We start from the raw sequence: 57,671 nt of genomic DNA, 5'->3' as shown, positions 1-57,671 counted from the left end.
GCCGTAGACGTCCGCTTCCGTCCCGGCTGCGTACGCCGCGTCCCCGGAGCGGGCGACGCCGATCACGTACGACTGCGGCAGCGCGCTCACCAGTGTCAGCACGGCCAGGTCGCCCGAGTTGGTCGTCGGGTCGTAGCCGGGGTTGACCCAGGTGTCCGAGATCCGGACCTCCTGCCCCTCCTGCCCGCGCAGCGCCGCGCGGCCCGCGATGACCACGAAGTCGCGCACCTCCCACGGCTCCCCGCCGAGCACCTCACGGCCCAGACAGTGGGCCGCGGTGAGCACCTTGGTCGGGGCCACGACCACGCCCCCGCAGAACTGCCCCGCGCGCGTACCCCCGAACCGGTCACGGCTGGAAAGCGCCACCACCCACGGCGCGTCCGTGATCTGGGCCGGCCGGCCGCCCACCACGACACTGCCGGCGGCCACCGGACCGGCGGTGGCGAGCGGCCCCACCGCCGCGGCGATCAGGCCCAGAGCACCCGTCAACGCTCGGGTGAGTGAACCACGCATGGAGCCTCCTGACTCTCGGGTGATGTCCGTTCACCCAGCGTCCAGCACGCCTCCCCGCCGTGCACCCGCGCAATGCCGGAGGGCCCGGCTCCCCTCTCGGGGAAACCGGGCCCTTCCGTGTGCCGATGCGTACCTCGTACGGATCAGTCGAGGTAGTCGCGCAGGACCTGCGAGCGCGACGGGTGACGGAGCTTCGACATCGTCTTCGACTCGATCTGACGGATCCGCTCTCGCGTCACGCCGTAGACCTTGCCGATCTCGTCCAGCGTCTTCGGCTGACCGTCGGTGAGACCGAAGCGCATGGACACGACGCCCGCCTCACGCTCGGAGAGCGTGTCGAGAACGGAGTGCAGCTGCTCCTGGAGGAGCGTGAAGCTGACCGCGTCGGCCGGCACGACCGCCTCGGAGTCCTCGATGAGGTCGCCGAACTCGCTGTCGCCGTCCTCACCCAGCGGGGTGTGGAGGGAGATCGGCTCACGGCCGTACTTCTGGACCTCGATGACCTTCTCGGGGGTCATGTCGAGTTCCTTGGCCAGCTCCTCCGGGGTGGGCTCGCGGCCCAGGTCCTGGAGCATCTGGCGCTGCACGCGGGCGAGCTTGTTGATGACCTCGACCATGTGCACCGGGATACGGATGGTGCGGGCCTGGTCGGCCATGGCGCGGGTGATCGCCTGACGGATCCACCAGGTGGCGTACGTGGAGAACTTGTAGCCCTTGGTGTAGTCGAACTTCTCGACGGCGCGGATCAGACCCAGGTTGCCCTCCTGGATCAGGTCCAGGAAGAGCATGCCGCGGCCGGTGTAGCGCTTGGCCAGGGAGACCACCAGACGGAGGTTGGCCTCCAGGAGGTGGTTCTTGGCGCGGCGGCCGTCCTCGGCGATGATCTCCAGCTCGCGCTTGAGCTTCGGGGCGAGCTTGTCCGAGTTCGCGAGCTTGTCCTCGGCGAACAGACCGGCCTCGATGCGCTTGGCGAGCTCGACCTCCTGCTCGGCGTTGAGCAGCGGGACCTTGCCGATCTGCTTGAGGTAGTCCTTGACCGGGTCGGCGGTGGCACCGGCGACGGCGACCTGCTGCGCCGGAGCGTCGTCCTCGTCCTCGTCGGACAGGACGAAGCCCTTGCTCTCGCCCTCGGTCTCCTCTTCCTCGCCCTTGCCGGGCGCGACGTCCTCGAGGAGCTCCTCGCCCTCGACGAGCTCGTCGGCGTCCTTCTTGGACGTGGTCTTCTTGGCCGCCGTCTTCTTGGCGACGGTCTTCTTCGCCACCGCCTTCTTGGCGACGGTCTTCTTCGCGGCCGCCTTCTTGGCGGGCGATCCGGCCTCGTCGGCCGGGTCGGCGTCCTCGGCCGCGGGGGCCGCCGAGGCCGAGACGGTGGACTTCGTCACGGTCGTCCTGGCGGTGACGGTCTTGGTGGCGGTGCGCTTGGCCGGGCTCTTCGCTGCGACGCTCTTGCGGGCGCGCTTCGGCGACTCCGCTGCACTGACCATCAGCGTCACACCCTCTTCCTCGAGGATCTGATTGAGGCTGCGCAGAACATTCTTCCACTGGGTTGGCGGAATCTGGTCAGCCTCGAAGGCCCGACGCACGTCATCGCCGGCGATCTGCCCATCAGCCTTTCCCCGCTCGATGAGCGCCATCACAGACTCGGACTCGGCGATCTCCGGCGGGAGCGTACGGGATGTGCTGGCCGACACGAACAACCTCTCGGAACGATGGAAACGGCTTCCGGCCCCGCCCTGGATCGGACTGGAGCCGACGACCGTCGACGGGGAATGTGTCGACGGCGCGGGCTGGACCGGGGAACTGCACAGCGCCTCCGTCGGCTGCTGTATTCCTTCCTCGGCTGTCACCTCTTAGGTCATCGCACGGCTGGGAGGAGTGTTACGCCCAATCTTCGTGGCCCGAGTCACATCTCATGTGCGACGAAACGGTCAGAACGGTCGATCATGGCACATTCGCGCCGCCGGAACCCGGGCGCCGCCCGGGACCCCGCGAGGCCCCGGGTGGCACTCGGGCCCGGCGGCACGCGGTGCGTGCGCCTCCGCGCTCCCGACCACGGCCCGCGGGTCAGTGTTCGCGAGGGGCGGGGACGACGCGCTCCACCTCGGGGTGGACCGTGAGCAGCTGCCGCATGGCGCTCTCGGCCCCCTGGGAGTCGCCGGTGGCGAGTGCGTCGACGATCCGGGCGTGGTGCGCCAGGCATGTCTCACTCGGCCGGTCACAGCCGGTGGCGGGGCCCCCGGAGACCTGGAGCGCGGCGGTGACGATGCCGGAGAGGTGCTCCAGCATGCGGTTCCCGGCGAGCTGGATGAGGAGCGAGTGGAACTCGGTGTCGGCCCGGGAGAAGGTGATGCCGTCGCCCTGGGCGAAGGCGTGCCCCATGATCTCGACCATGTCGGCGAGGCGCTGCTGCACGTCCTCCCGGCCGTGCCCGGCGGCGAGGCGTGCGGCCAGGGGTTCGATCGTCCACCGCAGCTCGTTCAGCTCGCGGCGCTGGTCGTCGCGCTGCGGGCCGAAGGCGCGCCATTCGATGATGTCGGCGTCGAGGAGGTTCCAGTCGCTGACGGGCCTGACCCGCGTACCGACGTTCGGGCGGGCGCTGACGAGCCCCTTCGCCTCCAGTACGCGCAGCGACTCGCGCACCACGGTGCGCGACACCTCGAACCGCTGGCCGATCTCCTCGGGGACGAGCGGCCGGTCGGCCCCGAGATCGCCGGAGACGATCATCTGGCCGAGCTGCTGGACCAGCTGCCCGTGCAGTCCGCGGCCCCGGTTGCCGGTGGACCGACGGCCGACACGGCCCAGGTCGGTGTCCACCCCCTCCCAGGCGGGCGGGCCCACGCGGCCGGCGGGGGAAGCCTCCGTGTAGGGGTAGCGATCGAGATCGCCCGGGGCGCCGAGGCCGGATTCGGCGGAGCGGGCGGCGGTCATCATGGTGTGCGCAAGGGTACTCACGCATCCTTTGTCGGCGTTGCCTCCGGGACCCTTGAGGTCTTTGGTGAAAAGCACACGAAAGGGTGATCGGCACTCGCTACACAATTGACGATTAATCGGACATATGTGGCACATCTCAAGGGAGTTGGCGGAGAACCGGAACCTTGAGATCAAGTAGTGATCACCAACGGGCCTTGCGGCGAAGGCCTGTGAACACATAGGCGCAGAGCAACCCTGTCAACGTCAGCGAGAGCGCCACCCCCGCGGGCTGCCCGATCACCCGCAAGGCACCCGTCAGCCACCGGTCCAGGGCCGGGGACCACTGCGGGCCGGCGAATTCGCGCAGCCGCGCCGGGAGTCCGGCCGCCGACCGCACCGCCGGGCCGCTCAGCACCTTCTGCAGCAGCGGAACGAAGGCGACCGGCACCGCGAGTACCGCCGCGACCCCGGCCGCTGCGGCCCTGAACACGCCGGCCCCGAGCACCCCGGCCCACGCGCAACCGACGACCAGACCCAGCCAACTCGCGCAGAGCATCGGCCAGTTTTTCGGTACGGGGACCAACTCGCCGCCGTACACGAACCGCAGCACCTCCAGGTCGACCCCCACCACGAGCACGCCGAGCGCAAGGGCGACGACCGATGCCACGGCGAGCTTCGCGAACAGCAGGCCGGGTCTGCGGGGCACGGCACCGCGCCCCGTGGTGAGCGCGGGATAGCGGTACTCCTCGCCGAAGGAGAAGGCTCCGAGCAGGCCGGCGCCGAGGGCGGCGGGCGGCAGCGGGGAGATCGTCGGCCAGGCGGCGAGGACGGCGGGCAGCTCGGCTCGACCGCCGCGGCCGAGGAGCAGGGCGAGCGTCACGGAGGCCAGCAGGACGGCGGCCACGACGAGCGAGGTGGAGGGCACGCCCAGGAGCCGGTGGAGCTCGTACCGCACCGGGCGCAGGGGCGAGCGCACGGGCCTGCGTGCCGCGCCTCGCCGCCCGCGCGGGGCCTCCCGCCCCATGGCCCCGGGAGGCTGCCCGGTGCCGTCCGGCGCGGCAGCACGCTTCCCGGTCCCCTCGCGGTCCCGGGCAGGGCGCACCTGCCCGCCGGCACCGCCGCCACGGCCGGCACCCGCACCGCCGTCGCCGCCTCTCTCGTCGGCGAGCCGGTGGATCGGTACGCCGTGCCGGAAGGCGGTGTCTCCGACGGCCGCGCAGTCGCTGCCGTAGACGGACAGGCTGTTGCCGTCCTCCGCGACCACCTCGACGGGCCGGCGGGCTGCCCTCGCCTCCTGGGTGACGGCCGCGGCCAGACGCGCGGCGTGCGGCGTCCGGACGACGACCCGGGGACGCAGGCGGGTACGGGCGAACTCGACGGCGTCCTGGTCGGCGACGAGCCGGCCGCCGTCGAGTGTGACGACGCGGTCGGCGTTGCGGACGGCGCACTTGGGGTCCTCCGTGGTGTAGAGCACGGTTCCCCCCTCGGCCGCGTGCGCACGCAGCAGCTCGTGGAGCCAGGCACTCTCGGGTACGGAGAGGCCGGCGGCCGGCTCGTCGAGCAGCAGGGTGTGAGGGGCGCCCAACAGGGCCGAGGCAAGCCCGAGTCGACGGTCCGCCCCGATCGGCAGGGTGCCGATCCGCCGGCGCTCAAGACCGGTGAGGCCCACGGCCCGCACCAGCTCGTCGACCCGCGAGGCAGGAACTCCCATGGCGGCGCAGAGCATCCGCAGCTGGCCCCGGAGAGTGCGCGAGGGATGTCCGGGCACGTCGCCGAGGAGCACGCCGACCTCGCGAGCGGGGTGGGCGATACGGTGCAGCGGCCGACCGCGGAAGTAGGTGATCCCGCGGCCCGGCTCGAGTTCGAGCATGAGCCGGAGGGCGGTGGTCTTGCCGGATCCCCGGGAGCCGAGCAGTGCGGTCACCGCGCCCGGCCGGGCCTCGAAGGTCAGATCGTCCACGGCGGGCGGGCGGTCGCGGCGGGGAGTGCTGGTCAGTCCGATTGCCTGGAGCATCGCTTCTCTCGCGGTAGGTGACACCGCTCCGCGGCAGGGCGGCGCTACCGCAGCAAGATAACGCTACATTTCGGACTTTCAGTGCAGGTTCGGCGGCCGTGGGCGCCGGATGCGCACGGCCCTCAGACCTCGGGCCGCAGCATCGGCGGGTTGAGAAGAGTGGCCCCACCTGCCCGGAAGAGCTGCGCGGGGCGTCCTCCCTGACGGGTCGTGGTGCCCCCGGCCGGAACGAGGAAGCCGGGCGTGCCGGTCACCTTCCGGTGGAAGTTGCGCGGGTCGAGGGACACGCCCCAGACCGCCTCGTAGACGCGCCGCAGCTCTCCGACCGTGAACTCCGGCGGGCAGAAGGCCGTGGCCAGGGATGAGTACTCGATCTTGGAGCGGGCACGCTCCACCCCGTCCGCGAGGATCCGGGTGTGGTCGAAGGCGAGTGCCCCCGCCCCTCCCGCGTCGGCGGTCTCGTGCTCGCCGAGGAGTTCCTCGACGGGGGCCCAGCGGGCACTGTTCGCGTCACCGCCCGCGCGCGGCGCGGGAAGGTCCGGCGCCAGTGCCAGATGTGCGACGCTCACCACCCGCATGCGCGGGTCGCGGTCGGGCGCTCCGTACGTCGCCAGCTGCTCCAGGTGCGCGCCGTTGCTCTGCGCGGACGGCGGGGCGGCCGGATCGTGCGCGCAGAGCCCGGTCTCCTCGACCAGCTCGCGCGCCGCCGCGGCTCCGAGGTCCTCGTCGGCCTGGACGAAACCGCCGGGCAGCGCCCAACGCCCCTGGTACGGCGCCTCTCCTCGCCGTACGACCAGGGTGCAGAGTGCATGGTGCCGCACGGTGAGCACGACCAGATCGACGGTCACGGCGAAGGGGGGAAAGGCCGAGGGGTCGTAGGGAGGCATGCCGCGATCATAGTCGTCTTCCTGACGATAAACACGCCTCGCGGAAGCCTCGGCGGCGACTTCGTCACCGCCCCGCGAGGCCTCCCGCGTCTCTGTGCCCGGCATTCCGTCACACCCCCAGTTGAAGGCCCTCAGCGGCCTCCTCGACCATACCGAGACCCAGCCGGCCCACACGTACGGCGAACGGTTCGCCGGCGACCACGAGCCCTGAGAACCGGATCGCGCCGAGCGGGGCCGAGGGCAGCGGGTGCACCGAGACGGACCGGCCCGGCGCGTCGGGTCTGATCCCCGCGAGGGCGAGCAGCGCCTGAACCGCTCCGGCGGCCGCGACGGCCGCCGGCCGGCACGCCGCCGGGTGGGGCACCGGCCGTCCCCCCGTCGTCCGCTGCTCGCCCGCGTACATCTCGGGGAGCCGATGGCTGAAGGCCTCCGCCGTGTCGAGCAGTCCCCGCAGCAGGGAGGCGGCCTCCTTCTCGTGGCCGGCTGCGGCGAGCCCCGCCACGGCGACCACCGTCTCGTGCACCCGGACCGCGCCGGCCCGGTGACCGAAGGGGTTGTGGCCCGGCTCCTTGGTCCCGAGGCCGCGCAGTCCCCAGCCGGAGTCGAGCGCCGGGGTGCCCAGCAGTCTGGCCACCTGTTCGGTCTCCGCCCTGTCCAGGAGACCGGGTGCGTACCGGCCGCCGCCCAGCAGCCCGGTGTCGAGCAGATGCGCCGCCCAGCCGCCCAGCTGGGACCAGGTCCGGCCGTCCGGTGCGCGGGCCACTGCGGGGCGGCCCCCCGCCGGATCGTCGAGCCAGAACTCGCGCCGGAACCGCTCGCGCAGGGTCCGTGCCGCTTCCCGCAGGGCCTCTCCCCCCGGCCGCCCGCAGCCGTCGAGGAGGTCGGCACCGAGCAGGGCCGCGCGGTGGGCGTGTGCCTGGGTCTCGGCCCGCCAGGGCCCGGCGGGCCCCGGGTCCGGCACGAACCCGTTCCGGCCGGCCGTACGCCGCAACCAGTCGAGGCAGCGCTCCGCGACGGGAAGCAGCTCCCCCAGGTCCGCGGACGGGAGCCCCCAACGGCGGGCCTCGGCGAGAACGGCCGGAAACGCGAGGGTCGCCTCGACACCCGTGCAGCGGGGCGGCAGGTGGGGGCCCGCGTCCCTGAGCGGCCCCTGAAGGCGACCGGACTCGGTTCCGCAGCCACCGAGTTGGGTGCGCCCGAGGGCGCGCAGGGTGGTGGCGGCGAGCCGGGTGCCGAGGGGCAGGGACATGCGGGCCGCCCAGAGCGCCTCGGAGGTGACGGGTCCGCAGCGCCAGGGGACGCCGGCCGCGAGGTACACGTCGGCGGGGCGAGCCGGGTCGCGCTGGAGGAGAGCACGAAGGTCTTCGACGGAGGCGCGGAGCAGTTCCCCGGCCCTCGGATCGTCGCCCTCGGCGCGGCTCTCGGCGAGGAGGTGGCCGCCGGGCCGTCCGGAGCCCGCCCCCGGGGAGGCGGTGGAGCGGGCGGCCCACTCCCCTCGCACCCGCAGCCGGAGGGTGAACGCCGCCCCTGGCGCCAGTTCTGCTTCCCAGCGCAGTACTCCCGCCGCCGCCAGGGCGTCCATCGGCGGCGGGTCAGCCGTGACGGCGACGGAGCGGCCGTCGCCGCCGGTCCACCGCAGTCCGGTGCCGTGGACGCTCGCGGCGAGTTCGGGGCCGGTCCTCCCGGACGCCACACTGCCCAGGTCCGCGAGATCCGTGCCCAGAGCGACTTCCACGGGGAGCCGGAGGGGCCGGGCCGCGGCGCTGCGCAGGGTGATCCGCTCGGTTCCGTCGGCGCTCCGGGTGCGTTCGACGGTGAGAGCCGGGTCGGGTCCGGTGTCGCCGGGGACGCGCAGGGCTCCGAGGAACACCGCCCGGTCGGAGGCCGCCATGCGGCCCTGGAGTGCGACGGGTTCCCGCCCCGCCACGCGCAGGACGCAGCGGGACAGGAGCCGCCGCCCCGCGTCGTAGACGCCCTCGGGTCCCTCTCCGGTGAGCTGGCCGTGCTCGGCGCAGACGGCGAGGGCCGGCAGGGCCACACACAGGAGCGCACCGTGCGCCGAGGGGAGCTCGGCGGGATGCGTCGCGCGCGGGAACGCGATACCGCCGCCGACCGTGTGTCCGGAGGAGTGACCGGGTGACTGGGCGGGGTGTCCGGTGGGGCGGCCGGGGGCCGGGACGGGGCTGGGAGCCATGGCGGGTACGGGGTGCTCTCTGTGCGAACCGGGCGGCCGGCGAGGTGTCGGCGGGTCGGCTCGTGCGACTCCGCCAGAGAGCTGAACGCGGTTGCGGGCGGCCGGGTCACGGTCGTCATCGGCCGCTCCTGGAGCCGCGCTGCCCTCCGCGCCGTGGAGTCCCGCTCCCGGGCCTCGCGGCGGCGGGCCCGCCGGGGCGGACTCCGGCGGTCGCCCGGCGCTCGCTCCCACCGGTCTGCCGCCCCGGCTTCCTGAGGGTCAGCGGATTGCCCGGCCGCCGCGTGGCGCGCGTCCGGACCCGCCGGGACGGCGACGGAGCCGACTGCTCGGCGGAGGCGCGGGCGTCCCGCTCGCTCCTCAGACAGGAACGGAGCGATTCGGGGTCCAGCCCCTCGTTGCACGCCTGGTGCAGGAGGCGGGCGAAGACGTACTCGGGGTCGGCGTCGAGCGCGAGCCCGAGGGCGACGCGGGCGGTCGGCTCGTCACCCGTGGACCAGGCCGTCCAACCGGCGAGGGTGAGGGGCGCGGCGGCATGCTCCTGGTAGGGCGTGACACAGCGCCGGGCCAGGACGCGCCAGAGCCGCAGGGCGGCGGTTCCCTCCCAGCCCTCCATCCATTCGGCGGCGCGGTCCCGGGTGACACGGTCCTGCAGGCCGATGACCAGAGCGGCCGCCTCGTCGGTCGTGATCAGGGCGTCGTCGGCCGCGTCCTCCGCGGCCGTGGCACCGACGGCCCGTCCCGGCAGGACCGGCCCGACCGGCAGGACCGGACTCACCGTGGCCGCCGCCCCCGCCGCTCCCGCCTGGCTCGCTGGGCCTTTCAGGGTCGGGGGCGTCGGGTCCTTCGGGTCCTTCGGCTCCTTCGGGTCCTTCGGGTTCACGAAGCGGCGGAGGATCTCGCGGGCGAGACGGAGCGTCGTCTCGCGCACCTCCACCCGTCCCTGTTCGTCGGCGCCTTCGAGGATCCGGGGAACGATCGAGGCGGCTGCCGCGTCGAGGGCGGCCCGCTGCTCTTCGTCCCCCGCCCCGCCGCGTGGCTTCAGCCGGGCCTCCATGTCCCGGAGGGAGCCCCGTACCTGCACTCCGGCGTACGCCGCTGCCGCCGCCATCACCGAGGTGCCGCTGAGCGCGAGGGGGGTGCCGTCGGGCGGGCAGCATCGCTGGTCGGGGCAGCAGTACGAGAAGTACAGCCCGTCGGTGATGCAGAGAGCCTCGTACACGGGGATGTCGAGGGCCCCGCAGGCGGTCCGCAGACGCTGGGCGAAGGGCCGCAGCCGCTCCATGACCCTGCGGCCCGTCTCGCCGGGCGCGGGGTCCTGGCACAGGAAGACGACGATGCCGTCGGGCCGTGTGCCGGATCGGGCACCTCCCTCGACGAGGCACTCGGCGAGGTGGTCTGCGGTGGACGCCCACTCCCGGGGCGAGCGCGGGATTCCGAGCCTGACCCGGCCCCCGAAGCGGCCGCGCTCGCCGTGGAGGGCGACCAGCACGACGGAGTCGGTGGGGTGGAAGCCCAGCACGAACGGCAGGGCGTCGGCCAGCTCCGCCGGGCCGCGCAGGGTGATCTGCTGGGTACGGGAGGGTCCACTGGATTCGTGGTGATTCGCGTTCATGGTCAGGACGGTCTCGTGATCTCCCGAAATCCGAAACCCCTGTGGATAACTCCCGAACGGGGCATCTGTCCCCCCGTCGAGTTGTCCACAGGTTCGTCGTCTCCTTCGCGCGATGCCCGAGGCATCGGGTTACATGGGGGCATGACCCGAGCAGCCCCGCCGGAACTCCACACGCGAACGGAGCACGCGGGCTCGCCGGACCGTAGACCCGGGCTGGGCTGATCAGCGGTGGACGCTGTCACGGGTGAAGACGCTGATCAGCCGACTGTTCTATGTCTCCTGCACGGTGCCCGCTCGGTGGAGGGCCATAGCTCGGAGGCAGACGCCGCCAGGCAAGACGTCCTCTACGCCTTGATGGGTGCGGCCGACCTGGCGGCCTGTTCCATTTTCGCATGGTGGGCCGCGCGGGCTTCCTCGTCGATCTGCTTCTCGAGTTCGGGGCGCAACCCGGTCCGGCCGTCGATGCCCTCGCGGAGGATATCCGCGTGCCCGGTATGCCGGATGGACTCGCCGAGGACGTGGACCATGACGGCGAACAGGTTCGTGCCGGCATAAGGTTCCGGCCACCACGGCACGTGACCGGGGGCGTCGAGGGGAAGCTCCTTGATCGTCGCGTCCGAGTGTTCCCACGTGCGCCGGTAGAACCCGATGATCTGGTCGCGGGTCTCGTCCTCGGTCGCCCACAGATCGCTGCCGTCGGAGTCCTGCCACCGGGGCAGCGGTTCCGGGGAGGGGCGGGCGAAGACCTCGCCGAAGTACCTGGCCTCGACGGTGGCCACGTGTTTGACCAGGCCGAGGAGGTTGGTCCCGGTCGCTGTCAAAGGTCGGCGGGCGTCGTACGCGGACAAGCCGTCGAGTTTCCAGAGCAGCGCCTCGCGGTCCCGCCGCAGTCTCCCGTGCAGGTTGTCTTTCGCGAATTCATCGATCATGCGGGGCGAGCCTGCCATGAGCTGCTCGTGGCCTCAAGATCCCGTAGGTGGTCGCAACGACGGCAGAGCCGTGGCCTGCCCACGGCCGCCGCCCCGACCTCGTAGCAAGAAGCTCGCGACTTGCCACATGAGACAACCCGTTAGTGCATCCGTCCCGGCAGGGACATCAGCAGGCGAAAGAGCGCTGGAATCTCATCCCGCAGCGGCGAGGACAAGGGGAAGGACCTGGGCGCTGCCGGATCGGCGGAGGAGGCGGGCGGCGACGGCGAGGGTCCAGCCGGAGTCGGTGTAGTCGTCCACCAGGAGAACGGGGCCTTGAGAGGCGGCCAGCGCGTCGGCCATTTCGTCGGAGACGACGAAGGCGCCGCTCAGCGCCCTGAGGCGTTGGGCGGAGTTGCTGCGGCGTGCGGCGTGAGCACCGTTCGGATCCACGTACGACAGGGAACCGAGGTACGGAAGGCGGCCGATGGCCGCGATTCCCTGCGCAAGGGAATCGACTAGCTGCGGGCGGCTCAGTGACGGCACCGCGACGACGCCTACGGGGCGGGCGGAGGCGCCCTGGACGTCCTGCGCCCAACCGCCCGGCGAGCGGGCCCAGTCGGCGAGGACGGCCACTGCGGCCTTCAGGACGTCGTCGGGGACCGGGCCGTCGGGGGCGTTCTCGGCCAGGAGGGGGCGCAGTCGGTTGCCCCAGCCGATGTCCGAGAGCCGGCCCAGGGCGCGGCCCGTGGAGCACTGCTCGCCTGCGGGGATGCGGCCCTTGAGGTCGATGCCGAGGGCGGGCATGCCGGTCGGCCACATCCGGCGCGGCTCGATCTCCACACCGGGCCGGTCGAGCTCCTTCTCGGCTCCCGTCAGCGCCTCGGACGAGACGGAGGAGCCGATCCAGGCGCCGGCGCAGTTGTCGCACCGGCCACACGCAACCGCGCCTTCGTCATCGAGCTGCTGCCGCAGGAACTCCATCCGGCACTGGGAGCTGTTGACGTAGTCACGCATGGCCTGCTGCTCGGCCGCCCGCTGCCGCGCCACCCACGCGTACCGCTCGGTGTCGTACGTCCAGGGCTGCCCAGTGCTCTCCCAGCCGCCCTTGACCCGCTTGACCGCGCCGTCCACGTCGAGGACCTTGAGCATCGTCTCCAGGCGGGTGCGCCGCAGGTCCACCGCCGCCTCCAGGGCCGGCACGGACAGCGGACGCCCCGCATCGGCGAGGGCCGCCAGCGTCTGGCGGACCTGAGCCTCGGGCGGGAAGGCGGTGTCGGCGAAGTAGCGCCAGATCGCCTCGTCCTCCTTGCCCGGCAGCATCAGCACCTCCGCGTGCTCCACCCCACGCCCCGCACGGCCCACCTGCTGGTAGTACGCGATCGGCGACGACGGCGACCCGAGATGGATCACGAAGCCCAGGTCCGGCTTGTCGAAACCCATGCCGAGCGCGGAGGTCGCCACGAGCGCCTTCACCCGGTTCTGCTGCAGATCGGCCTCGGCCTGGAGCCGGTCGGCGTTCTCCGTCCGGCCCGTGTAGGAGTCCACCTTGAAGCCGCGCTGCCGGAGGAAGGCCGTCGCTTCCTCCGCCGCTGCCACGGTCAGGGTGTAGATGATCCCGGAGCCGGGCAGCTCATCCAGGTGCTCGGCCAGCCACGCCAGGCGGTGGGCCGCGTCCGGCAGCCTCACCACTCCGAGCCGGAGGCTGTCCCTCTCCAGCGAGCCACGCAGCACCAGGGCCTCGCTTGCCCCCGTACCCAGCTGCTCGGCCACGTCCGCCGTCACCCGCGCGTTCGCCGTCGCCGTCGTGGCGAGCACCGGAACACCGGGCGCGAGTTCACCGAGCATCGCACGCAGCCGCCGGTAGTCGGGGCGGAAGTCATGCCCCCAGTCCGAGATGCAGTGCGCCTCGTCCACCACCAGCAGACCGGTCGTGGCCGCGAGCTTGGGCAGCACCTGATCGCGGAAATCCACGGAATTGAGGCGCTCCGGACTCACGAGGAGAACGTCGGTCGCCCCACTCTCGATCTCTTCGTAGATCGAGACCCACTCCTCCGGATTCGCGGAGTTGATCGTCCGCGCCCGGATACCGGCCCGCTCCGCCGCCTCGACCTGGTTACGCATCAACGCCAGCAGCGGCGAGACGATCACCGTCGGCCCGGAGCCACGCCGTCGCAGCAGAGCGGTGGCCACGAAGTACACCGCCGACTTGCCCCAGCCCGTGCGCTGGACCACCAGTGCACGCCGGCGCTCCTCGACCAGGGCCGCCACCGCCTGCCACTGATCCTCCCGCAGCCGCGCCGAACCCCCCGGGTCACCCACCAGCTCGGCAAGGATGGCGTCGGCTTCGGCACGGAGCTCCAGGTTGTCCATGCCCCCATGCAACCCGATGGCACTGACAATCGGCGAATCCACCCGGCGTGACGGAGGGCTCACGAGGGGTGCGGGCCTCGGGGTGCCCCCTGGGGAACGATCTCTCCGACGCCGACCGGACGTTGGCAGTGGCGGCGCGGCGGGCCGGAGCGGAAGGGGTGTTTCCGCTGGTGCTCGCCTTCCAAGGGTGAAACAGGAGGGGGAACGGGGAGTGAACAAGGGGCGACTGGGCAGGGATATGAGTGGCATACCGACCCATTCCCGTCAGCGGTCTCAATTGCTCGTTGCCGCCCGCGCACGGGCCCGCAAGAATTGGGAAACCGCCCCGCACGGCCCGTCAGCGGTCCGGAAGGACTGTGCCGTGGTGCGCCCTCACCCGACCTTGCCCGCCCAGCGGGCGCGTATCCGAAGGGAGGACCGTGACCCTCGGATTCGCTCCGCCCACAGCCACCTCGCTCAGATCGCCGTCCGAGTCCGCCAGCCGCCTCGCTCGGGTACTGGAACCCTCCGAGTGGGCCGCGGCGGGAATTCCCCTGCTGCGCAACCCTCGTGAGGTCGTCAACGGTCTCCACTCGCGTCACGCGCCCACGCCCTCGACGGCGGTCCTCGCCGTCCTGGACCACGAGGAGCGGCTCGCCGCCAGCGCCTCCTTCGTCCACCGCCCCGTCGCGGCGGACGGCTGGGAGTTCCGGAACGCGCTCCTGGCACATCTGCGGCGGGTCATTCCGCACGACCTGCGCAGACGCGCCCCCGTGCGGACCGCGGTCCTGCTGTACTGCCGCGAGGGCGACGAGCGCTGGACGGAGGAGGACGGAGCCTGGATGTGGGGGCTCCGGGACGCCTGCACGCTGCACGGACTCCGCTGTGGCGCGTACATCACGCTGACCGGCGCGGGCTGGCAGGTGCTCGGTGAGGGCCGCGGAGGCCGTCGGCCGAGCTCCGACTCTCTCCCCGTACCGCTGGGTGACGAGCCGGCCGAGCTCGCTCGCTTCACGCCCAGGACGGCGAGCGGCGCTACCGAACCCCTGCGCCGGGCCGCCGCCCGCTGACCCGCCGGCGCGGCGCCGGGCCCCGACGGGCCCGAGCGGCCCGAGGGGGACCCGGCGAAGGCGGCGACGCTCGGACGTCCCACGCGGGGGCGACCGCCGACAGCATCCCGCGCAAGAGGCTCCCCCCGAGCGGCCCGCCCGAAGAGCACCCGTCAGACGCCCGCGCCGGCTCCGAGGACAGCCGTGATGCGCTGGGGGTCACCGCAGACGACGAGCAGCGCGCCCGCGCGCTCCATCGCCGACGGAAGGGCCCGGGCGGCCGTCTCCTCGTCCCCGCCGTTGACGGCGACGATCACCACGGGACGGGCGGTGGCCCGCTCCACGGCGGAGGCAGCGGCGAAGAACACGTCGTCGCCGGTGTCCTGTTGGGCCCAGTAGGCGGCCTCACCGAAGGACAGCTCGTGAGCCGCCCACGGGTGCGGGTCGCCGGTGGTGAGGACCAGGATCTCGCCGGGCGCCCGTCCGCTCTCCAGGAGCAGGTCCAGAGCCTCCTCGGCGGCGTCGAGCGCACCGTCGACCGGGGCCGGGATCAACTGGAGCTGCGGGGTGGCGCGCTGGTCGGAACGATTCTCCGGCCGCTCGGCCGGAGCGTGCCCGGCAGTGGGCTGCGGGTGCGGCGCCGGCGCTGCGGGCCTGGCCGGACCCGGGCCGGGGCGTCCGGGACGCGGAGAGGCCGCGGAACGCGGGCCGGGTACGGGACGGGGGGTCGACGCGGGGCGGCCGGCGGCCGCGGCGGCGCGGGGACCCTGGGCGCTCTCGTGAATCTGAGGCTCCTCGGGGATGAGAGGCATGAATGGATGTCTATCAAACGCCGCTGCGCGAGACACCGGCGGGTGGGCACACATGTGCGCCCCGGCCACATGGACGTCCCTTGGACAGGGCCCCCGTGACCGGAAGTCAGAAGTCGAAGCCGAGTTGGCCCCCGCTCTCCAGCGCGGCCGCCTCGGCGGAGAGGCGGACCTTCTTGAGGTGGCGCCACTGGGGCAGGGCGTCCAGGTACGACCAGGAGAGCCGGTGGTACGGGGTGGGCCCACGCTCCGCGAGCGCCGCCTTGTGGACCGGCGAGGGGTAGCCCGCGTTGGCGCCGAAGGCGTATGCCGCGTAGGGACCGCCCTCGGCCTCCAACTCCGCCATGAGGGCGTCGCGCCGCACCTTCGCGATCACGGAGGCGGCCGCGACGGCGATGCAGGACTGGTCGCCCTTGATCACCGTACGGACCTGCCAGGGGCTGCCGAGGTAGTCGTGCTTCCCGTCGAGTATCACGGCGTCGGGCCGCACGGGGAGGCCTTCGAGGGCGCGGATGGCCGCGAGCCGCAGCGCCGCGGTCATGCCGAGCTCGTCGATCTCCTGGGGCGACGCGTCGCCGAGCGCGTACGCGGTGACCCACCCCTCCAGCTCGGCGGCCAGGGAGTTCCGGCGCTTGGGGGTGAGGAGCTTCGAGTCGGTGAGGCCCTCGGGGGCGCGGCGCAGGCCGGTGACGGCCGCGCACACCGTGACGGGTCCGGCCCAGGCCCCGCGTCCGACCTCGTCGACCCCGGCGACGATCCTGGCGCCGGTGGTGGCTCGGAGCGACCGCTCGACAGTGTGGGTGGGAGGTTCGTACGGCATGGCGCCAGACAGGTTACGCCGCCTGACGCCACCCGCGGTACCCGGTTTCGCCACAGAGGCCCCAAGACCCTTCCGGTCAGGCCCGGAGGCTCGTCTTCCGACCCTGGAGGCCCGTGCTCAGGCGCGTACCAGAGGCACCATGATCCGGTCGATCACGTCGGCGATCTCATTGTCGGGCCATTCGCTTCCGCACACCTTGGAGCGGTACATCATCATGGCGGGGATGACGTCGAGGACGAGGTCGTCGATCGCGTCGCGCCGCACCTCTCCTCGCGCGATTCCGTGCTGCAGAACCTCCCGGAAGAGGCGCTTCGACGGTTCGATCACGCCCGTCTCGATGAGTCCCTGGAAGCGCGCGGCGGACTCGGCGTCGCATTCGTGAAGCACGGCGCGCAGCGCGAAGCCGGGCTTGGAGAACATCACGTCCCGGACCCGGAGGCACAGCTCGTACAGGTCCTGGCGCACGGGGCCCGCGTCAGGGGCTTCGGCGAGCTTCGGCAGTCCGGTCTGGAGGGCGTCGGCGACGAGGTCTTCCTTCGACGGCCACCGCCGGTACACCGCGGCTTTGCCCGTCTGCGCGCCCACCGCGACACCCTCCATCGTGAGGCCGCTCCAGCCGACGCTGCTCAGCTGGTCGAGCGTGGCCTCCAGGATCGCCCGTTCGAGCACGGGTCCGCGGCGGCGCAGCGCCGTCCCCTCCGGCCGGGCGGCGGCCGTGGAGCGCGAAGTAACCATCAGGATCTCTCCGTTGACGCGATTCGTGTGACGCATTCGTCTTCTCGGCAGTGCCCAGTGAACGGTTGCGTTCACTGAGGGGGACTCACTACCGTGGCGAACAGTGAACGGGTGCGTTCACTAATTCATTCCGTGGGGGATCCATAGTGACAACTTCTCCGGTGGACACACAGACCGAGGACGGGCCGGCCCGCGCCGCAGGTCGGCCGGGCATCGCCTTGACCGTCATCGCCGCCTGCCAGCTCATGGTCGTCCTCGACGCCACCATCGTGAACATCGCGCTGCCGCACATCCAGGACGCGCTGTCCTTCTCGACCACCGACCTGTCGTGGGTGCTCAGTGCCTACACGCTCACGTTCGGCGGCCTTCTGCTCCTCGGCGGACGTGCCGGCGACATCCTGGGGCGCCGCCGGGTGTTCATGGCCGGCATCCTGCTCTTCACGTTCGCCTCACTGCTCGGCGGCTTCGCCCAGGAGCCCTGGCAGCTGCTCGCCGCGCGCGCCCTGCAGGGCGTGGGCGGCGCGATCGCCTCGCCCACCTCGCTCGCGCTGATCACCACGACGTTCCCCGAAGGACCGGAGCGCAACCGGGCGTTCGGCGTGTTCGCCGCGGTCTCCGCCGGTGGCGGCGCGATCGGCCTGCTCGCCGGCGGCGCGCTCACCGAGTGGCTCGACTGGCGCTGGGTCCTCTTCGTCAACGTGCCGATCGGCCTGCTGATCGTCTTCCTCACCCCGCGCTACATCGCTGAGTCCGAGCGTCACCCGGGCCGGTTCGACATCGCGGGCGCCACCACCTCGACGCTGGGCATGGCCGCGCTGGTCTACGGGTTCATCCGGGCCTCCGAGAAGGGGTGGAAGGACGGGGTGACCATCGGTTCCTTCGCCGCGGCGGTGGTCCTTCTCGTGGCGTTCGCCGTGGTCGAGTCGCGGGCCAGGGAACCGATCACGCCGCTGCGCATGTTCGCGGACCGCAACCGCTCGGGCACGTACGTCATCATGCTCAGCCTGTCGGCGGCCATGTTCGGCATGTTCTTCTTCGTCGTGCTGTGGGTGCAGAACGTCCTGGGCTACAGCCCGGTCCAGTCAGGGCTGGCCTTCCTTCCGGTGACCGTCGCGATCGGCGGCGGCGCGGGGCTCGCCCAGCGACTTCTGCCGGTCCTCGGCCCCAAGCCGTTCATGGTGACCGGCTCGGCGCTGACCGGCGTGGGTCTCTTCTGGCTGACGTTCATCTCGTCGGACAGCGGTTACGTCGCCGGCGTCCTCGGTCCGATGGTCGTCTTCGGCTTCGGCATGGGCCTCAACTTCGTGACGCTCACGCTGACGGCCGTCTCCGGGGTCGCCCCGCACGAGGCGGGGGCCGCCTCGGGTCTGCTCAACGCGACGCAGCAGGTCGGCGGCTCGCTCGGCCTCTCCATCCTGGTCACCGTCTTCGGCACGGCCAGCCGTGAGGAGGGCGAGAAGCAGCTGCCGGACTTCCTGGCGCACTCGACGCCCGAGCAGCAGGCCGAGGCTCTGAAGGCGAAGGAGCTGCCCGCGCCCTGGGGCCACGAGGTGCTGACCTCCGGCATCTCCTCGGCCTTCACGGCAGCCGTCGGCATGGTGCTGATCGCGCTGGTCACGGCCCTTCTGGTGATCCGGGTCCGCAAGAGTGACCTGGAAGCGCTGAGCGGCCGCGCCGAGGCCGCGGGACCGATCGCCTGAGCGCGTGCATCCGCGCGGGTGACCACGCGCCGATGTCCCCGGGGCCCGAGCGGGGTCCCGGGGACATCGCGCTGCGGCGACGTCCCACCCCTCACGCGTGGCGCGACGCCTCAGCCCGTCCTCTCCCGGACCCACCCCGGAAGCTCCTCCGTCTGCCGCAGCCAGTCCTCCGGCGGCGCGCCCGCCGCCGCGGAGGCGACCACTCCCCCGGCGATGGCGCAGGTCGTGTCGACATCGCCGCCGACCTGCGCCGTCGTCCAGAACACCCGCTCGAAGTCGCCGAGCCCGCGCGCGGCCGACCAGAGCGCGAAGGGGACCGTGTCGTGGGCGCTCGTCCGGCGCCCGCTGCCGAGCACCGCGGCGACCGTGTTCGCGTCGCCGTAGTCGAGCATGTCGCGGGCCCTGCGCAGCCCCGCCCCGACCGCGCTGCGCGGTACGAGGGCGATGACCCCGTCGAGCAGCGCTTCCGGCGTGGGCGGTCCGGCGGGGTCGGCGGCGATCGCGGCCGCGGCGGCGACGGCCATGGCTCCCACCACGGCTTCCCGGTGCTGGTGGGTGGTGTACGCGGAGATCTCCGCCTGGTGGGTGGCCTGCTCGGGGTCGTCGGCGTACCAGGCTCCCAGCGGGGCGATCCGCATCGCGGCGCCGTTGCCCCAGGACCCCTGCCCCTTGAAGAGCGCGGCGGCCAGCTCCCGCCAGTCGCCGCCCTCCCGGATGAGCCGGAGCATCCGGTTGACCGCCGGGCCGTAGCCCCGGTCGAAGTCGTGGTGCTCCGCGAAGGACATCGCCAGGGCGTCCTGGTCGATCCGGTGGTGGCGGGCGAGGACGGCCAGGACGGAGCAGGCCATCTCGGTGTCGTCGGTCCACTGCCAGGGGCCGGCGGGCAGCTCGCGCCGCTTCAGCAGGGGGTAGTGGGCGGGTACGAAGAACTGGGAGCCCAGGGCGTCTCCCACGGACAGCCCGCGCAGGCTGGCCAGGGCGCGGTCGAAGCGCCGGTCGAGTGAGGAGTCAGCGATCATCGGTCTGCCACTCTATCCGGTGGGGCCGTACGGTTCCGGGGTGCGCCAGCGTTCGAACGGCCTGTCCAGGCGGTATCTGCCGTCCTCGCCGAGCAGGAGCGTGCGGGTCTCGGCGTTGCCGGGGTTCGACAGCGACTCGAAGTCCGCGACGGTCCAGTGGAACCAGCGCATGCAGAACAGCCGCATGGTCAGCCCGTGGGTGACGAGCAGCACGTTGGGCGGGTGGTCGGGCGCCTCGAAGCTGCGGTACAGGCTCTCCAGGAACGCGCCGACGCGGTCGTAGACGTCCGCGCCGGACTCGCCCTGGGCGAAGCGGTAGAAGAAGTGCCCGTACGCGTCCCGGTAGGCCCTCTGCAGACGTACGTCCTCCCGATCCTGCCAGTTGCCCCAGTCCTGCTCCCGGAGCCTCGGCTCCTCCCGCACCCGGACCTGCTCCGCGGGGAGCCGGAACGCCCCGAGGGTCTCGTGGGTGCGGCGGTACGGCGAGACGTAGACGCTGACGGACTCCTTCCCGAAGAGCTCCCGCAGCCGTTCCCCCGTCTCCGCGGCCTGCCGCCACCCGGTCTCGGTCAGCCGCAGGGCGTGGTCGGGCTCGCGTTCGTACACCGTGTCATCGGCATTGCCCTCGGACTCTCCGTGCCGTACGAGAACGATGCGCCGCGGTCGTGCCATACCCCGACCCTAGATCGCGGCTCTCCGGCAGGCGCAGCCGAGGTGGCGCCCGGAGTCCATCCGGGGGAGGCGCCGGCTGGTTCAGACCGTCCAGGCCGGTTCGAGCTGGACCACGTCCCCGTCGAGAGCCGCCACGTCGGCCGCGGTACGGGCCCGCAGACCGAGCCGCTCCACGCGCTCGACCCGGTACTTTCCGTGTTCGGCCGCGGACTGCCACATCGACAGCACCAGGAACTCGCTGCCGGGCGCCTCGCCGAACAGGCCCCGCAGCATGCCGGGGGAACCGGCCATGGCCGGGTTCCAGACCTTCTCCTGCATGAGCGCGAAGTGCTCGGCACGGTCTTCGTGGACCCGGCAGTGGGCCACCCGCGCCACGTCGGCGTCGGCGAACCGCGGCTCGAACCCGGTCTTCACGTCGAAGCGGTGGTCGAAGAGCTTGACCTGGATGTCCTTGAAGGTGCCCACCTGCGCGGCGGCCAGCCGGTCGTGCGAGCGCGCCATGAACGAGTCGTAGAAGGCCCGGCTCTCCCAGAACGCGAAGATGTGGGCGACGTCCGGGCGACCCCGGCTCCACCCGCCGCCCTGTCCCCGGAATCCCGGCTCACCGAGCAGCCCCGCCCATTTCCGCTGTCCCCGCTCGAACCCACGACGGTCCACCACGGTGCAGCGAATCCACTTGACCAGCACCGCGCCATCGTACGGGGCCGGGGAGCGCCCCGGCAGACCCCTTCAGACGCCCGCCGCGTGCAGCCGCTCCAGCCCGGCGCGCTCCTCGTGGTCCAGTTCGATCCCGAATTCGGCGTCCAGCGTCTCCGCCAACTCGGCGGCCGCCACGATCCGCTCTTCCGCGGCGGATCCGTCGGCGTGGACCGTCGAGAGCCTCTCGCGCACGAGGGCCGTGCGCACGTCCGCGCCGGGCCGCTGGGCCACGACCTGGCCGAGGAAACGTGACTGCGGATGGGTGGAGCTGTAGTGGTTCATGACGGTGAAGTCACCGGGATAGAGGGTCTGCGGCGCGAAGGCGTACAGATCGGTCCAGCCCTCCGCGCGCAGCGAGCGCAGCACGTGGACGCCCTCGTCCTCGACGCCGATCCCGAACGTCCAGCCGCCCTGCTCCACGCGCGCCCCTTCCCGCACCGGCACGGGCTCCAGCGGACCCTGCCAGCCGAACCCGACGTCGGCGAGCCACTCTTCGCCCTCGACCGTGACGGCGAGGAGGGCGTGGGTGACCGGCGGCAGCGTCGCGCCCCGGGAGCGGTTGCGCGCGCCGCGGCCGGCCACCTGGAAGCCGATCCGTTCGAGGACCGCCGCGAAGAGGGAGTTCTGCTCGTAGCAGTAGCCGCCCCGGCGCCGCTCGACGAGCTTGTCCTGAAGACTCTTCAAATCCAGGGGAACCTGCCTGCCGAGGGCCACGTCGAGGTTCTCGAACGGGATGGCGGCGACGTGAGCTCGGTGAAGGGTCGTCAAGGTCCTCAGATCAGGGGCGGGTTCCCCGTCCCGCCCCATGTCGTATCCGATTCGAGCCAGATATGCGTCGAGATCCAGCTCGTCACCGCTCCACAAACCGCTCTCCCCCTCAAGCGCCGGGCCCTCTGTCGTAGGCACATGACACCATGAGTGATCGGCCCACGACCACGGGCTTTTGGACGGGCTGATGACCGGGGCCGAACGGCTTGGCCGACGGTACGTGGCGAGGTACGAGGCGAGGCGTGCGCGGGGGCGCGCGCGGAGAGGGGAAGCACCATGAGCGGACTCAACAAGGGAGTGGGACGCGTCGAGGTCACGCTCAGGTGGGACCCCGCCCCGGCCGGCGCACCGGCCCACGACCTGGATCTCGTGGCCGGTGTCTTCGCCGCGGGCGACCCGTACGGCGCTCCGGTCCAGCTGGTGCACTTCGGCAGCCGATCCCCGGACGGCACGATCACGCTGCACCGCGACAGCCGTACGGGGCAGGGATTCGGCTACGACGAGGCCATGACCCTGGAGCTCGACCGGCTGGACGCGCGGTACGCGCGCGTGGTGGTGGGCGTGGCCATACAGCAGGGCGGCGGGCGGCTGACCTTCGGGGACATAGCGAACACGGGGATACGCGTCCGCGAGGGCTACACCGACCTGCTGACCCACGACTTCGCGGACGTCCCCGGGGCTCTTTCGGCGACCGTCGTGGAGTTCACCCGCGAGGGGGCGGACGGCTGGTCGTACCGAGCGATCAGCCGCGGCTTCGACGCCGACCCGCAGACCTTCGGCACGCTCCTGGGCTCCGCGGCGTCCTGACACGCGGAAAGGGGCGCCGACCGGTGGTCGGCGCCCCTTCACGGGCGGTCCGGTGCGCTCAGCGGCTTCCGCCCCTCAGCGCACCGGCCGGTGTCAGCTGCAGCCGCTGGTCGAGCCGCAGCCCTCGCAGATGTAGCAGGAGCCGGCCCGCTGCATCTTCGTACCGCAGGAGAAGCAGAGCGGGGCGTCGGCGCTGATGCCGAGCTGCATCTCGACGAGCTCCGCGGAGGTGTGGGCCTGCTTCGGGGCCGGGACCTCGGCCTTCGGGGCCGGGGCGGCGGCGACGGCCTTCAGCTCCGGCGTGCGGGGCGCGGACTGGGCTAGGGCCTCGACGTCGACGTCCTCGTCCTCGGGCTGCTCGTACGAGCCGGTGTCCAGGTGGCGCTGGCGCTCCTCGGCCGAGTGGATGCCGAGGGCGGAGCGGGTCTCGAAGGGCAGGAAGTCCAGCGCCAGGCGGCGGAAGATGTAGTCGACGATCGACTGCGCCATCCGCACGTCCGGGTCGTCCGTCATGCCGGCCGGCTCGAAGCGCATGTTGGTGAACTTCGAGACGTAGGTCTCGAGCGGGACGCCGTACTGCAGGCCGACGGAGACGGCGATGGAGAAGGCGTCCATCATGCCCGCGAGGGTCGAGCCCTGCTTGGACATCTTCAGGAAGACCTCGCCGAGACCGTCGTCCGGGTAGGAGTTGGCGGTCATGTAGCCCTCGGCACCGCCGACGGTGAAGGAGGTGGTGATCCCCGGACGGCCCTTGGGCAGACGCTTGCGGACCGGGCGGTACTCGACGACCTTCTCGACGGCCTCGCGGATCGTCGCCTCGGACTTCGCGGTGACCTCGGCCTTCTCCTCCTCCTTCTTCTTGGCGGAGAGCGGCTGGCCGACCTTGCAGTTGTCGCGGTAGATCGCGAGCGCCTTGACGCCCATCTTCCAGGCCTCGAAGTAGACCTCCTCGACGTCCTCGACCGTGGCCGTCTCCGGCAGGTTCACGGTCTTGGAGAGGGCGCCGGAGATCCACGGCTGGATGGCGGCCATCATGCGGACGTGGCCCATCGCGGAGATGGAGCGCTCGCCCATGGCGCAGTCGAAGACCTCGTAGTGCTCGGTCTTCAGACCGGGGGCGTCGATCACATTGCCGTTCTCGGCGATGTGGGCGACGATCGCCTCGATCTGCTCCTCCTGGTAGCCCAGGCGGCGCAGGGCCTGCGGGACGGTGCCGTTGACGATCTGCATCGAGCCGCCGCCGACGAGCTTCTTGAACTTGACCAGGGCGAGGTCGGGCTCGAGGCCGGTGGTGTCGCAGGACATCGCGAGACCGATGGTGCCGGTGGGGGCGATGACCGAGGCCTGGGCGTTGCGGAAGCCGTTCTTGGCGCCGAGGCGGATCACGTCCTGCCAGGCCTCCGTGGCGGCGGCCCAGATCGGCGAGTCCAGGTCGTCCACGCGGACGGCCTTGGCGTTCTCGTCGGCGTGCTGCCGCATGACGCGCTGGTGCGGCTCGGCGTTGCGGGCGTAACCGTCGTAGGCGCCGACGACCGCGGCGAGCTCGGCGGAGCGCCTGTACGAGGTGCCGGTCATCAGGGAGGTGATGGCGCCGGCGAGGGCGCGGCCGCCGTCGGAGTCGTACGCGTGGCCGGTCGCCATCAGCAGGGCGCCGAGGTTGGCGTAGCCGATGCCGAGCTGGCGGAAGGCGCGGGTGTTCTCGCCGATCTTCTGGGTGGGGAAGTCGGCGAAGCAGATGGAGATGTCCATCGCGGTGATGACGAGCTCGACGACCTTGGCGAAGCGCTCGACCTCGAAGGACTGGTTGCCCTTGCCGTCGTCCTTGAGGAACTTCATCAGGTTCAGCGAGGCGAGGTTGCAGGACGTGTTGTCCAGGTGCATGTACTCGCTGCACGGGTTCGAGCCGTTGATGCGGCCGGACTCGGGGCAGGTGTGCCAGTGGTTGATCGTGTCGTCGTACTGGATGCCCGGGTCGGCGCAGGCCCACGCGGCCTCGGCCATCTTGCGGAAGAGCGCCTTGGCGTCGACCTCCTCGATGACCTCGCCGGTCATGCGCGAGGTGAGGCCGAACTTCCCGCCGGACTCGACGGCCTTCATGAACGTGTCGTTCACGCGGACGGAGTTGTTGGCGTTCTGGTACTGGACGGACGTGATGTCGTCGCCGCCCAGGTCCATGTCGAAGCCCGCGTCACGGAGGGCGCGGATCTTCTCCTCCTCCTTGACCTTGGTCTGGATGAAGTCCTCGATGTCGGGGTGGTCGACGTCGAGGATGACCATCTTGGCCGCGCGACGGGTGGCGCCGCCCGACTTGATCGTTCCCGCGGAGGCGTCGGCGCCGCGCATGAAGGAGACCGGGCCGGAGGCGTTGCCACCGGAGGAGAGCAGCTCCTTGGAGGAGCGGATACGGGAGAGGTTCAGGCCGGCGCCGGAGCCGCCCTTGAAGATCATGCCCTCTTCCTTGTACCAGTCGAGGATGGACTCCATGGAGTCGTCGACGGACAGGATGAAGCAGGCGGAGACCTGCTGGGGCTGCGGCGTGCCGACGTTGAACCAGACCGGCGAGTTGAAGCTGAAGATCTGGTGCAGGAGGGCGTAGGCCAGCTCGTGCTCGAAGATCTCGGCGTCGGCGGGCGAGGCGAAGTAGCCGTGCTCCTCGCCGGCCTTCGTGTACGTCTTCACGATCCGGTCGATGAGCTGCTTGAGACCGGTCTCGCGCTGCGGGGTGCCGACGGCCCCCCGGAAGTACTTGCTGGTGACGATGTTGACCGCGTTCACCGACCAGAAGTCGGGGAACTCGACGCCACGCTGCTCGAAGTTGATCGAGCCGTCGCGCCAGTTGGTCATGACGACGTCACGGCGCTCCCAGGCCACCTCGTCGTACGGATGCACGCCGGGGGTGGTGTGGATGCGCTCGATGCGCAGGCCCTTGCTCGCCGGCTTGGCTCCCTTGGTGCGGGAACCACGTGCCGGGCCGCTCGCCGTCTCTGTCATGCCGCCTCCCATATACGGGCAAAACACACTTTGGCACCCAGAAAGTCCCAGGGCACCGTCTTCTGTACGTCGTTCTGTACTGCTGCCACAGGGACCACAGGGGTCACCCGGGGCACGTATGCCGGGCCGCTCGGCGGCCGGTCGCCGGGCCGCCGGGCGGCCCGGACCGCCGGTCAGTCGGCGGCGGTGGCGGGAACGGGGACCTCGGGGGTCGCACCGGTCCCACGGTTCTCAGCGGGAGGCCGCACGCGGAGTTCCGCGATGGCGGCCTCGAAGTCTTCGAGGCTGTCGAAAGCCTTGTACACGGACGCGAAGCGCAGGTACGCGACCAGGTCGAGCTCCTGCAAGGGGCCGAGGATGGCCAGACCCACGTCGTGGGTGGTCAGCTCGGCGCTCCCGGTGGCGCGCACCGCCTCCTCGACCCGCTGGCCGAGCTTGGCGAGGGCGTCCTCGGTGACCGGTCGTCCCTGGCACGCCTTGCGCACGCCGGAGATGACCTTGGTACGGCTGAAGGGCTCGGTGACGCCGGAGCGCTTCACCACCATGAGCGAGCACGTCTCCACCGTCGTGAAACGACGGGAGCAGTCGGGGCACTGGCGACGACGCCGGATCGACGTCCCGTCGTCGGTGGTGCGACTGTCGACGACGCGGCTGTCAGGGTGCCTGCAGAAGGGGCAGTGCATTGGTTCCAACCCTCCTAGCGGCACGACTGACGAGCCTCGCCCGGCCCGTCAAGGCCCTGCGAAGCGACCACCAGCATAGGCGATGCGGGCACCCCCGGCAGACCGGGGACCACTACCCCTGGGTGGTCGATGCCATCCAACCACTAGATCTTGGGTTGGGGGTACTTCGGGGCCCTCCGCGTGTCGCGGGGCGGACGCTCCCGGGGATCCACGCCTCCAGGTGCGACACTGGGCCGGCGCACCGCGCGCTCGCGACCCAGCGGGGAAGGCTACCGTAACGGTCGATTCGGACGGCGGAGCGAGTGCTCATACACCCCCGCACATACGCACGTAAGGCAATCTGCGAATTTTCACTCGAACGTGTGTTTGGCGCAACCTTTCGAAAGCTACTACCGTTGTGCCAGCCAGGGAGACCATTCGAGAGGGGCCGACGACGTGACCACCACCGCAGACAGTGCCACCATCACCGCCCAGGACCGCTCCCAGGGCCGACTCGAGCCGGTGCACGCCATGAATGACGTAAGCATGAACGGCGAGGAGCCCGGGCGACCTGCCCGCGCCCTTCCCGGGCGACCTCCAGGCATCCGTGCCGACAGCTCCGGGCTCACCGACCGGCAGCGCAGGGTCATCGAAGTCATCCGCGACTCGGTCCAGCGGCGCGGCTACCCGCCGTCGATGCGGGAGATCGGGCAGGCGGTCGGCCTCTCCAGCACCTCCTCGGTGGCGCACCAGCTCATGGCGCTGGAGCGCAAGGGCTTCCTCCGCCGCGACCCGCACCGGCCGCGCGCCTACGAGGTCCGGGGATCCGACCAGCCGAGCACCCAGCCGACGGACACCACCGGCAAGCCGGCCGCGTCGTACGTCCCGCTGGTCGGCCGGATCGCGGCCGGTGGCCCGATCCTGGCAGAGGAGTCCGTCGAGGACGTCTTCCCCCTCCCCCGCCAGCTGGTGGGCGACGGCGAGCTGTTCGTCCTGAAGGTCGTCGGCGACTCGATGATCGAGGCCGCCATCTGTGACGGCGACTGGGTCACCGTCCGCCGTCAGCCCGTCGCGGAGAACGGGGACATCGTCGCCGCGATGCTCGACGGCGAGGCCACCGTCAAGCGTTTCAAGCGCGAGGACGGCCATGTCTGGCTGCTCCCGCACAACGCGGCGTACCAGCCCATCCCCGGCGACGAGGCCACCATCCTCGGCAAGGTCGTGGCGGTGCTGCGGCGGGTGTGACACCCCCGCCGGCTCTGACCGGGCCCCGGGACCCCCTGCGCCGGTCCCGGGGCCCTGCCGTGTCCGCAGGGCCCTGCCCCCCCCGGAGGGCCGGGGGCTCTCCGGCCCCGAGCCTCAGACGGCGGCCGTCTTCGAGGCCGCGTCGATGGCCGCGAGCGACCTGCGGACCTGGTTGCGGTCCGTCGTGTACCAGAAGTCGGGCAGCGAGGCCTTCAGATAGCTGCCGTAACGCGCGGTGGCCAGTCGGGGATCGAGGACCGCCACGACCCCCCGGTCACCGGTGGCCCGCACCAGACGGCCCGCGCCCTGCGCCATCAGCAGGGCCGCGTGCGTCGCGGCGACGGCCATGAAGCCGTTCCCACCGGCCTCCTCGACGGCCTTCTGCCGGGCGCTCATGAGCGGGTCGTCCGGGCGCGGGAACGGGATCTTGTCCATGACGACCAGCTGACAGCTGGGCCCCGGGACGTCCACGCCCTGCCAGAGCGACAGCGTGCCGAAGAGACAGGTCTTCGGATCGGCCGCGAAGTTCTTGATCAACTCGCCCAGGGTGTCCTCGCCCTGGAGCAGGATGGGCAGCTCCGGGATCCGGGTCCGCAGCTCCTCCGCCGCCTGCTGCGCGGCGCGCATGGAGGAGAAGAGGCCGAGGGTCCGCCCGCCGGCCGCCTGCATCAGTTCGGTGAGCTCGTCGAGCATGTCGCCCCGCTCCCCGTCCCGCGCGGGGCGCGAGAGGTGCTTGGCGACGTACAGGATGCCCTGCTTCGGATAGTCGAACGGGGAGCCGACGTCGATGCCCTTCCAGACGGGCAGATCGTCGCCCTTGGTGCCCTCCGGGGCCAGTCCGAGGGACGCGCCGACCCCGTTGAAGTCGCCGCCGAGCTTGAGCGTGGCCGAGGCGAGCACCACGGACCGCTCCTTGAACAGCTTCTCCCGCAGCAGGCCCGAGACGGACAGCGGCGCGACCCGCACCGAGGCACCGAAGCGGTCGTGACGCTCGTACCAGACGACGTCGTACTCGGAACCCTGGGTGATCCGCTCCGCCACGCCGTGCACGGTCTCCACGGAGGCCATGGCCTGCTTGCGCACCGCGTCCTCGTCCTGCACGGCCCGGTCCCGGGTGTTGCCCAGGGCCGTGATCACGGCGCGGGCCGCGTCGCGCAGCGCCATCAACGCGTACGCGAGGTCCTCCGGGATCTCCTCCAGGCGGCCCGGAAGCGCCAGCTCCATGACGCGTTCGAAGCCCTCCGCGGCGGTCTGCAGCTGGTCCGCCGTCTTCTCGTCCACCAGCTTCGCGGCCCTGCGTACGGCACGGTTGACCTGGCCCGGCGTGAGCTCGCCGGTGGCGACACCGGTGACCCGGGAGACCAGCTCATGGGCCTCGTCGACGATCAGCACCTCGTGCTGCGGGAGCACCGGGGCGCCCTCGATGGCGTCGATGGCGAGCAGCGCGTGGTTGGTCACGACGACGTCCGCGAGCTTGGCACGCTCGCGTGCCGCCTCGGCGAAGCACTCCGGCCCGTAGGCGCACTTGCTGGCGCCGAGGCACTCCCGGGAGGAGACGGAGACCTGGGCCCATGCCTTGTCGGAGACACCCGGCGTCAGGTCGTCCCGGTCGCCGGTCTCCGTCTCGTCCGACCAGTCCCGCAGCCGCAGCAGGTCCTGACCCAGCTTGCTCGTGGGCGCGGCCGCCTCGAAGGGGTCGAAGAGACCGTCCTCCTCGTCCTGCGGAACGCCTTCGTGGAGCCGGTGCAGACAGAGGTAGTTCGACCGGCCCTTGAGCATGGCGAACTGCGGCCGGCGGCGCAGCTGCGGGTGCAGCGCCTCGACCGTCCGGGGAAGATCGCGCTCGACGAGCTGACGCTGGAGCGCCAGGGTGGCCGTGGCCACCACCACTCGCTCGCCCTGGGCCAGCGCCGGCACGAGGTAGCCGAGCGACTTGCCCGTGCCGGTTCCGGCCTGGACGAGGAGGTGGGAGTTGTCGTCGATGGCCTCGGCCACGGCCTCGGCCATGGTGACCTGGCCGGGTCGCTCCGTGCCGCCGACGGCGGAGACGGCGGCGTGGAGGAGGTCGGGGAGGGATGGCTTCGTCATAGCCCTTCCAGACTACGGGGCGGCAGTGACAGCCAGGTCACGCGAGCACCTCACGCGAGCGGGTTGGGGACGGTGCCGTGGACGGCCGCGTGCGGACGCTCGGGCCGGTCCCGGTAGCCGTCCAGGTGCAGACGGTTGCGGTTGAGACAGAGCCTCTCGATTCGGGGCGCCAGGAGGTCGAAGAGCTCGAACCGTTCCTTCAGCTCGGGGAAGCGCGCCTGGTAGCGCAGGATCTCCGCTCGGACCAGGCTCCAGAAATCCTCCTCGGAGACGCCGAGTTGTTCCTCGCAGAGCGGCGCCAGGTAGCGGAAGACGCCGACGAAGAGCCCCGAATGGATGAACTGGATCAGGAAGTCGGGTCGCTCGGTGAGGAGGACGGAGCGGACGTCGTCGGGGAGCGTGTCGTGCTCGGGCAGCGGCTGCGCGCTGATGTTCACGTCGTCGACGAAATCCTTGATCGCCAGACGGACGGGGACGTCGTCGCCGTCGTGGACGACGATGGCGTTCTCTCCGTGCGGGGAGAAGACCGTGCCGTAGCGGTAGAGGAAGTGCAGCAGCGGGGGCAGCAGGGCGGCGAAGAGACGCTGGAGCCAGACGGCGGGGGCGAGGCCGGAGCGCTCGACGAGTTCGGCGACGAACGCCCGCCCCTCCGGATCGGTGTGGAGGAGGGAGGCGAGGGTGCGGGCTCGCTCGCCCGGCGGGAGCCGCAGCGGCTCGCGCCAGATCGCGCCGAGCAGTTCCTTGTACTGGTACGGGACTTCGGGCAACCGGTCGTAGAGGGGGTGCTCGACCGTCACGGACGCGACCTCCCCGAGGAGGATCACTCCGCACTCGTCCCGCAGGAACGGATCGGCTTCGCGCAGGCCGTGGACCCAGGCGGTCACGGCGGGCGCGGCGAGGGTGCGTTCGGTGGGCAGTCCGCGCCAGACGAGGGTGTTGAGCACCGACAGCGGCAGCTTGACCGTGTGCCGGTCGGGCCGGCTGGTGTTGAGGAAGGTACGGACGGACTGCTGCGGCAGGCGGAGGTCGCCGTCGGTGGGGAGCGGGACGATGCTTCCCGCGGCGATGGCCGGGGCGTAGAGCGGCAGCAGGATCTCGTCCCACTGCCACGGGTGGACCGGGAGCAGCAGGTAGCCGTCGGGTTCGTGGCCGCGGGCGGTCAGCGCGGCGCGGAAGGCGGCGTGGACGTCGGGGTCGAGTTCTCGGGCGTAGAGCCGGTCGGGGGTGTCGAGGCCGGGCACGCCCCGGTAGGCGGCGAGGCGGTTGCTGACGGCGATCCACGGCAGTCGGGTGGCGCGACGGGCCTCGGGGGCCCAGCGGGCGGCGTCGGTGGCGGAGAAACCGACGCGGCCCTTGTTGAGGACGAGCCAGGGGTGGCCGGTCTGGTGGCCTTCGAGTTCGGCGTAGGAGAGCTCGGCGAGCCGGTCGGCGGTGAGGGCCGTGTGGTCGAGGCGGGCGTCGGCGGCCAGGGTGGCGGACAGCTCGCGGATCAGATGGCCGAGGGTGGCGCCGTCGAGCCGGAGGAGGCGGCGGGCGCGGACCAGGAAGTCGAAGGGGTCGTTGAGGGGCCGGCCCTCGTGGGTGACCGAGTCGGCGGTGACGTGCCAGCTGCCGTAGGCGCCGCGGCGGGCGCGGAAGGTGAGGGTGGTGCCGTCGTCGAGCCGGAGGGCGTGCCGGTCGGGCTCGCCTTCGTCGTCCAGGGGGACGGGTTCGATGATCTCCTCGTAGGCGAACTCGGAGAGGGCCTTGGCGAGGAGCCGGGAGGACGCCCGGGTCCAGGCTGCGGCGTTCAGCTCGGGAGGCGCGAGCAGCTCGGGCGCCGGGCCGGTGACAGGGGCGGGAGCCGGGGAGGCGGGTGGTGCGGAGTCGTGTGGTGCGGGGGACGTCGACACGAGGACTCCTCGGGGTGGGAACCGCTGTGGGTCGAGCGGTGTGGGTAAGGCGGAGAGGGTTTTCACAGAACGTGACGGAGGGCCCGGTCACGGATCATGAGCGCGGCTCTTTTGTCGGGGAGGTCGACTTCCGCCGCGTAGCGGAAGCCGCCGCTGAGGAACGCGGAGACGGAGGGGGTGTTGCGGATGTCGGGTTCGGCGACGACGCGGGTGCAGCGGGGACGGTGGTCGAGGACGAGATCGGCGACGGCCCGGAGCAGTGTGGTGCCGACGCCGCGGCCACGGTCGGTGACGCCTCCGATGAGCAGGTGGACACCCGTGTCGTGGGGAAGCGCCGGGTAGTGGCGGGCGAGCGGGTCGAGGTCGGCGCGGTAGATCTCGAAGTAGCTCATGGGTGTGCCGTCGAGGACGCCGAGACAGGGGACGCTCCGGCCGTCGCCCTCGAGCTGGGCGCGGACGTGCTCGGCGGTGACGGTGTCGGGTCCGGCGAGTTCCCAGAAGGCGGCGACGGCGGGGTCGTTCATCCATCGGGTGAGCAGCGGCAGGTCCCGTTCGGGTCGCACGGGTACGAGCCGGAAGGAGCCCACGGGGGTGTCGGCGGGCTCCCAGGCGGCGACGGAGTCGAGCAGGTCGCCGTCGAGGAGGGCGACGAGGTCGTCGACCCTCAGGTCCAGGGTGTCGTCCCCGGTCGGGTCGGCCGGTGGGCGGGTGGGTGACACGGTGTCGCTCTCCTCTCGGCGGTGCGGTGGGACGCGCTCGGGACGTGGTCGACGGGTTCAGTTACGGAGGGGGTTGGTGACGGTGACGTAGACGGACTGGGTGTCGACGGGCCCGACGAGTTCGTCCAGGCCGTGCAGCCGGGTGAGGAGGTTGGCCTTGCTGCGCAGGGTCGCGGCTTCCAGGAGCCGGTGCGGAAGGGGTGAGCCGAGGCTGGTGGCGGAGGTGAGGAAGCTGCGGAAGGCGGCGAGCAGGACGCGTTCGTCGGCGAGGTGCTGGGCGCCGAAGGCGCCGATCAGACCGAGGACGTTGTTGATGCCGAGGTAGTAGGCGAAACGCTCGTCGGTGACCTGGTCGGAGACGAAGGTGTCGCTGTCGGCGCCGATGCCGGGCAGGCGGCTCTCCAGCTCGCCCCGGTGGGACTCGCGGAAGTAGTAGCCCTGGTTGTCGCGGTAGCGGCCGCCGATCGGCCAGCCGTCCCGGTCCAGGAGCACCAGGGTGTTCTGCTGGTGGGCTTCCAGGGCGATGCCGGCGTGGCCGTCGAGCCAGAGGACGGGCCGGACGACCTGGTCGAGGTAGCGGAGGAACCACTCGGTGGCGACGGCGGTCGTGGGCCGGCCGGTGCGGGAGGAGAGCCGGCCGATGACGTCGGCGAGCCGGGAGCGCATGGGGGTGGCTCCGGGCCAGGGGCGGAGGGCGGTGAGGGAGGCGATGCAGACGGCGTCGTCGCTCGGGCCGAAGGGGTTGTGGCGGATCATGACGTCGAGGCCGGGGACGGGGGCGCCGTCCGGGGTGTCGACGGCGAGCCAGGCGGGGTCGCGGACGATGTCGAAGCCCGGGTGGGCGGCCTGCCACTCGTCGACCAGCCCGGTGCGGAGCAGCCGGTGGACCTCGACGCCGCGGTGGAGTTCCTTGCGGAGGTTCTCGCGGCGGGAGTTGGTGATGCGCAGGCCGAGGGAGAGCTTGAGCATGGCCCGGGCGCCGGGTCGGTGCACGGTGCGGATGGAGGAGGTGGGGTGCCAGGGGCTTCCGTGGAGGCCGAGGTCGTGGAGGAGGCCCGCGTCGAGGAGGGCCTGGACGTCCGGGCGGTGCACGAGTTCGCGGGCCTGCCAGGGGTGCAGGGGCAGGGGTGTGGTGCCGGCCGGGTGCGCGAGTCCTTCGGCGAGACCGGAGGCGAGTTGTTCGGCGGTGACGGGCCGGCCCTGTTCGGTCCAGGCGGAGTCGGTGGCCAGGAGGGTGCGGTCGACGGCGATCCAGTGGAGGGGGAACGAGCCGTGGAGTTCGGGTGAGTAGAGCCGGCCCTCGGCCTCGGAGAGTCCTTCGCGGCTCTTGGGGGTGGGGTGGAGCGGGTGGCCGAGCAGCAGGGACTGTTCGGCGGCCAGGAAGAGGTCGGCGTCCGGGTGCGGCTCGGGCCGGCGGCGGCGCGCGGCGAGGAAGTCGGCGGTGCGGCGGGCGGAGTCGGCGACGCGGCCGACGAGTTCGGTGCCCTCGGAACGGCCGGCCTCCCGGCTGAGCAGGACGGCGACCGTGACGGCGTCGGCGGTCGGGGCCGAGGCCGGGAGTCCTTCGAGGGTGGGGGCGCCGAAGCGGTGCCAGCCGGTGGGCGACCAGTAGTGGACGGGGACGAGGAAGGCGGTGCCGCTGGCGTCGAGGGGGATGCGCAGGGTGGTGGATGCGGGGGCGGGCAGGTTCTTCTCCCGGACCCAGCAGCGGAGGAGGCTCTCGACGGTGGCGGCGTCGGCGGCGCGCTGCGGGTCGGGGTCGTCCAGGGGGTCGGGGGCGCCGGCCGGCCCTGGGGGCCGGGGCTCGAATGATCCGGCGTGCTGCCGCGGCACCGAGGTCTCCTCGCCCCCCAGCGGGTCAGGGCCGAGCCCCACGGCTCCGAAAGGAACCGAGCCGGGCCCGACGGCCGGGAGGCCGGGCCCCGCGGCCGGGAGCGTCGCGGGGCGGAGGCCCTGTGGTTCAGGGGCGGCAGCCGGGGAGGGGGCGGCAGCCGGGGAGGGGGCTGTGGGGGCGGGGGAAGTGGCGGTGGGGGTGGGGGTGGCGTTCACGGGGCTTCCTTGGGGGTGGGGGCCGGGGCGGTCCGGGGCCGGGGGGACGGGCCGGAGGCGTTCCAGGGGGCCGTGGCCCGGCGGGAGACGGGCGGGTGGGGGGTGTGGGCCCGTTCGGCCGCGGCCAGGGCGTCGGCGAAGCGGTCCAGGACGGCGGTGGCCTGCTCGTCGGTGAGGGTGAGAGGAGGCAGGAGCCGGACCACCGCGGAGTGGCGGCCGCCGAGTTCGACGATGAGTCCGCGGGCGAGGCACTGCTGCTGGACGGCGAGGGCCAGGGCGGGGGCGGGGGGCGGGAGGGGGTCGTCCGGTCCGGCCGCTTCGGGATCGACGAGTTCGACGCCGATCATCAGGCCCCGGCCGCGGACGTCGCCGACGCAGGGGTGTGCGGCGGCGAGTCCCTGGAGCCGGCCGAGGATACGGGCGCCGAGGCTGCCGGCCCGTTCGGCGAGCTTGTTCTCGCGGACGTACGCGAGGGTGGCCGTGCCGGCGGCCATGGCGAGCTGGTTGCCGCGGAAGGTGCCGGCGTGGGCGCCGGGCTCCCAGGCGTCCAGTTCCGACCTGTAGACGATGACGGCGAGGGGGAGGGAGCCGCCGATGGCCTTGGAGAGGACCATCACGTCGGGCACGACGCCGCTGTGCTCGACGGCCCAGAAGGTGCCGGTGCGGCCGACGCCGGTCTGGACCTCGTCGACGATCAGGGGGATGGAACGGTCGGCGGTGATCCTGCGCATCCGGCGCATCCAGTCGTCGGGGGCGGGGATGACTCCGCCCTCGCCCTGGACGGCCTCGACGATCATCCCGGCGGGGGTGGTGACGCCGCTCTTGGGGTCGTCGAGGAGGGTCTCGGTCCAGCGGGCGGCGAGTTCGGCGCCGCGCTCGCCGCCGACGCCGAAGGGGCAGCGGTAGTGCTGTGGGTAGGGCAGCCGGGTCACGCGGACGTCGGTCGCTCCTCCGGAGGCGTCCAGGGCTCCGGCCGTCATGCCGTGGTAGGCGCCGGTGAAGGAGAGGAGCCCGCTCCGGCCGGTGGCCGTCCGGACCAGCTTGAGGGCCGCCTCGACGGCGTCCGTGCCGGCCGGTCCGCAGAACTGGATGCGGGCGTCGTCGGCGAGGTCACCGGGGAGGGTGGCGAACAGTTCTGAGGTGAAGGCGTCCTTGACGGGAGTGGCGAGGTCGAGGACGTGGAGGGGCGCGCCCGAGTCGAGGACCTTCCGGATGGCTTCCAGGACCACGGGGTGGTTGTGGCCGAGGGCGAGGGTCCCGGCCCCGGACAGGCAGTCCAGGTAACGGCGGCCGTCGGCACCCTCGATGGTCAGTCCCCGGGCCCGCACGGGAACGATCGGCAGGGAGCGGGCGTAGGTGCGGGCGGCGGACTCGCGCTGCGCCTGGCGGCGCAGGATGCCCTCGTACCCGCCCCCTTGGTCCGTCGGCCGGGGCTGCGTGCGCCCGACCGGTGGGACGGCCGGAGCTGATTCGGTCACGGCCACGGCTCGGTGTCCTCCCGCGGTAACAGTTGCGTTGCACATCGGGGCGTCGTGGAGCCGGCGCAAGAGCCGCCCCGCACGCCACCGTTGTGTCCCCCGCAGGTACCAACGACGGGAACTGCCGGGGATCACGGGCCGGAAGGGACGAACTTGGCGTGTCCCGGATCACGGCACGGCAACGACTGAACGGGGTCCGCAACCGCGGGCGGGGCGCGTACCGTCCCCTCCGGCACCGGCATAGTGGAGGCCGTCGGTCGTGCCCGCGAGGGCCCGGCCGCTGTTCGTCCCAGCACACGTTGATGTAGTCCCAGGGGGATCACGAGATGCGATCGATACGTCCGCTGCTGATGGCGGCTTCCGCCGTCGCGGCGCTGACGCTCACCGTCACGGCCTGCGGTCCGAGCGAGGAGAACGCGGGTGACAAGCCCGTCGCGCCCGCCAGCCTGGACCCGGACAAGCTCAAGATTCCGGCGGACCTGAAGGACCGCCTGAAGGCACACGGAATCGACGTCGACAAGTGGCGTGACGGCGAGTGGAAGAACTGGGACCGCGACAAGTGGCTGCGTGAGGCCAAGGACTTCGTCAACCCGATCATCGAGGACCTCTGGGACCCGGACCGGATGCGCGAGGCGGAGCGTCCCGACAAGCCGGTCGAGGAGGAGGACATCTCGGGCGACGAGGGCGTCACCGACCCGACTCCGGCCCCGGTGCGCGCCAAGGCCGTGGCGGCGAAGTACCACGACAACGCCCCGGAGTCCGGCAAGGTCTTCTTCGACGGTCCCGAGGGCTCGATGGTCTGCTCGGCCACGGTCGTGAAGGACCCGGCGCACCCGGGCAAGTCCAACCTGGTCTGGACGGCCGGGCACTGCGTGCACAAGGGCAAGAAGGGCGGCTGGTACCGGAACATCGCCTTCGTGCCCTCGTACAACGACGCGGCGCTGCCGACCTCGGACCTGGAGAAGGCGACGCGGGCGCAGATCGCGCCGTACGGCGTGTGGTGGGCGGACTGGGTGAAGACCTCCGACCAGTGGATCTCCGAGGGCGCGTCCACCGGCGGCGCCGGCGCGCCGTACGACTTCGCGGTCCTCAAGGTGACGCCTGAGAAGGGTTCTTCGGGCAAGTCGCTGGAGGAGACGGTCGGTTCGGCGCTCCCGGTGGAGTTCAACGCCCCGGCCGTGCCGAAGATCGCGAGCCTGACGGCGACCGGCTACCCGGCGGCGCCGCCGTTCGACGGCCAGAAGATGTTCCAGTGCCAGGACAAGCCGGGTCGGCTGTCCCTGAAGGCGGAGCAGCCGACGATGTACCGGATCGGCTGCACGATGACCGGCGGTTCGTCCGGTGGCGGCTGGGTCGCCCAGGGCAGTGACGGCAAGCCCGCGCTGGTCTCGAACACCTCGATCGGCCCGTCGTCGGCCGGTTGGCTCGCGGGTCCGCGCCTCGGTGCGGAGGCGAAGGCCATCTTCGACGAGGTCAGCCAGAAGTACGCCGGCCAGTAGGCACGGCACGGAGGCGGGACCGTCGGGTCCCGCCTCCACCCACGTCCCGCACGACGGGCATACTGTGCACCGCTCATGACACGTCCATGGCAATTCCATGGCGATTCCATCGGCAAGACCAACGGGGACTACCTTCATGCGTTCCGTACGACTCCTACCCGCCGCCCTCGGCCTGGCCACCGCGCTCGCGCTGACCGCCACGGCCTGCGGCCCCACCGAGACCCCGGCCGACACCAAGCCGGCCGCCGGGGCGAGCAGCTCCGCACCCGCCACCGACGGCGGCGGTGACGCCGGCGCCGACCTCACCAAGGACCTCGCCGACAAGCTCAAGAAGCACGGCGTCGACCTGGACGAGTGGAAGGACGGCGAGTGGAAGAACTGGGACCGGGACACCTGGCTCCGTGAGGCCGGGGACTTCGTCAATCCGGTCATCGAGGGTCTCTGGGACCCGGCGCGCATGCAGTCGGCGAAGAGCCCGGACCAGACGATCACCGCGCAGGCCGGCTCCGGCGGCACCGACCCGACGCCCCGGCCCGTCAGGGCGCAGCGCGAGAAGACCCCGTACCACCGCAACGCGGCCCCGGTCGGCAAGATCTTCTTCGACGCGCCCGAGGGTCACATGGCCTGCTCCGGCACCATCGTGAAGGACCCGCGCCGCCCCGGGAAGTCGAACCTGGTCTGGACGGCCGGCCACTGCGTCCACGCGGGCAAGAAGGGCGGCTGGTACCGCAACATCGCCTTCGTCCCGGCCTTCAACGACCTGGGCAAGTCCCCCGCCGCGCTGCGGAACGCGCAGCCGCACGAGGTCTACCCGTACGGCCAGTTCTGGGCCGACTGGGCCGTGACCTCGGGCGAGTGGATCAACGCGGGCGGCACCAACCAGGCCTGGCCGTACGACTACGCCGTGCTGCACGTGCAGCCGGAGCGCGGCGGCAAGTCCCTGGAGGAGACCGTCGGCGTCGCCCTGCCGGTCGACTTCTCCGCGCCGACGGCCGCCCAGTCCGGGACGGTGGGCGCCTGGGGCTACCCGGGGGCGCCGCCGTACAACGGCGTGATCATGCACAAGTGCCTCACCCGGCCTTCGCGCCTCACCACGGCTCCGGCCACGCCGACGATGTACCGGATCGGCTGCACGATGACCGCCGGTTCTTCGGGCGGTGGCTGGTTCCGCGTGCTTCCGAACGGCAAGACGGTCCTCGTGTCGAACACGTCGATCGGCCCGGCCGGCAGCAGCGGCTGGCTCGCCGGACCGCAGCTGGGGCGTGGCGGCAAGGCCGTCCACGAGGCGGTCAGCAAGAAGTTCGCCCGCTGATCCGCTGAGAGCAGCGGAACAGCGGAAGGCGCCGGCTCCCCGGAAGGGGGGAGCCGGCGCCTTCGCCGTTCGTCAGTGCGCGGCGGGGACGTACGGCGCGAGCATCGCCGCCAGTTCCTCGTGCACCCGGGCCTTGAGCAGGGTGCCCTCCGGGGTGTGCTCCTCGGACTCCACCTCGCCCTCGGCGTGCACCCGCGAGACGAGGCCGCCCTGCGTGTACGGCACGAGGACCTCCAGCTCGACCTCCGGGCGCGGCAGCTCGCTGTCGATGAGCGCGAGCAGCTCGTCGATGCCCTGGCCCGAGCGGGCCGAGACCACGATGGAGTGCTTCTCCATCCGCAGCAGGCGCTGGAGGACCAGCGGGTCCGCCGCGTCCGCCTTGTTGACGACGACGATCTCCGGCACGTTCACCGCGCCGACGTCGCGGAAGACCTCGCGCACGGCGGCCAGCTGCTCCTCCGGGGCCGGGTGCGAGCCGTCCACCACGTGCAGGATGAGGTCGGACTCGGCGACCTCCTCCATGGTGGAGCGGAAGGCCTCGACCAGGTGGTGCGGCAGGTGCCGGACGAAGCCGACGGTGTCGGCCAGGGTGTAGATCCGGCCGGTGGGCGTCTCGGCCCGGCGGACCGTCGGGTCGAGGGTGGCGAACAGCGCGTTCTCCACGAGGACGCCCGCGCCGGTGAGCCGGTTGAGCAGGGAGGACTTGCCGGCGTTGGTGTATCCGGCGATGGCGACGGACGGCACCTTGTTCCGGCGGCGCTCCTGCCGCTTGATGTCGCGGCCGGTCTTCATCTCCGCGATCTCCCGGCGCATCTTCGCCATCTTCTCGCGGATGCGGCGCCGGTCGGTCTCGATCTTGGTCTCACCGGGGCCGCGGGTGGCCATGCCGCCACCGCCGCCGCCGCCCATCTGACGGGAGAGCGACTGACCCCAGCCACGCAGGCGCGGCAGCATGTACTGCATCTGCGCGAGCGCGACCTGCGCCTTGCCCTCTCGGGACTTGGCGTGCTGGGCGAAGATGTCGAGGATGAGGGCGGTCCGGTCGACCACCTTCACCTTGACGACGTCTTCGAGGGCGATGAGCTGGCCGGGGCTGAGCTCGCCGTCGCAGACGACGGTGTCGGCGCCGGTCTCGAGCACGATGTCGCGCAGCTCGCGCGCCTTGCCCGAGCCGATGAAGGTGGCCGGGTCCGGCTTGTCGCGGCGCTGGATCACGCCGTCGAGCACGAGGGCGCCCGCCGTCTCGGCGAGGGCCGCGAGCTCCGCGAGGGAGTTCTCGGCGTCCTGCACCGTCCCGGAGGTCCAGACACCGACCAGCACGACGCGCTCCAGGCGCAGCTGGCGGTACTCGACCTCGGTGACGTCCTCGAGTTCGGTGGAGAGGCCCGCGACACGACGCAGGGCCGCACGCTCGGAGCGGTCGAACTGGTCGCCGTCCCGCTCTCCGTCGATCTCGTGGCTCCAGGCGACGTCCTCTTCCATCAGGGCATCGGCCCGAAGGCTCTCGGTACGGCTCGTCTCCGCGAAGCTCTGCTCGTCCTGGGAAGGGGAAGAAGAGGAGGTCATTGGGTCCTTACGTCGATGAGGAGATGTGTGTCTGTGCCGGTCACAACGTCCGCGGGCGCCGAAAGATTCCCGGGCCCGGCCGCGCAGACCGGAGGGCTGCGGCCGCGTCGCCGACCTGAAGATGGTGACACGGCCGCGCCGGGCCCGTCATCCGGGTTTCGGGGCGGTGCCCGAAGGGCGCGCCACCCCGGTTCCGGGGCCGTCCTCCCGGGGCCCGTCACCTTGGTTTCGGCGCGGTCCTCGCGGCCTCGGCGGGGCGGCTGCGCCAGTCCGGGTGTCCGGGCATCGCGGGGGTCTTCGCCTCGTACAGCCAGCCGTGGAGGAAGGCGGTGAGGTCCCGGCCCGCGACCTCGCCGGCGAGCGCGACGAAGTCGGCGGTGGTGGCGGTCCCGTCCCGGTGCTCGGCGACCCAGCGGCGCTCCAGGGTCCGGAAGGCCTCGGTACCGATCTCCTGGCGGAGCGCGTAGAGGATCAGGGCGCTGCCGTCGTAGACGACGGGCCGGAAGAGGCTGATCTTGTGGGCGGGCGAGGGGGGCTCCGGGGCGGCGGGGGGCCCGCCGTCGGCCCGCCAGCCGTCGGAGGCGGCGTACGCGGCCTTCATGCGGCGCTCCAGGGACTTGCCGGCGGTCTCCTCGGCGTACAGCGCCTCGTACCAGCTGGCGTGTCCTTCGTTGAGCCACAGGTCGGACCAGGCGCGGGGGCTGACGCTGTCGCCGAACCACTGGTGGGCCAGCTCGTGGACCATGACGGAATCGACGTACCACTCCGGGTAGGCGGGCTCGGTGAAGAGGCCGCGCTCGAAGAGGGAGAGGGTCTGCGTCTCCAGCTCGAAGCCGGTTTCCGCGTCGGCGATGAGCACGCCGTACGTCTCGAAGGGGTACGGGCCGACCTGCCGCTCCATCCACTCCAGGTGGCCGGGGGTGCGGCGCAGCCAGGGCTCCATGAGCTGCCGGTCGGCGGTGGCGACCACGTCCCGTACGGGCAGTCCGTGGGGGCCCGCGCGGTGGACGACGGTGGAGCGGCCGATGGAGATCTGGGCGAGCTCCGTGGCCATGGGGTGTCGGGTGCGGTACGTCCAGGTGGAGGTGGCGCCGTGGTCGACGCGGCCGGCGGGGAGGCCGTTGGCGACGACGGTGAGGTCGCTGGGGGCGGTGATCCGGAAGGTGAACCGGGCCTTGTCCGACGGGTGGTCGTTGGAGGGGAAGACCCGGTGGGCGGCGTCGGCCTGGTTGGCCATGGCGAGCCCGTCGCCGGTGCGGACCCAGCCGCCGGTGGCGGCGGGCCCGGTGGGGTCGCTGGTGTGGGTGACGGTGATCCTGACCTCCTCCCCCGCGTCGATCGGGACGACGGGGGTGACGATCAGGTCCTCGCCGCTGGTGGTGTGTTCGGCGGGCAGGCCGTCGACGGTGACGGCGGAGACCGTGCCGTGGGTGAAGTCGAGGTTGAGCCGCTCCAGGTCCTCGGTGGCTCGCGCGTCGATGCGGGTGACGGCGGCGAGCGGCTTGGTGTTGACCCCCGGGTAGGTGACGTCGAGCGTGTACGCGAGGACGTCGTAGCCGGGGTTGCCGAGGTGGGGGAAGAGGGGGTCCCCGATGCCGAGCGGGGCCGGGGCGGGCAGCGCGGCGGCGACGAGTCCGGCCGAGGCGGCGACCAGGACGGCGGAGCGGAGCCACCGCGCGCGGGGCAGGTGGGTTCGGACGAGCGGCATGGGCCAGGGCCTTTCCGGAGGAATGGCCCTACGGCTACCAGGGCGGCCGCCGCTCACGGGGGCGGCGCGCGCGCCGGCCACCCGAAGGGGGTCGTCAGCTCAGGCCGCGCGAGTGGCGGGCACGGCTGACGTCGTACACGCCGGGGACGTCGCGCATGGCCCGCATGAGGGCGGCGAGACGGGCCACGTCGGGGAGGTGGAGGGTGTACGTGTGGCGGACCCGCTGCTCGCTGGGCGGCTCGACGTTCGCCGAGACGACGGCGGCTCCGAAGGTGGCGATGGTCTCGGTGAGGTCGGCGAGCAGTCCGGGCCGCCCGAAGGACTCGGCGACGAGGGTGACCCTGCCCTGGGCGGTGTCGCCCCAGCGGACGGTGACGGGTTCACGGCCCAGGCCGCGCATGGCGTCGGCGGCGGAGCAGCGGGTGCGGTGGACGGTGACCGATCCGCCGCGGACCCGGAAGCCGGTGATCTCGTCGGGCGGTACGGGGGTGCAGCAGCCCGCCGGGCGGACGGCCACGGGCGGCTCGCCGTCGAGCTCGGCGTGGAGTTCGGCGCCGGAGCCGCGGTCGGCGGCGACGCTGGGCTGGGGGCGCGGGTCGGTGGGGGCGGCAGGGGGCGCGGTGCTCTCGGGATGGGCGGCGAGCCAGGCGGTGATGGCGATGCGGGCGGCGGGGGTACGGGCGTGGTCCAGCCACTCGGGGGAGGGGCCGGACACGGTGTCCGGGGCGAGCAGCAGCTGGACGGTGTCGCCGTCGCCGAGGACGGTGCTGAGCGGCGCGAGGCGGCCGTTGACGCGGGCGCCGAGGCAGCCGTGGGCGGCTTCGCCGTGCTGGGCGTAGGCGGCGTCGACGCAGCTGGCGCCGGCGGGGAGGCTGATCGTGCCGGGGGCGCTGCCGTCGGCGTGGAAGACGGTGATCTCGTCGTCCTCGGCGAGGTCGGCGCGGAGCGAGGTCCAGAAGGTGTCGGGGTCGGGGGCGGACTGCTGCCAGTCGAGGAGGCGGGAGAGCCAGCCGGGGCGGGTGGGGTCGACGCGCTCGCCCTCGTCGGTCTGCGGGGCGGTGCTGTCCGGTTCCTGGCCGACGTGGGGGTTGCCGAGGGCGACGACTCCTGCCTCGGCGACCCTGTGCATGCGGTGGGTGCGGATGAGGATCTCGGCGACGGCGCCGCCGGGGGCCGCGATCGCGGTGTGCAGCGACTGGTACAGGTTGAACTTGGGGGCCGCGATGAAGTCCTTGAACTCGGAGATCAGCGGGGTGAAACAGGTGTGGAGTTCGCCGAGGACCGCGTAGCAGTCGGCGTCCTCGGCGACGAGGACGAGGAGCCGCCCGAAGTCGCAGCCGCGCAGCTCGCCGCGCTTGAGGCGGACCCGGTGGACGGAGACGAAGTGGCGGGGGCGGACGAGGACTTCGGCGCTGACGCCGGCCTCGCGCAGGACGGCGGTGACCTGCTCGGCGAAGGCGCCGAGTTCGTCGGTGGCGCCGGGGTTGTCCGCGATGAGGGCGCGGGTGGTCTCGTACTCCTCGGGGTGGAGGATGGCGAAGACCAGGTCCTCCAGCTCGGTCTTGAGGGCCTGGACGCCGAGCCGCTCGGCGAGGGGGATGAGGACGTCGCGGGTGACCCTGGCGATCCTGGCCTGTTTCTCGGGGCGCATCACGCCGAGGGTGCGCATGTTGTGGAGGCGGTCGGCGAGCTTGATCGACATGACCCGGACGTCGCTGCCGGTGGCGACGAGCATCTTGCGGAAGGTCTCGGGCTCGGCGGCGGCGCCGTAGTCGATCTTCTCGACCTTGGTGACGCCGTCGACGAGGTAGGCGACCTCCTCGCCGAACTCCCGACGCACCTGATCGAGTGTCACCTCCGTGTCCTCGACGGTGTCGTGGAGGAGGGAGGCGGTCAGGGTGGTGGTCTCCGCGCCGAGTTCGGCGAGGATGAGGGTGACCGCGAGCGGGTGGGTGATGTACGGCTCGCCGCTCTTGCGGAACTGGCCGCGGTGCGAGGACTCGGCGAGGGCGTAGGCCCGGCCCAGCACCGTCGGATCGGCCTCCGGGTGGTGGGCGCGGTGCGCCTCCGCGACGTGACTGATGGCGTCGGGCAGCCGGTCGCGTGGCGCCGGTCCGGCGGTGGCACCGAGCAGGGCGGCACGGCCGAGGCGGCGCAGGTCGATCCGGGCGCGTCCGCGTCTGCGGACGGTCACGTCGGTGTCGGCGGGCTCGGCCGCACTCACGGGGTTGGTGGCCTCTGCGCTCATGGGGCACCTCCGGCAACGTCGACCGGCGGTGGGCGGGCCAGGCGTGCCCGGGGGGCCGGTGCTTGATGCTACCGACCCCACCACGTGGCGCAGTCACGCTCTCGCTCAGCGTGAACCGGATCACCCGTTCGAGGGACAGATCAGTCGTTGACAGTTTCGATTCCGTCGCACGCCGTCCCGTTGCCCGTCGCTGCGAGCCACGTGGGGTCCACAGTGCCCTCGGCGACGATGACCGCGGGGCCGGTCATGTCGATGCGGCCGTCGGGGTGCTCGGTGATGACCAGGGTCCCGCCGAGCACGTCGACGGTGTACGTGACGGGGGTGCCGCTCTCGGCGGGGTCGACGCCGTCGCGGCGGGCGGTGGCGACGGCGACGGCGCAGGCGCCGGTGCCGCAGGAGCGGGTCTCGGACGCGCCGCGCTCGTGGACGCGCATGGCGACATGGCGGGGACCGCGGTCGGCGACGAACTCGATGTTCACCCCGTCCGGGTAGACCGCGGCGGGCTCGTACGGCGGCTCGTCGTACAGCGTTCCCGCGTGGGCGAGGTCCTCGACGAAGGCGACCGCGTGCGGATTGCCCATGTTGACGTTGCGCGCGGGCCAGCTGCGGCCGTCGACGGTGACGGTGACCCCGGCCTCGGGGAGCACCGCGCGGCCCATGGCGACGGTGACGGAGCCGTCCTTGTCCAGGTGGACGTGCTTGACGCCGCCGCGGGTGGCGACCGCGACCTCGCCCGCGGTGACGTGCCCCGCGTGCTCCAGGTAACGGGCGAAGACCCGGACCCCGTTCCCGCACATCTCGGCGACCGAGCCGTCGGCGTTCCGGTAGTCCATGAACCACTCGGCCTCGTCGGCCAGGTGGCGCGCCTCGGGGTGGGCGGCGCTGCGCACGACGTGCAGCAGCCCGTCGCCCCCGATGCCGGCCCGCCGGTCGCAGAGCCGCGCCACGACGGCGGGCGGCAGGTCGACGGCGTTCTCCGCGTCGGGGACGATCACGAAGTCGTTCTCGGTGCCGTGGCCCTTGAGGAAGGGGAGCGGCGAGGTCTGCGTGCTGGTCACGCGATCAACTGTACGGGGCGGGACCGACACCCCGCCCGGCCTGCCCGCGGGACGGCCCTCCCGGCCCGGCCGCGCCCGGCTCCCCTCCGTCCCGGGCCCCGTTCCGCACGGGCCCGGGCCGCGCTTCGTACAAGGCGAGCGGCTCCGCACGGGCGAGGGCCCGTCTCGTACGAGGCGGGGGAAAGGCCCGTGTCGTGCCGGGCCGGGCGCGGGCCCGAGCGACAGCTCAGCGCAGGCGGGCGACGCGCCAGACGGCGAGGGCGACCAGGGCCGCGATCGTCGACACGTACAGCGCGAGGACGCGCCAGTCCGGGCGCTCGCCGGAGCCGCGCGCCGGGAGTCCCGGCCAGGTGTAGCCGACCTTGCGGGCGGCCATCATGCCCCAGCCGGCCGCGCAGGAGCTGATGAGGAGGCCGAGCATGGCGACGACGGCGCCGCCGTCTCCCGAACCGAAGGCGAGCGGGAAGGCGAACATCAGCGAGCCCACGGCGGCCAGGCCCACGATCGGGGCGAGCTGCCAGATCCGCAGCCGGCGCTGGGGACGCAGCTCGACCTCGACCTCGTCGGCGTCGACCTCGACGGCGGTGCCCATGGCGTCGTCGGGTCCGTCCGGGGTCAGCCCCGGGGCCCCGACGGGTGCGTCGTCCGTCGAACGGCCCGGTGTGTCGCCCGACGGATCCGCCGTCGGGTCACCCAGGGCCGCCTCGTGCTGTTCTCTGTCGCGAGGGCCGGCCTCCATCGCCACGCGCCCTCCCCACTCGGACTCCACTTGGTCGATCGATGCTCGATGATGGCACGCTCATGACCGCCGAAATGACGGGCAGTGCGTCCCGATGCCATCACGTGATCAGGCTGTAACCGCTCGTTCGACCAACGACAGCGCCTCCCGCGGGAGTTCCCCGCGGTGATCGGCGGCTCCGCTGAGCCAGTGCACGCGCGGGTCGCGGCGGAACCACGAGTCCTGACGGCGGGCGAAGCGCTTCGTGGCACGCACGGTCTCCGCGCGCGCCTCCTCCTCGGTGCACTCCCCCGCGAGCGCCGCGAGGACCTGCTGGTAGCCCAGGGCGCGGGCGGCCGTGCGCCCCTCGCGCAGCCCGCGCGCCTCCAGGGCGCGCACCTCGTCGACGAGGCCGGCCTCCCACATCCGGTCCACGCGCGTGGCGATCCGTTCGTCGAGCTCCGGGCGGGCCACGTCGACGCCGATCTGGACGGTGTCGTAGACGGAGTCGGGGCCCGGGAGGTTGGCGGTGAAGGGCTTGCCGGTGATCTCGATCACCTCCAGGGCGCGGACGATGCGGCGTCCGTTGCTGGGGAGGATCGCGCGGGCCGCCTCGGGGTCGGCCGCGGCGAGCCGGGCGTGCAGGACGCCGGAGCCGCGCTCCTCGAGCTCGGCCTCCAGGCGGGCCCGGACGGCGGGGTCGGTGCCGGGGAACTCCAGGGCGTCGACGGCCCCCCGTACGTACAGTCCGGAACCGCCGACGAGGACGGGGGTGCGGCCGGCGGCGAGCAGCCGGTCGATCTCGGCGCGGGCGAGGCGCTGGTATTCGGCCACGCTGGCGGCCTCGGTCACGTCCCAGATGTCGAGGAGGTGGTGCGGGATGCCGCCGCGCTCCTCGGGCGTCAGCTTGGCGGTGCCGATGTCCATCCCCCGGTAGAGCTGCATCGAGTCGGCGTTGACGACCTCGCCCCCGAGCTGCTGGGCCAGGAATACACCCAGATCGGACTTTCCGGCTGCCGTGGGGCCGACGACGGCGATGACCCGCGGGGCGGGAGCTGCGCTTCTCACCGTCCCAGTCTCGCAAACCTCCCGCCCGGTCCCCGAACGAGCTACGTGACGGGCCATCTCCGGCTTCGTTGCCTGTTGCGAGGTTCCGACCGTCGATCACCGCGGAGCCGCTTCCATCCGAGTACGCTATGGAGTGAATATGGGCGTTTTTGCAATGTTTCGCCGTAAGAAGCAGGACGCGGTCGAGGCCTCCACGGAGGGGACCGCGTCCGCCGCTCCCGCGGAGGGCGAGGTCGCGGACGCCGGGACCGAGGCCGGGGCGGACGCGGCCGAGGCCCCGACGGCTGAGGCGGAGGACGGAGCCGGCCGCGCGGAGGGCGCGGAGGGCGTCGCGACGGACGAGGTGACGGCCGCCGGAGCGGTCGCCGAGGCCGTGGAGATCCCGAAGCAGCAGTCCGCCGAGGCCGCGGCCGACAGCGAGGCGGGTGAAGGCGCCCGCAGGTAGGCCCCCCGGGCTCCTGGGGGCAGCACACGGAACGCACGACACGGCAACACGGACCGTCGAGGTCCGCGGAGGGAAGGTGCCCCATGGGTCTCCTGGATTCGCTGAAGGCCAAGCTCGCCCCGGCCAAGGACAAGGTCGCCGACCTCGCGCAACAGCACGGGGAGAAGATCGACCATGGCCTGGACAAGGCCGCGCGGATGGTCGACGAGAAGACCAAGGGCAAGTACAGCGACAAGATCCACTCCGGTACGGACAAGGCGAAGGACGCCATCGACCGGATCGGCCACAAGGACGAGGGCACGCCCGGGAGCGGTGGCGCGACACCTCCGCCGACGGTCTGACGACCGGCGTCACCCGACAGTCCCTCCGCACGGCGGACGGCCGCGGAACTCGATGCTCCGCGACCGTCCGCCGTTCTCGTCCCCGCCTGCCCTCAGGACCAGGCGGCGACGAAGTACCCCACGCCGTACGGGGCGTCCTCGAAGAGCAGGGCGCCGTCGAGTCCGGCGCCCTCGGCCGCCCCCGCGAGGACCTGCCAGGGCGCGCGGCCGGCCGCCTTCAGCTCGGCCGCGAGCCCGGCGTCCATGGAGAGCAGCGCGGCCACGTCGGCCGCGCCGAGGGCCCGCGCGGCCTCCGCGTCGAAGCCGGCGGCCCGCTCGTCCAGGTAGCCGGGGGCCTTCACGGTCCGGCAGGCGCTGCCGTCGCCCATCACGAGGAGCGCGACCCGGTCGGCGGAGGCGGCGAGCTCACGGCCGGTTCGGGCGCAGTCGTCCGCCGCCGCCGTCACGGCCACGCCCAGGCCCTCGATGGGGGCGTCGGCCCAGCCGGCGCGGGTCAGGAGCCAGGCGGCGACGGCGAGGGAGAGGGGCAGGGGGCGGGCGCCGCCGGCGGGGCCTTCGCCGAGCCGTACGGAGAGGTCGACGCCGAATCCGGCGAAGGAGCCCGTCGTGCCGGCCGGGTAGACCCCGTGCGCGCCCTCGTCGGCGGGCCCGACGACGTACAGCCGGTCGGGGCGGGCGGCGGCGAGCAGCCCGACGGCGTCGGCGCAGGCGGCTCGGGCGGCGTCCAGTTCGGGGGCGGCTCCGGTCGCGACGTCGGGCACGAGGAGGGGCGGGGAGGGGCAGACGGCGGCGGCGACAAGCATGATCGGCAGCCTACTGCGCGGGGCGGTGGGTTCCGGGGGCGGCTCGGGGCGCCGGTGTGTGGGCCCGCGCCCTGGTCGTTGCGAGTACGTCCCGCCGTGGCGGGACGGGTGGGCACGCGGGACGGCGCCGCCTCCGCGTTCCGTGCCCTGACCCGCACGACCGGTTCCGTGCACGGGGTGCGGGTTCAGGCGCGTAAGCCTCTGGCGCCGGCAAGGGCGCCGTCCGTTGTGCCTAACGGGTAGGCACAACGGACGTGGGCCGGTGCGGGCCTGTGGTCAGTGGCTGCCGCAGGCCGGGGCGTCGAGTGCCGGGAGGGGGGCCGGGGCGCCCATCTTCGGGAGGCCCAGCAGGACGCCCGTCTGCTTCGGGGCGGTCGTGCGCTTCTCCCAGGCGTCGCCCGCGCGCGTGCGGCGGACCGAGGAGACCTCGCCCTCCGCGAGCAGGTGGTGCGGCGCGGCGTAGGTGATCTCGACCGTCACCACGTCGCCGGGGCGGACGTCCTCGGCCGGCTTGGTGAAGTGGACGAGCCGGTTGTCGGGGGCGCGGCCGGAGAGGCGGTGGGTCTCGCCGTCCTTGCGGCCCTCGCCCTCCGCGACCATGACCTCCAGGGTGCGGCCGACCTGCTTCTTGTTCTCCTCCCAGGAGATCTCCTCCTGGAGGGCGACCAGGCGCTCGTAGCGCGCCTGCACGACCTCCTTCGGGATCTGGCCCTCCATGGTCGCCGCCGGGGTGCCGGGGCGCTTGGAGTACTGGAAGGTGAAGGCGTTCGCGAAACGGGCCTCGCGGACGGTGTGCAGGGTCTGCTCGAAGTCCTCCTCGGTCTCGCCGGGGAAGCCCACGATGATGTCGGTGGAGATCGCCGCGTGCGGAATGGCCGCGCGGACCTTCTCCAGGATCCCGAGGAAACGCTCCTGCCGGTAGGAGCGGCGCATCGCCTTGAGGATCGTGTCCGAGCCGGACTGGAGCGGCATGTGCAGCTGCGGCATGACGTTCGGCGTCTCGGCCATGGCCGCGATGACGTCGTCGGTGAAGTCGCGGGGGTGCGGCGAGGTGAAGCGGACGCGCTCCAGGCCCTCGATCTGCCCGCAGGCGCGCAGCAGCTTGGAGAAGGCCTCGCGGTCGCCCAGGTCGGAGCCGTACGCGTTGACGTTCTGGCCGAGCAGGGTGATCTCGGAGACGCCCTCGGCGACCAGCGCCTCGATCTCGGCGAGGATGTCGCCGGGCCGGCGGTCCTCCTCCTTGCCGCGCAGGGCGGGGACGATGCAGAAGGTGCAGGTGTTGTTGCAGCCGACGGAGATCGAGACCCAGGCGGCGTACGCCGACTCGCGGCGGGTCGGCAGCGTGGAGGGGAAGGCCTCCAGGGACTCGGCGATCTCGATCTGCGCCTCCTCCTGGACGCGGGCGCGCTCCAGGAGGACCGGCAGCTTGCCGATGTTGTGCGTGCCGAAGACCACGTCGACCCAGGGGGCCTTCTTGACGATGGTGTCGCGGTCCTTCTGGGCGAGACAGCCGCCGACGGCAATCTGCATGCCGGGGCGGGTGGTCTTCATCGGGGCGAGCCGGCCGAGGTTGCCGTACAGCTTGTTGTCGGCGTTCTCACGGACCGCGCAGGTGTTGAAGACGACGACGTCGGCGTCGCCGTCCGCGCCCTTGGGGGCCCGGACGTAGCCCGCCTCCTCCAGCAGACCGGAGAGCCGCTCGGAGTCGTGGACGTTCATCTGGCACCCGTAGGTGCGGATCTCGTAGGTCTTGGTGCCGTCAACGCTCACTGCGGTGCTCCGGTCGCTGCTGCTCGTCATGGATCCAAGGGTAGGCCGTCCGGGGAGAGCCCCCGTCCCACGACCGCCGGGCGGCCCACCACCGGAGCTCTCCCTTCGTCCGGACGTCTCCGGAATGACGGCTGCTGCCACGCTCCGACGAGGTGCCGCGCTACCTGGAGCCCTGAGCCCATTCGGTGAGCACCTCGTCGGTGTGCTCGCCCGGGAGCGGGGCGGGGCCCGGGGCTCCGGCCGGGGTGCGGTCGAAGCGCGAGGCGGGGGCCGGCTGGAGGCTGTCGCCGACCGCCACGAAGGCGCCGCGCGCGGCCAGCTGGTGGTGCTCGGCCGCCTCGGCGGCGGTCAGCACGGGGGCCACTCCGGCGTCCACGGCGTCGAAGAGCTTGACCCAGTGCTCGCGGTCCCGGGTCGCGAAGCGGGCGGCGATCAGGGCGCGCAGCGCGGGCCAGGCCGCCGGGTCGGCGCGGTCGGGGAGGGGGTCGTGCTCTGTGAGGCCCAGCTGTTCCAGGAGGTTCTGGTAGAGCCGGGGCTCGATGGCGGCGACGGCGACGTACAGGCCGTCGGCGGCCTCGTAGAGGGAGTAGTGCGGAGCGTCGGTGACGGTGTGGTTGCCGGGGACCGCGCGCCACTGGTGGATCAGGGTGGCGATCAGGGCGGCGCCGTCCGTGAGGGCGGTGTCGACGACCTGGCCCCGGCCCGAGCGCTCCCGCTCGTGGAGCGCGGCGAGCAGCCCGTGGACGTGGGCGTTGGCGCCGCCGGCGAAGCTGGAGAGGTACGCGGCCGGGGGCGGCACCGGCGCTCCGGTCTCCGGGTCGGTGTCCAGGGCGCCGGTCAGGGCGAGGACCGCGAGGTCGTGGGCGGCGCGCCCGGCCCACTCGCCCTGCCCGCCCCAGCCGCTGAGCCGCCCGTACACCAGGCGGGGATTGCGGGCGAGGGCCGCCTCGGGGCCGATGCCGAGGCGGTCGGCGACGCCGGGTCGGAAGCCCTCGACGAGGATGTCGGCGTGCCCGGCGAGCGTGAGCGCCCGCTCGATCCCCTCGGGGCTCTTGAGGTCCAGGGCGACCGAACGGCGGCCGCGGGAGAGCGGGTTCTCCGGCGGCCGCCCGGCGTCGCGGGCCGGCGGGCCGGCCGGCGCCCTGTCGACCCGTACGACGTCGGCGCCGAGACCGGACAGCACGGTGCCGACGAACGCGGTGGGCGCCGAGCCCGCGAATTCCAGTACCCGTACTCCGGCCAGCGGTCCTGCCATGACCAACTCCCTTGAATTCATGGGCTTGTGATGCCTACCACGCTATTCAGCACCTCGCCTGAAAGGACTGCGGAGATCCGTAGCGCCGGGAATTCGGCAGCGCCGGAGACTGGGGGAATTCCCCCTTCTCCGCTATCGAAAGGCATGCCGTATGGCCATCGTCTACACCGCCGAGGTCACCTCCACGGGAGACGGGCGCAATGGCGCCGTGCGCTCCTCCGACGGGCTCCTCGACCTGCCGCTGTCGAGCCCCAAGGCCGTCGGCGGCTCCGGCACCGCGACCAACCCCGAGCAGCTCTTCGCCGCCGGTTACGCCGCCTGCTTCCACAGCGCGCTCCGGGTCTCCGCCCGCGAGTCCAGGACCCCGCTCAAGGACGACACCGTCACCGCCGAGGTGGCGCTGCACAAGGAGGACGGGGGTTTCCACCTGTCGGTGGTCCTCACCGTCGAACTCCCCGGGCTCGACGCCGCCGAGGCGCGGCGGCTCGCCGACGCGGCCCACGGCCGCTGCCCGTACTCGAAGGCGATCCGGGGGAACGTCGAGGTGAGGATCGACCTTCCCGCATAAGGCGTACGAAGAGCGGAAAGCCCCCGTGGTCGTCCACGGGGGCTTTCCTTTCGCGTACGAGCCTAGGAGCGTACGGCGGAGGGTCAGCGTTTCGCCGCCGCCGCTGCCGCCGCCGCGGCCGGGAGCGCCTCGACGACCCGGCTCACGGCCCGGTCGTCGTGCGAGGCCGAGATGAACCAGGCCTCGAACGGCGAGGGCGGCAGATAGACGCCCTGCCGCAGCAGCTCGTGGAAGAACGGGGTGTAGCGGTACGACTCGGTGGCGCGGACCCCGTCGAAGTCCACCACCTCGTCCTCGCCGAAGAAGACCGAGAACATGGTGCCGGAGTACTGCAGCCGGTGCGCGACGCCCTCCTTGGTGAGGGCGGCGGAGACCTCGGCGCCGATGGTGGCCGAGACCTCGTCGAGCCGTTCGTACACCTCGGGGGTGCTGTGCCGCAGGGTGGCGAGGCCGGCGGCGGTGGCGACCGGGTTCCCGGAGAGGGTGCCCGCCTGGTAGACGGGTCCTGCCGGGGCGAGGTGCGCCATGACGTCCGCGCGTCCGCCGAAGGCCGCCGCCGGGAAGCCGCCGCCCATGACCTTGCCGAAGGTCAGCAGGTCGGGGGCGACGCCGTCCCGCCCGTACCAGCCGGAGCGGCTGGCCCGGAAGCCGGTCATGACCTCGTCGGAGATGAACAGCGCGCCGTGGCGGGCGGTGATCTCCTTGAGGCCGGCGTTGAAGCCGGGCAGCGGCGGGACGGCGCCCATGTTGCCGGGGGCCGCCTCGGTGATGACGGCGGCGATCTCGTCGCCGATCTCGGCGAAGACCTTCTCGACCGCCGCCAGGTCGTTGTACGGCAGGACGATCGTGTCGCTCGCCTGGGCTCCGGTGACGCCCGGGGTGTCGGGCAGCGCGAAGGTCGCGAGGCCGGAGCCGGCCGAGGCGAGCAGCGCGTCCACGTGACCGTGGTAGCAGCCGGCGAACTTCACGATCTTGCCGCGGCCCGTGAAGCCGCGCGCGAGCCGGATCGCCGACATGGTCGCCTCGGTGCCGGAGCTGACGAGGCGGACCTGCTCGACCGGGGCGACCCGGTCGACGATCTCCTCGGCGAGTTCGACCTCTCCGGTGGAGGGCGCTCCGAAGGAGGTGCCCCGCTCCAGGGCCCGGGTGACCGCCTCGACGACGGCCGGGTGCCGGTGGCCGAGGATCATGGGGCCCCAGGAGCAGATGAGGTCGACGTACTCGTTGCCGTCGCTGTCGGTGAGGTACGGGCCCTGGGCGGAGGCGATGAAGCGGGGGGTGCCGCCGACGGCGCCGAAGGCGCGGACCGGCGAGTTGACGCCGCCGGGGGTGACCTTGCGGGCGCGCTCGAAGAGGGCCTTGCTGTTGGTCTCCGTACCGCTCATCGGGCGTCCTCCTCGGCGGCCTCGAAGCTGAGCGCGGCGTCCAGGACGACCGCGCCCCTCGTGAGGACCCGTACGGGGTTGAGGTCGAGGGCGAAACCGGCCGGCCAGTCCTGGACCAGTTCGCCGACCTTGTGGAGGAGTTCGGCGGCGGCCTCGACGTCCACGGCGGCGCGGCCCCGGGTGCCGGCGAGTATCTTCGCGCCGCGCAGGCCGGCGAGGAGCTCCGCGCCCTCGCCGGGGGCGAGGGGCAGCAGCCGGTGGCCGACGTCGTCGAGGACCTCGGTGAAGATCCCGCCGAGACCGGCGGTGAGGACCGGGCCCAGGTCGGTGGTGTGGACTCCCACGATCAACTCGACGCCCTCGTCGACGAGTTCCTCGACGAGCACCTGACCGCCGAGCGCGGCCAGCCGACCGTACGCCTCGCGTGCGTTCTCGGCGGTGACGCCGATCTCGACGCCACCGGCCTCCGTCTTGTGCAGCAGGCCGGGAACCACGGCCTTGAGCACCGCCGTACCGCCGGCCTCGGTCACGGCACGCGCCGCGTCCTCGGCGTCCGCCGCGATCCGGCCCTTCGGCACGGAGATCCCCGCCTCGGCGAGGAGCCGCTTGAGCTCGGGCTCGGTGGCGCCGGCGCCGGGCCCGGGGACCCTCCCGGGGCGCGGGGCGGCCGGGAGCGTACGGGGGCGGCTGACCTCCCACAGGGCGGCGGCGGCGCGCAGGGCGCGGGCCGGTGTGGGGTATTCGGGCAGACCGGCCTCGCGCAGGTCGCGCGGGGCGTCGGGGGCGAGGAAGTCGGCGCCGGTGCGGGCGACGAGGATGGGCTTGCCGCCCTTCTCGGCGGCGCGGGAGAGGGCGTTGACGGCCTTCTCGACGTCGGGTCCGGCCATCACGCAGAAGGCGGCGACAATGATGTCGACGGTGTCGTCGGCGATCAGGACGTCGAGGGAGCGGTCGAAGAGGGAGGGGTCGCTGAGGACGGTGGCCGTGATGTCGACCGGGTTGTCGATGGCCCCGAACGCGGGGACGATCTCGGCGAGTGCCTCCTTGCTGCGCGGCTCCAGGGCGCTCAGCTCCAGGCCGTGGGCCTCGACGGCGTCGGCGGCGAGGATGCCGGAGCCGCCGGAGGTGGTGACGACGGCGACCCGGTTGCCGGCGGGGCGCCGCTCGGACTCGAAGACCCGGGCGACGTCGAGGAGTTCGTCGATGTCGTCGACGCGGACGATGCCGAGGCCGCGCAGGGCGGCGTCCAGGACCCGGTCGTCGGTGGCGAGGGCGCCGGTGTGCGAGGCGGCCGCGCGGCCACCCGCCTCCGTACGGCCGGACTTGAGGAGGGCGACGGGCTTGCCCGAGCCGGCCAGTTCGCGCAGCGTCCCGATGTCCGGGGTGTCCTCCAGGTAGCCGAGGAGGCCGGTGACCTCGGGGACCGTGGCGAGTTCGCGGAGGACTTCGAGGGCGGTGACGTCGGCGTCGTTGCCGGTGCTGACGACCCAGCCGGGGCGCAGGCCCCGCTCCAGGGCGAGGCTGGCGGCGCCGAAGCCGAGGGCGCCGCTCTGGCTGACGAAGGCGAGGGTGCCGGGCTCGAAGGGCACGGACTCGGCGCCGAAGAGCGGGCTGAAGGTGGCGAGGACGCGGTTCTCGTAGCCGACGGCCCCGATGCAGTTGGGGCCGATGATCCGCAGGCCGCCGGCGCGGGCCTTGGCGACGACCTCGGCCTGGAGGCGGGCGCCCTCCTCGCCGGTCTCGGCGAAGCCGGAGGAGGCGATGACGGCGAGCTTCACGCCGGCGGCCACGCAGTCGTCGACGGCGCCGGGGACCCGTTCGGCGGAGACCATGATCAGGGCCAGGTCGACGGGGCCGGGGGCGTCCTTGACGCTGGGGTACGCGGGGACGCCGAGGATCTCCGCCGAGCGGGGGTTGACCGGCAGGATACGGCCCTTGTAGCCGTACCGGAGGAGGTAGTCGAGCGGCTTGCGGCCCAGGGCGCCGGGGCGCTCGCTGGCCCCGATGACGGCGATGGATTCGGCTTCCCAGAGGGCCGAGATGTCACTCATGCGATGGCCTCGATCTTCTTCTCGGTCTTGATGTCGTTCTTGTGCTCGTTCGGATCGTTCGTCCGCTCGGCGCCGTCGTCGGACTCGGCGGCGGCGAAGAGGCGGGTGAAGGCGGCGATGTGCCGGGCGCCGTCCGGGTCGGCCGCGAGCTCGCGCACCAGGACGGTGGGCTGGTGCAGGGCCTTGTCGACGATGCGGCGGACGCTGCGGCCGATCTCCTGGCGCGCCGCGCCGTCGAGCCCGTCGAGGCGGCGGGCGAGCCGGTCGAGTTCGGCTTCGGCCGCCTCGGTGGCGGCGGCGCGCAGGGCGGTGAGGACGGGCTTGGCGCCGGCCAGCCGGAGGCCGGTGCGGAACTGCTCGACCTCGGCGTCGATCAGCTCGTGCGCGGCCTGGACGCTGGCGGCGGAGATCTCGTCCTTCTGGCCCTCCTCCGCGATCCGGCGCAGGTCGACGAAGGTGACGCCGGGCAGTTCGGCGGCCGCGGGCGCGATGTTGTGCGGCAGGGACAGGTCGAGCAGGAACAGCTCGCGGCCGTCGCGGGCGGCGAGCGCCTTCTCGACGTCCCCGGCGGTGACGAGGTGGCCGGTGGCGGCGGTGGCGCCGACGACGACGTCCACCTCGGTGAGCAGCCGGGGCACGTCCGTGAGGTCGTAGCCCACTCCCCCGGTGGTCTCGGCGAGCCGCTGGGCCTTCTCCGGGGTGCGGTTGGCGACGTGGACCCGGTCGAGACCGGAGCGGCGGAGCGCGGCCACGACGACACCGGCGAAGGCGCCGGCGCCGATGACCAGGGCGGTCTTGCCGTGCAGGGAGCCGACGCGGCGTTCGAAGAAGCCGAGTCCGGCGGTGGCGAGCGAGCGGCCGGCCTCGTTGAGCCCGGTCTCGTTGCGGGCCCGCTTGCCGACCCGCAGGGCGGTCTGGACGGCCTTGGCGAGGACCCGGCCGGTGCGGTCGAGCCGCTGGGACCGTTCGAGGCCGAGTTTCACCTGGCCGAGGATCTGGTCCTCGCCGACCACGACCGACTCGAGTCCGGAGGCCACGGCGAAGAGGTGGCGTACGGCTCCGTCGGCATGGTGGCTGTAGAGGTGCGGGGCGATCTCCGCGCGGTCGACGCCGGTGTGCTGGGCGAACAGCTCGCCGAGGTCGTCGAGTTCACCGAGGCCGGTGGTGGAGCCGCGGGTCTCGGCGTAGACCTCCAGGCGGTTGCAGGTGGAGACGACGACGGCGGCGTCGATGCCGTCGACGGAGGTCACGTCGGAGACGAGGTCCTCGGCGGGCCGGTCGGTCTCGGCGAGTCTCTCCAGGAGGTCGAGCGGGGCGCTGGCGTGGCTGATGCCGAGGACCAGCATGGTGGAGGACGGGGTCACCGGGTCACCGCTCCAGACTCTGGGCGAACTCGGAGGCCCAGTAGGTGATGATCTGTGTGGCGCCGGCGCGGTGGATCGAGGCGAGGCTCTCCCGGACGACCTGGTCGCGGTCGATCCACCCCTTGGCGGCGGCCGCCTCGACCATGGAGTACTCGCCGGAGACCTGGTAGGCGGCGACGGGCACCTGCACGTGGTCGGCGATGAGCCGGACGATGTCGAGGTAGGCGAGGGCGGGCTTGACCATCACCAGGTCGGCGCCCTCGGCGACGTCGAGCGAGACCTCCAGGAGGGATTCCCGGATGTTGCCGGGGAACTGCTGGTAGCCCTTGCGGTCGCCGCGCAGGGTGGACTCGACGGCGTCGCGGAAGGGGCCGTAGAAGTGCGAGGCGTACTTGGCGGAGTAGCCGAGGATCGCGACGGACTGGTGGCCGGCCCGGTCGAGGGCCTCGCGGATGCGGCGCACCTGGCCGTCCATCATGCCGCTGGGGGCGACGATCTGGGCGCCGGCCTCGGCCTGGACGACGGCGGCCTGGGCGTACAGCTCGATGCTGGCGTCGTTGTCGACGTCGCCGTTGGCGTCCAGGACGCCGGTGTGACCGTGGTCGGTGTACTCGTCGAGGTTGATGTCGCCGATGATCACGGTGGAGTCGCCGACCTCGGCGGCGACGTCGCGCAGGGCGACCTGGAGGATGCCGTCCGGGTCGACGGCCCCGGTGCCGGTGGGGTCCTTGTGCTCGGGGATGCCGAAGAGGATGAGCCCGCCGACCCCGTTGGCGACGGCCTCGGCGGCCGCCTTGCGGAGGGTGTCGCGGGTGTGCTGGAAGACGCCCGGCATGGAGGGGATCTCACGCGGTTCGGTGAGGCCCTCGCGGAGGAAGAGCGGCTGGACGAGGTTGGCGGGGCCGACGCGGGTCTCGGCG

45 protein-coding genes and 1 pseudogene (2 of these 46 running past the window's edge) are annotated in these 57,671 nt (G+C 72.5%); 10 read left to right on the top strand and 36 right to left on the bottom strand.

The window, feature by feature from the left end; all coding sequences use genetic code 11:
* The 7 genes from ACZ51I_RS30305 to ACZ51I_RS30275 all read right to left on the bottom strand — a co-directional run.
* Positions 1-513, bottom strand: partial view of a S1 family serine peptidase gene (locus tag ACZ51I_RS30305; RefSeq protein WP_468882197.1) — the 5' portion only. Its footprint begins 306 nt before the window's first position; the window shows 513 of its 819 coding nt (coding positions 1-513); the start codon lies at positions 511-513; its stop codon lies beyond the left edge, outside the window.
* 143 nt (positions 514-656) lie between these two features.
* Entirely contained in the window at positions 657-2,204 is a 1,548-nt protein-coding gene (locus ACZ51I_RS30300) for an RNA polymerase sigma factor (RefSeq protein ID WP_468882195.1), read from the bottom strand.
* Positions 2,205-2,577: 373 nt separating this feature from the next.
* Positions 2,578-3,465, bottom strand: a complete 888-nt coding sequence (locus tag ACZ51I_RS30295) for a FadR/GntR family transcriptional regulator (RefSeq protein ID WP_468882193.1) — start codon at positions 3,463-3,465, stop codon at positions 2,578-2,580.
* 160 nt (positions 3,466-3,625) lie between these two features.
* Positions 3,626-5,437, bottom strand: coding sequence for an ATP-binding cassette domain-containing protein (locus ACZ51I_RS30290; protein WP_468882190.1), 1,812 nt, complete (start codon positions 5,435-5,437; stop codon positions 3,626-3,628).
* A gap of 122 nt (positions 5,438-5,559) precedes the next feature.
* Positions 5,560-6,324 (bottom strand): NUDIX hydrolase, encoded by a 765-nt coding sequence (locus ACZ51I_RS30285; protein ID WP_468882188.1) that lies wholly within the window; start codon positions 6,322-6,324, stop codon positions 5,560-5,562.
* Between the two features lie 109 nt (positions 6,325-6,433).
* A complete protein-coding gene (locus tag ACZ51I_RS30280) occupies positions 6,434-8,518 on the bottom strand; it encodes a glycogen debranching N-terminal domain-containing protein (RefSeq protein WP_468882186.1) in 2,085 nt (694 codons plus the stop codon).
* A gap of 115 nt (positions 8,519-8,633) precedes the next feature.
* Entirely contained in the window at positions 8,634-10,130 is a 1,497-nt protein-coding gene (locus ACZ51I_RS30275) for a DUF4192 domain-containing protein (protein ID WP_468882184.1), read from the bottom strand.
* A 211-nt stretch (positions 10,131-10,341) separates the two neighbouring features.
* Between ACZ51I_RS30275 and ACZ51I_RS30270 the strand changes: the two are divergent.
* Positions 10,342-10,446, top strand: a pseudogene (locus tag ACZ51I_RS30270) (IS630 family transposase); the annotation flags it as partial.
* Positions 10,447-10,474: 28 nt separating this feature from the next.
* Here ACZ51I_RS30270 and ACZ51I_RS30265 read toward each other — a convergent pair.
* Together ACZ51I_RS30265 and ACZ51I_RS30260 are read right to left on the bottom strand one after the other, a co-directional pair.
* Entirely contained in the window at positions 10,475-11,059 is a 585-nt protein-coding gene (locus tag ACZ51I_RS30265; RefSeq protein WP_468882181.1) for a DinB family protein, read from the bottom strand.
* Positions 11,060-11,251: 192 nt separating this feature from the next.
* Entirely contained in the window at positions 11,252-13,411 is a 2,160-nt protein-coding gene (locus tag ACZ51I_RS30260) for a RecQ family ATP-dependent DNA helicase (protein WP_468882180.1), read from the bottom strand.
* A gap of 419 nt (positions 13,412-13,830) precedes the next feature.
* Here ACZ51I_RS30260 and ACZ51I_RS30255 point away from each other — a divergent pair, with 419 nt between their 5' ends.
* Entirely contained in the window at positions 13,831-14,460 is a 630-nt protein-coding gene (locus ACZ51I_RS30255; RefSeq protein WP_468882178.1) for a hypothetical protein, read from the top strand.
* A 152-nt stretch (positions 14,461-14,612) separates the two neighbouring features.
* Here the strand turns inward: ACZ51I_RS30255 and ACZ51I_RS30250 are convergent, their stop codons facing one another.
* From ACZ51I_RS30250 to ACZ51I_RS30240, 3 genes are all read right to left on the bottom strand, one after another.
* A complete protein-coding gene (locus ACZ51I_RS30250; protein ID WP_468882175.1) occupies positions 14,613-15,251 on the bottom strand; it encodes a hypothetical protein in 639 nt (212 codons plus the stop codon).
* A 106-nt stretch (positions 15,252-15,357) separates the two neighbouring features.
* Complete coding sequence (locus tag ACZ51I_RS30245) at positions 15,358-16,068, bottom strand: ribonuclease HII (protein ID WP_468882173.1); 711 nt, start codon at positions 16,066-16,068, stop codon at positions 15,358-15,360.
* Positions 16,069-16,185: 117 nt separating this feature from the next.
* On the bottom strand, positions 16,186-16,803 hold the full coding sequence (locus ACZ51I_RS30240) for a TetR/AcrR family transcriptional regulator (RefSeq protein ID WP_468882236.1): 618 nt from the start codon (positions 16,801-16,803) through the stop codon (positions 16,186-16,188).
* A 146-nt stretch (positions 16,804-16,949) separates the two neighbouring features.
* Between ACZ51I_RS30240 and ACZ51I_RS30235 the strand changes: the two genes are divergently transcribed.
* Positions 16,950-18,503 (top strand): MFS transporter, encoded by a 1,554-nt coding sequence (locus tag ACZ51I_RS30235; protein WP_468882170.1) that lies wholly within the window; start codon positions 16,950-16,952, stop codon positions 18,501-18,503.
* Positions 18,504-18,613: 110 nt separating this feature from the next.
* On the opposite strand, the gene ACZ51I_RS30230 is transcribed toward ACZ51I_RS30235, so the two are convergent.
* From ACZ51I_RS30230 to ACZ51I_RS30215, 4 genes are all read right to left on the bottom strand, one after another.
* The gene (locus tag ACZ51I_RS30230) at positions 18,614-19,522 is read right to left on the bottom strand and encodes an ADP-ribosylglycohydrolase family protein (RefSeq protein WP_468882169.1); all 909 of its coding nucleotides are present in this window, start codon (positions 19,520-19,522) and stop codon (positions 18,614-18,616) included.
* A gap of 12 nt (positions 19,523-19,534) precedes the next feature.
* On the bottom strand, positions 19,535-20,194 hold the full coding sequence (locus ACZ51I_RS30225) for a histidine phosphatase family protein (protein WP_468882167.1): 660 nt from the start codon (positions 20,192-20,194) through the stop codon (positions 19,535-19,537).
* Positions 20,195-20,275: 81 nt separating this feature from the next.
* Positions 20,276-20,881 (bottom strand): YdbC family protein, encoded by a 606-nt coding sequence (locus tag ACZ51I_RS30220; RefSeq protein ID WP_468882165.1) that lies wholly within the window; start codon positions 20,879-20,881, stop codon positions 20,276-20,278.
* Between the two features lie 42 nt (positions 20,882-20,923).
* Positions 20,924-21,700, bottom strand: coding sequence for an arylamine N-acetyltransferase family protein (locus ACZ51I_RS30215; protein WP_468882163.1), 777 nt, complete (start codon positions 21,698-21,700; stop codon positions 20,924-20,926).
* Positions 21,701-21,937: 237 nt separating this feature from the next.
* On the opposite strand from ACZ51I_RS30215, the gene ACZ51I_RS30210 reads away from it, so the two are divergent.
* Positions 21,938-22,468 carry a TerD family protein gene (locus ACZ51I_RS30210; RefSeq protein WP_468882160.1) on the top strand — a complete coding sequence of 177 codons (531 nt, stop codon included), beginning with the start codon at positions 21,938-21,940 and terminating at the stop codon, positions 22,466-22,468.
* Positions 22,469-22,561: 93 nt separating this feature from the next.
* Here the strand turns inward: ACZ51I_RS30210 and ACZ51I_RS30205 are convergent, their stop codons facing one another.
* Both ACZ51I_RS30205 and nrdR read right to left on the bottom strand, forming a co-directional pair.
* Positions 22,562-25,459, bottom strand: a complete 2,898-nt coding sequence (locus tag ACZ51I_RS30205; protein ID WP_468882157.1) for a vitamin B12-dependent ribonucleotide reductase — start codon at positions 25,457-25,459, stop codon at positions 22,562-22,564.
* Between the two features lie 173 nt (positions 25,460-25,632).
* Positions 25,633-26,142: a transcriptional regulator NrdR gene (nrdR, locus tag ACZ51I_RS30200; RefSeq protein ID WP_030325324.1), complete on the bottom strand. Its 510-nt coding sequence runs from the start codon at positions 26,140-26,142 to the stop codon at positions 25,633-25,635.
* A 435-nt stretch (positions 26,143-26,577) separates the two neighbouring features.
* On the opposite strand from nrdR, the gene lexA reads away from it, so the two are divergent.
* A complete protein-coding gene (lexA, locus tag ACZ51I_RS30195) occupies positions 26,578-27,366 on the top strand; it encodes a transcriptional repressor LexA (protein ID WP_030687295.1) in 789 nt (262 codons plus the stop codon).
* Between the two features lie 114 nt (positions 27,367-27,480).
* Here lexA and ACZ51I_RS30190 read toward each other — a convergent pair whose 3' ends face one another.
* The 5 genes from ACZ51I_RS30190 to ACZ51I_RS30170 all read right to left on the bottom strand — a co-directional run bounded on the left by ACZ51I_RS30190 (position 27,481) and on the right by ACZ51I_RS30170 (position 35,598).
* Positions 27,481-29,454, bottom strand: a complete 1,974-nt coding sequence (locus tag ACZ51I_RS30190) for an ATP-dependent DNA helicase (RefSeq protein ID WP_468882153.1) — start codon at positions 29,452-29,454, stop codon at positions 27,481-27,483.
* A 50-nt stretch (positions 29,455-29,504) separates the two neighbouring features.
* Positions 29,505-31,346 (bottom strand): IucA/IucC family protein, encoded by a 1,842-nt coding sequence (locus ACZ51I_RS30185; RefSeq protein WP_468882150.1) that lies wholly within the window; start codon positions 31,344-31,346, stop codon positions 29,505-29,507.
* Between the two features lie 62 nt (positions 31,347-31,408).
* Complete coding sequence (locus ACZ51I_RS30180) at positions 31,409-32,065, bottom strand: GNAT family N-acetyltransferase (RefSeq protein WP_468882147.1); 657 nt, start codon at positions 32,063-32,065, stop codon at positions 31,409-31,411.
* Between the two features lie 57 nt (positions 32,066-32,122).
* Entirely contained in the window at positions 32,123-34,114 is a 1,992-nt protein-coding gene (locus ACZ51I_RS30175; protein ID WP_468882145.1) for an IucA/IucC family protein, read from the bottom strand.
* Positions 34,111-35,598, bottom strand: a complete 1,488-nt coding sequence (locus ACZ51I_RS30170) for a diaminobutyrate--2-oxoglutarate transaminase family protein (protein ID WP_468882143.1) — start codon at positions 35,596-35,598, stop codon at positions 34,111-34,113. Before ACZ51I_RS30170 ends, ACZ51I_RS30175 begins: the two co-directional genes overlap by 4 nt.
* 320 nt (positions 35,599-35,918) lie before the next feature.
* Here ACZ51I_RS30170 and ACZ51I_RS30165 point away from each other — a divergent pair, with 320 nt between their 5' ends.
* Both ACZ51I_RS30165 and ACZ51I_RS30160 read left to right on the top strand, forming a co-directional pair.
* Positions 35,919-37,091 (top strand): trypsin-like serine peptidase, encoded by a 1,173-nt coding sequence (locus ACZ51I_RS30165; RefSeq protein ID WP_468882140.1) that lies wholly within the window; start codon positions 35,919-35,921, stop codon positions 37,089-37,091.
* Between the two features lie 136 nt (positions 37,092-37,227).
* Positions 37,228-38,403 (top strand): trypsin-like serine peptidase, encoded by a 1,176-nt coding sequence (locus ACZ51I_RS30160; protein WP_468882138.1) that lies wholly within the window; start codon positions 37,228-37,230, stop codon positions 38,401-38,403.
* A gap of 72 nt (positions 38,404-38,475) precedes the next feature.
* Here ACZ51I_RS30160 and hflX read toward each other — a convergent pair whose 3' ends face one another.
* The 6 genes from hflX to miaA form a co-directional block, all read right to left on the bottom strand.
* Entirely contained in the window at positions 38,476-39,969 is a 1,494-nt protein-coding gene (hflX, locus tag ACZ51I_RS30155; protein WP_468882137.1) for a GTPase HflX, read from the bottom strand.
* Positions 39,970-40,186: 217 nt separating this feature from the next.
* Entirely contained in the window at positions 40,187-41,677 is a 1,491-nt protein-coding gene (locus tag ACZ51I_RS30150; protein ID WP_468882135.1) for a M1 family metallopeptidase, read from the bottom strand.
* Between the two features lie 94 nt (positions 41,678-41,771).
* A complete protein-coding gene (locus ACZ51I_RS30145) occupies positions 41,772-43,925 on the bottom strand; it encodes a RelA/SpoT family protein (RefSeq protein ID WP_468882133.1) in 2,154 nt (717 codons plus the stop codon).
* 140 nt (positions 43,926-44,065) lie between these two features.
* The gene (gene dapF, locus ACZ51I_RS30140) at positions 44,066-44,983 is read right to left on the bottom strand and encodes a diaminopimelate epimerase (RefSeq protein WP_468882131.1); all 918 of its coding nucleotides are present in this window, start codon (positions 44,981-44,983) and stop codon (positions 44,066-44,068) included.
* 226 nt (positions 44,984-45,209) lie between these two features.
* A complete protein-coding gene (locus ACZ51I_RS30135) occupies positions 45,210-45,722 on the bottom strand; it encodes a hypothetical protein (RefSeq protein ID WP_468882233.1) in 513 nt (170 codons plus the stop codon).
* A gap of 108 nt (positions 45,723-45,830) precedes the next feature.
* Entirely contained in the window at positions 45,831-46,769 is a 939-nt protein-coding gene (miaA, locus tag ACZ51I_RS30130) for a tRNA (adenosine(37)-N6)-dimethylallyltransferase MiaA (RefSeq protein WP_468882129.1), read from the bottom strand.
* 154 nt (positions 46,770-46,923) lie between these two features.
* Between miaA and ACZ51I_RS30125 the strand changes: the two genes are divergently transcribed.
* Together ACZ51I_RS30125 and ACZ51I_RS30120 are read left to right on the top strand one after the other, a co-directional pair.
* Positions 46,924-47,214, top strand: a complete 291-nt coding sequence (locus ACZ51I_RS30125; RefSeq protein ID WP_468882126.1) for a hypothetical protein — start codon at positions 46,924-46,926, stop codon at positions 47,212-47,214.
* Between the two features lie 83 nt (positions 47,215-47,297).
* Positions 47,298-47,555: an antitoxin gene (locus tag ACZ51I_RS30120; RefSeq protein WP_468882123.1), complete on the top strand. Its 258-nt coding sequence runs from the start codon at positions 47,298-47,300 to the stop codon at positions 47,553-47,555.
* A gap of 92 nt (positions 47,556-47,647) precedes the next feature.
* On the opposite strand, the gene ACZ51I_RS30115 is transcribed toward ACZ51I_RS30120, so the two are convergent.
* The 3 genes from ACZ51I_RS30115 to ACZ51I_RS30105 all read right to left on the bottom strand — a co-directional run bounded on the left by ACZ51I_RS30115 (position 47,648) and on the right by ACZ51I_RS30105 (position 51,383).
* Positions 47,648-48,358: a class III extradiol dioxygenase subunit B-like domain-containing protein gene (locus tag ACZ51I_RS30115; RefSeq protein WP_468882121.1), complete on the bottom strand. Its 711-nt coding sequence runs from the start codon at positions 48,356-48,358 to the stop codon at positions 47,648-47,650.
* 276 nt (positions 48,359-48,634) lie between these two features.
* A complete protein-coding gene (gene miaB / locus ACZ51I_RS30110) occupies positions 48,635-50,158 on the bottom strand; it encodes a tRNA (N6-isopentenyl adenosine(37)-C2)-methylthiotransferase MiaB (protein ID WP_468882118.1) in 1,524 nt (507 codons plus the stop codon).
* 130 nt (positions 50,159-50,288) lie between these two features.
* Positions 50,289-51,383: a CaiB/BaiF CoA transferase family protein gene (locus tag ACZ51I_RS30105; protein WP_468882116.1), complete on the bottom strand. Its 1,095-nt coding sequence runs from the start codon at positions 51,381-51,383 to the stop codon at positions 50,289-50,291.
* A 151-nt stretch (positions 51,384-51,534) separates the two neighbouring features.
* Between ACZ51I_RS30105 and ACZ51I_RS30100 the strand changes: the two genes are divergently transcribed.
* Positions 51,535-51,951, top strand: coding sequence for an organic hydroperoxide resistance protein (locus tag ACZ51I_RS30100; protein WP_468882113.1), 417 nt, complete (start codon positions 51,535-51,537; stop codon positions 51,949-51,951).
* A gap of 83 nt (positions 51,952-52,034) precedes the next feature.
* Here the strand turns inward: ACZ51I_RS30100 and hemL are convergent, their stop codons facing one another.
* The 4 genes in view from hemL to hemB are tightly spaced (at most 4 nt apart) and all read right to left on the bottom strand, a layout consistent with a single transcriptional unit that may run on beyond the window.
* A complete protein-coding gene (gene hemL / locus ACZ51I_RS30095) occupies positions 52,035-53,336 on the bottom strand; it encodes a glutamate-1-semialdehyde 2,1-aminomutase (RefSeq protein WP_468882110.1) in 1,302 nt (433 codons plus the stop codon).
* Complete coding sequence (locus ACZ51I_RS30090; protein ID WP_468882107.1) at positions 53,333-55,387, bottom strand: acetate--CoA ligase family protein; 2,055 nt, start codon at positions 55,385-55,387, stop codon at positions 53,333-53,335. Before ACZ51I_RS30090 ends, hemL begins: the two co-directional genes overlap by 4 nt.
* Positions 55,384-56,751, bottom strand: coding sequence for a glutamyl-tRNA reductase (hemA, locus tag ACZ51I_RS30085; RefSeq protein WP_468882105.1), 1,368 nt, complete (start codon positions 56,749-56,751; stop codon positions 55,384-55,386). Before hemA ends, ACZ51I_RS30090 begins: the two co-directional genes overlap by 4 nt.
* A gap of 4 nt (positions 56,752-56,755) precedes the next feature.
* Positions 56,756-57,671 carry the 3' portion of a porphobilinogen synthase gene (hemB, locus tag ACZ51I_RS30080; RefSeq protein ID WP_468882102.1) on the bottom strand. The gene runs 104 nt beyond the window's last position, so only the last 916 of its 1,020 coding nucleotides appear in the window; its start codon lies beyond the right edge, outside the window — the gene reads right to left on this strand; its stop codon occupies positions 56,756-56,758.

The sequence above is a fragment of the Streptomyces sp. NPDC034084 genome (assembly GCF_055575535.1).
The sequence above is the reverse complement of the archived record's forward strand: the minus strand, read 5'-3'. Positions and strand labels throughout refer to the sequence as shown.

Coding starts and splice junctions, on each gene's coding strand:
- ACZ51I_RS30240 (WP_468882236.1), bottom strand. CDS start 16,803: ATGGTTACTTCGCGCTCCACGGCCGCCGCCCGGCCGGAGGGGACGGCG.
- ACZ51I_RS30135 (WP_468882233.1), bottom strand. CDS start 45,722: ATGGAGGCCGGCCCTCGCGACAGAGAACAGCACGAGGCGGCCCTGGGT.
- ACZ51I_RS30260 (WP_468882180.1), bottom strand. CDS start 13,411: ATGGACAACCTGGAGCTCCGTGCCGAAGCCGACGCCATCCTTGCCGAG.
- ACZ51I_RS30150 (WP_468882135.1), bottom strand. CDS start 41,677: ATGCCGCTCGTCCGAACCCACCTGCCCCGCGCGCGGTGGCTCCGCTCC.
- ACZ51I_RS30120 (WP_468882123.1), top strand. CDS start 47,298: ATGGGTCTCCTGGATTCGCTGAAGGCCAAGCTCGCCCCGGCCAAGGAC.
- ACZ51I_RS30115 (WP_468882121.1), bottom strand. CDS start 48,358: ATGCTTGTCGCCGCCGCCGTCTGCCCCTCCCCGCCCCTCCTCGTGCCC.
- ACZ51I_RS30125 (WP_468882126.1), top strand. CDS start 46,924: ATGTTTCGCCGTAAGAAGCAGGACGCGGTCGAGGCCTCCACGGAGGGG.
- ACZ51I_RS30285 (WP_468882188.1), bottom strand. CDS start 6,324: ATGCCTCCCTACGACCCCTCGGCCTTTCCCCCCTTCGCCGTGACCGTC.
- ACZ51I_RS30280 (WP_468882186.1), bottom strand. CDS start 8,518: ATGGCTCCCAGCCCCGTCCCGGCCCCCGGCCGCCCCACCGGACACCCC.
- ACZ51I_RS30100 (WP_468882113.1), top strand. CDS start 51,535: ATGGCCATCGTCTACACCGCCGAGGTCACCTCCACGGGAGACGGGCGC.
- ACZ51I_RS30215 (WP_468882163.1), bottom strand. CDS start 21,700: ATGGGGCGGGACGGGGAACCCGCCCCTGATCTGAGGACCTTGACGACC.
- ACZ51I_RS30250 (WP_468882175.1), bottom strand. CDS start 15,251: ATGCCTCTCATCCCCGAGGAGCCTCAGATTCACGAGAGCGCCCAGGGT.
- ACZ51I_RS30245 (WP_468882173.1), bottom strand. CDS start 16,068: ATGCCGTACGAACCTCCCACCCACACTGTCGAGCGGTCGCTCCGAGCC.
- ACZ51I_RS30230 (WP_468882169.1), bottom strand. CDS start 19,522: ATGATCGCTGACTCCTCACTCGACCGGCGCTTCGACCGCGCCCTGGCC.
- ACZ51I_RS30145 (WP_468882133.1), bottom strand. CDS start 43,925: ATGAGCGCAGAGGCCACCAACCCCGTGAGTGCGGCCGAGCCCGCCGAC.
- ACZ51I_RS30290 (WP_468882190.1), bottom strand. CDS start 5,437: ATGCTCCAGGCAATCGGACTGACCAGCACTCCCCGCCGCGACCGCCCG.
- ACZ51I_RS30160 (WP_468882138.1), top strand. CDS start 37,228: ATGCGTTCCGTACGACTCCTACCCGCCGCCCTCGGCCTGGCCACCGCG.
- ACZ51I_RS30165 (WP_468882140.1), top strand. CDS start 35,919: ATGCGATCGATACGTCCGCTGCTGATGGCGGCTTCCGCCGTCGCGGCG.
- ACZ51I_RS30205 (WP_468882157.1), bottom strand. CDS start 25,459: ATGACAGAGACGGCGAGCGGCCCGGCACGTGGTTCCCGCACCAAGGGA.
- nrdR (WP_030325324.1), bottom strand. CDS start 26,142: ATGCACTGCCCCTTCTGCAGGCACCCTGACAGCCGCGTCGTCGACAGT.
- ACZ51I_RS30190 (WP_468882153.1), bottom strand. CDS start 29,454: ATGACGAAGCCATCCCTCCCCGACCTCCTCCACGCCGCCGTCTCCGCC.
- ACZ51I_RS30210 (WP_468882160.1), top strand. CDS start 21,938: ATGAGCGGACTCAACAAGGGAGTGGGACGCGTCGAGGTCACGCTCAGG.
- ACZ51I_RS30225 (WP_468882167.1), bottom strand. CDS start 20,194: ATGGCACGACCGCGGCGCATCGTTCTCGTACGGCACGGAGAGTCCGAG.
- miaB (WP_468882118.1), bottom strand. CDS start 50,158: ATGACGAGCAGCAGCGACCGGAGCACCGCAGTGAGCGTTGACGGCACC.
- hemL (WP_468882110.1), bottom strand. CDS start 53,336: ATGAGCGGTACGGAGACCAACAGCAAGGCCCTCTTCGAGCGCGCCCGC.
- ACZ51I_RS30090 (WP_468882107.1), bottom strand. CDS start 55,387: ATGAGTGACATCTCGGCCCTCTGGGAAGCCGAATCCATCGCCGTCATC.
- ACZ51I_RS30105 (WP_468882116.1), bottom strand. CDS start 51,383: ATGGCAGGACCGCTGGCCGGAGTACGGGTACTGGAATTCGCGGGCTCG.
- ACZ51I_RS30265 (WP_468882181.1), bottom strand. CDS start 11,059: ATGATCGATGAATTCGCGAAAGACAACCTGCACGGGAGACTGCGGCGG.
- ACZ51I_RS30275 (WP_468882184.1), bottom strand. CDS start 10,130: ATGAACGCGAATCACCACGAATCCAGTGGACCCTCCCGTACCCAGCAG.
- hflX (WP_468882137.1), bottom strand. CDS start 39,969: ATGACCTCCTCTTCTTCCCCTTCCCAGGACGAGCAGAGCTTCGCGGAG.